General features: G+C 64.8%; 51 protein-coding genes, 3 tRNA genes, 1 other RNA gene and 1 pseudogene (1 of these 56 cut by a window edge). 15 read left to right on the top strand and 41 right to left on the bottom strand.

Annotation, left to right across the window (positions count from 1 at the left end; genetic code table 11):
* Both K6301_RS01390 and K6301_RS01385 read right to left on the bottom strand, forming a co-directional pair.
* Positions 1 to 163: the start of a DUF6665 family protein gene (locus tag K6301_RS01390; RefSeq protein ID WP_160870072.1), read on the bottom strand. Its footprint begins 173 nt before the window's first position; 163 of the gene's 336 nt are visible here — the first part of the coding sequence; the start codon lies at positions 161 to 163; its stop codon lies off the left edge, out of view.
* A 56-nt stretch (positions 164 to 219) separates the two neighbouring features.
* Positions 220 to 1602 (bottom strand): nicotinate phosphoribosyltransferase, encoded by a 1383-nt coding sequence (locus K6301_RS01385; protein ID WP_247218797.1) that lies wholly within the window; start codon positions 1600 to 1602, stop codon positions 220 to 222.
* 369 nt (positions 1603 to 1971) lie between these two features.
* On the opposite strand from K6301_RS01385, the gene K6301_RS01380 reads away from it, so the two are divergent.
* Positions 1972 to 3504: a hypothetical protein gene (locus tag K6301_RS01380; RefSeq protein ID WP_247218795.1), complete on the top strand. Its 1533-nt coding sequence runs from the start codon at positions 1972 to 1974 to the stop codon at positions 3502 to 3504.
* Between the two features lie 69 nt (positions 3505 to 3573).
* Here K6301_RS01380 and rpsA read toward each other — a convergent pair whose 3' ends face one another.
* From rpsA to aroA, 3 genes are all read right to left on the bottom strand, one after another.
* Positions 3574 to 5280, bottom strand: a complete 1707-nt coding sequence (gene rpsA / locus K6301_RS01375) for a 30S ribosomal protein S1 (protein WP_134649648.1) — start codon at positions 5278 to 5280, stop codon at positions 3574 to 3576.
* Positions 5281 to 5394: 114 nt separating this feature from the next.
* On the bottom strand, positions 5395 to 6027 hold the full coding sequence (cmk, locus tag K6301_RS01370; protein WP_247218793.1) for a (d)CMP kinase: 633 nt from the start codon (positions 6025 to 6027) through the stop codon (positions 5395 to 5397).
* The gene (gene aroA / locus K6301_RS01365) at positions 6027 to 7394 is read right to left on the bottom strand and encodes a 3-phosphoshikimate 1-carboxyvinyltransferase (protein WP_247218791.1); all 1368 of its coding nucleotides are present in this window, start codon (positions 7392 to 7394) and stop codon (positions 6027 to 6029) included. Before aroA ends, cmk begins: the two co-directional genes overlap by 1 nt.
* 251 nt (positions 7395 to 7645) lie before the next feature.
* Here aroA and K6301_RS01360 point away from each other — a divergent pair, with 251 nt between their 5' ends.
* Both K6301_RS01360 and K6301_RS01355 read left to right on the top strand, forming a co-directional pair.
* Positions 7646 to 8035 carry a TIGR02300 family protein gene (locus K6301_RS01360; protein WP_134649645.1) on the top strand — a complete coding sequence of 130 codons (390 nt, stop codon included), beginning with the start codon at positions 7646 to 7648 and terminating at the stop codon, positions 8033 to 8035.
* Between the two features lie 144 nt (positions 8036 to 8179).
* Positions 8180 to 8255 (top strand) — tRNA-Ala (locus K6301_RS01355).
* A 31-nt stretch (positions 8256 to 8286) separates the two neighbouring features.
* Here K6301_RS01355 and K6301_RS01350 read toward each other — a convergent pair.
* Positions 8287 to 8547, bottom strand: a pseudogene (locus K6301_RS01350) (DUF2934 domain-containing protein); the annotation flags it as partial.
* 159 nt (positions 8548 to 8706) lie between these two features.
* Between K6301_RS01350 and K6301_RS01345 the strand changes: the two are divergent.
* Entirely contained in the window at positions 8707 to 9873 is a 1167-nt protein-coding gene (locus tag K6301_RS01345) for a TMEM43 family protein (RefSeq protein WP_247218790.1), read from the top strand.
* Positions 9874 to 9897: 24 nt separating this feature from the next.
* Entirely contained in the window at positions 9898 to 10689 is a 792-nt protein-coding gene (locus K6301_RS01340) for a YdcF family protein (RefSeq protein ID WP_247218789.1), read from the top strand.
* Position 10690: 1 nt separating this feature from the next.
* On the opposite strand, the gene K6301_RS01335 is transcribed toward K6301_RS01340, so the two are convergent.
* Entirely contained in the window at positions 10691 to 11164 is a 474-nt protein-coding gene (locus K6301_RS01335) for a hypothetical protein (RefSeq protein WP_247218788.1), read from the bottom strand.
* A 129-nt stretch (positions 11165 to 11293) separates the two neighbouring features.
* Between K6301_RS01335 and K6301_RS01330 the strand changes: the two genes are divergently transcribed.
* Positions 11294 to 11929, top strand: a complete 636-nt coding sequence (locus tag K6301_RS01330; protein ID WP_134649629.1) for a trimeric intracellular cation channel family protein — start codon at positions 11294 to 11296, stop codon at positions 11927 to 11929.
* 5 nt (positions 11930 to 11934) lie between these two features.
* Here K6301_RS01330 and irrA read toward each other — a convergent pair whose 3' ends face one another.
* Positions 11935 to 12354, bottom strand: a complete 420-nt coding sequence (gene irrA / locus K6301_RS01325; protein WP_134649628.1) for an iron response transcriptional regulator IrrA — start codon at positions 12352 to 12354, stop codon at positions 11935 to 11937.
* A gap of 314 nt (positions 12355 to 12668) precedes the next feature.
* Here irrA and fabA point away from each other — a divergent pair, with 314 nt between their 5' ends.
* From fabA to fabI, 3 genes are all read left to right on the top strand, one after another.
* Positions 12669 to 13184, top strand: a complete 516-nt coding sequence (fabA, locus tag K6301_RS01320; protein ID WP_134649627.1) for a 3-hydroxyacyl-[acyl-carrier-protein] dehydratase FabA — start codon at positions 12669 to 12671, stop codon at positions 13182 to 13184.
* 75 nt (positions 13185 to 13259) lie between these two features.
* The gene (gene fabB / locus K6301_RS01315) at positions 13260 to 14483 is read left to right on the top strand and encodes a beta-ketoacyl-ACP synthase I (protein ID WP_247218787.1); all 1224 of its coding nucleotides are present in this window, start codon (positions 13260 to 13262) and stop codon (positions 14481 to 14483) included.
* A gap of 5 nt (positions 14484 to 14488) precedes the next feature.
* A complete protein-coding gene (gene fabI / locus K6301_RS01310; protein WP_247218786.1) occupies positions 14489 to 15295 on the top strand; it encodes an enoyl-ACP reductase FabI in 807 nt (268 codons plus the stop codon).
* Between the two features lie 49 nt (positions 15296 to 15344).
* On the opposite strand, the gene K6301_RS01305 is transcribed toward fabI, so the two are convergent.
* The 12 genes from K6301_RS01305 to rimP all read right to left on the bottom strand — a co-directional run bounded on the left by K6301_RS01305 (position 15345) and on the right by rimP (position 29171).
* Positions 15345 to 15572 (bottom strand): hypothetical protein, encoded by a 228-nt coding sequence (locus tag K6301_RS01305; protein ID WP_247218785.1) that lies wholly within the window; start codon positions 15570 to 15572, stop codon positions 15345 to 15347.
* Positions 15573 to 15685: 113 nt separating this feature from the next.
* Entirely contained in the window at positions 15686 to 16702 is a 1017-nt protein-coding gene (locus K6301_RS01300; RefSeq protein WP_247218784.1) for a class I SAM-dependent methyltransferase, read from the bottom strand.
* 90 nt (positions 16703 to 16792) lie between these two features.
* Positions 16793 to 18934, bottom strand: coding sequence for a polyribonucleotide nucleotidyltransferase (gene pnp / locus K6301_RS01295; RefSeq protein WP_247218783.1), 2142 nt, complete (start codon positions 18932 to 18934; stop codon positions 16793 to 16795).
* Positions 18935 to 19272: 338 nt separating this feature from the next.
* Complete coding sequence (gene rpsO, locus K6301_RS01290; RefSeq protein ID WP_134649621.1) at positions 19273 to 19542, bottom strand: 30S ribosomal protein S15; 270 nt, start codon at positions 19540 to 19542, stop codon at positions 19273 to 19275.
* A 140-nt stretch (positions 19543 to 19682) separates the two neighbouring features.
* Positions 19683 to 20000 (bottom strand): SH3 domain-containing protein, encoded by a 318-nt coding sequence (locus tag K6301_RS01285; protein ID WP_247218782.1) that lies wholly within the window; start codon positions 19998 to 20000, stop codon positions 19683 to 19685.
* A 37-nt stretch (positions 20001 to 20037) separates the two neighbouring features.
* Positions 20038 to 21690, bottom strand: coding sequence for a sensor histidine kinase (locus tag K6301_RS01280; protein WP_247218781.1), 1653 nt, complete (start codon positions 21688 to 21690; stop codon positions 20038 to 20040).
* 217 nt (positions 21691 to 21907) lie between these two features.
* Complete coding sequence (truB, locus tag K6301_RS01275) at positions 21908 to 22840, bottom strand: tRNA pseudouridine(55) synthase TruB (protein ID WP_247218780.1); 933 nt, start codon at positions 22838 to 22840, stop codon at positions 21908 to 21910.
* Between the two features lie 12 nt (positions 22841 to 22852).
* Positions 22853 to 23263: a 30S ribosome-binding factor RbfA gene (rbfA, locus tag K6301_RS01270; protein WP_241600289.1), complete on the bottom strand. Its 411-nt coding sequence runs from the start codon at positions 23261 to 23263 to the stop codon at positions 22853 to 22855.
* A gap of 72 nt (positions 23264 to 23335) precedes the next feature.
* The gene (gene infB, locus K6301_RS01265) at positions 23336 to 26002 is read right to left on the bottom strand and encodes a translation initiation factor IF-2 (RefSeq protein ID WP_247218779.1); all 2667 of its coding nucleotides are present in this window, start codon (positions 26000 to 26002) and stop codon (positions 23336 to 23338) included.
* Between the two features lie 104 nt (positions 26003 to 26106).
* A complete protein-coding gene (locus tag K6301_RS01260) occupies positions 26107 to 26763 on the bottom strand; it encodes an RNA-binding protein (RefSeq protein WP_247218778.1) in 657 nt (218 codons plus the stop codon).
* 74 nt (positions 26764 to 26837) lie between these two features.
* The gene (nusA, locus tag K6301_RS01255) at positions 26838 to 28439 is read right to left on the bottom strand and encodes a transcription termination factor NusA (protein ID WP_247218776.1); all 1602 of its coding nucleotides are present in this window, start codon (positions 28437 to 28439) and stop codon (positions 26838 to 26840) included.
* Positions 28440 to 28553: 114 nt separating this feature from the next.
* Positions 28554 to 29171: a ribosome maturation factor RimP gene (gene rimP, locus K6301_RS01250; protein ID WP_241600280.1), complete on the bottom strand. Its 618-nt coding sequence runs from the start codon at positions 29169 to 29171 to the stop codon at positions 28554 to 28556.
* Positions 29172 to 29416: 245 nt separating this feature from the next.
* Between rimP and K6301_RS01245 the strand changes: the two genes are divergently transcribed.
* On the top strand, positions 29417 to 31045 hold the full coding sequence (locus K6301_RS01245) for an MFS transporter (protein ID WP_247218775.1): 1629 nt from the start codon (positions 29417 to 29419) through the stop codon (positions 31043 to 31045).
* Between the two features lie 60 nt (positions 31046 to 31105).
* On the opposite strand, the gene K6301_RS01240 is transcribed toward K6301_RS01245, so the two are convergent.
* Positions 31106 to 32320, bottom strand: a complete 1215-nt coding sequence (locus tag K6301_RS01240) for a lytic murein transglycosylase (protein ID WP_425475381.1) — start codon at positions 32318 to 32320, stop codon at positions 31106 to 31108.
* Between the two features lie 177 nt (positions 32321 to 32497).
* A complete protein-coding gene (recR, locus tag K6301_RS01235; protein WP_134649611.1) occupies positions 32498 to 33103 on the bottom strand; it encodes a recombination mediator RecR in 606 nt (201 codons plus the stop codon).
* A 55-nt stretch (positions 33104 to 33158) separates the two neighbouring features.
* On the opposite strand from recR, the gene K6301_RS01230 reads away from it, so the two are divergent.
* The gene (locus tag K6301_RS01230) at positions 33159 to 33770 is read left to right on the top strand and encodes an MOSC domain-containing protein (RefSeq protein WP_247220444.1); all 612 of its coding nucleotides are present in this window, start codon (positions 33159 to 33161) and stop codon (positions 33768 to 33770) included.
* 7 nt (positions 33771 to 33777) lie between these two features.
* On the opposite strand, the gene K6301_RS01225 is transcribed toward K6301_RS01230, so the two are convergent.
* The 3 genes from K6301_RS01225 to ffs all read right to left on the bottom strand — a co-directional run bounded on the left by K6301_RS01225 (position 33778) and on the right by ffs (position 36148).
* Positions 33778 to 34101, bottom strand: a complete 324-nt coding sequence (locus tag K6301_RS01225) for a YbaB/EbfC family nucleoid-associated protein (RefSeq protein WP_134649610.1) — start codon at positions 34099 to 34101, stop codon at positions 33778 to 33780.
* 24 nt (positions 34102 to 34125) lie between these two features.
* Positions 34126 to 36006 (bottom strand): DNA polymerase III subunit gamma/tau, encoded by a 1881-nt coding sequence (locus tag K6301_RS01220; protein ID WP_247218772.1) that lies wholly within the window; start codon positions 36004 to 36006, stop codon positions 34126 to 34128.
* 44 nt (positions 36007 to 36050) lie between these two features.
* Positions 36051 to 36148: signal recognition particle sRNA small type (gene ffs / locus K6301_RS01215), an RNA gene on the bottom strand.
* A gap of 117 nt (positions 36149 to 36265) precedes the next feature.
* Here ffs and K6301_RS01210 point away from each other — a divergent pair.
* Positions 36266 to 36676 (top strand): HIT domain-containing protein, encoded by a 411-nt coding sequence (locus K6301_RS01210; protein WP_247218770.1) that lies wholly within the window; start codon positions 36266 to 36268, stop codon positions 36674 to 36676.
* Positions 36673 to 37650 carry an NAD(+) diphosphatase gene (gene nudC / locus K6301_RS01205; RefSeq protein WP_134649607.1) on the top strand — a complete coding sequence of 326 codons (978 nt, stop codon included), beginning with the start codon at positions 36673 to 36675 and terminating at the stop codon, positions 37648 to 37650. The genes K6301_RS01210 and nudC overlap by 4 nt, the downstream gene beginning before the upstream one ends.
* Here nudC and K6301_RS01200 read toward each other — a convergent pair.
* From K6301_RS01200 to K6301_RS01190, 3 genes are all read right to left on the bottom strand, one after another.
* A complete protein-coding gene (locus K6301_RS01200) occupies positions 37647 to 37883 on the bottom strand; it encodes a hypothetical protein (RefSeq protein ID WP_247218768.1) in 237 nt (78 codons plus the stop codon). The genes nudC and K6301_RS01200 overlap by 4 nt on opposite strands.
* A gap of 70 nt (positions 37884 to 37953) precedes the next feature.
* Complete coding sequence (locus K6301_RS01195; RefSeq protein ID WP_247218766.1) at positions 37954 to 38805, bottom strand: prephenate dehydratase; 852 nt, start codon at positions 38803 to 38805, stop codon at positions 37954 to 37956.
* A 14-nt stretch (positions 38806 to 38819) separates the two neighbouring features.
* The gene (locus K6301_RS01190; RefSeq protein WP_247218763.1) at positions 38820 to 39575 is read right to left on the bottom strand and encodes a 3-deoxy-manno-octulosonate cytidylyltransferase; all 756 of its coding nucleotides are present in this window, start codon (positions 39573 to 39575) and stop codon (positions 38820 to 38822) included.
* A 152-nt stretch (positions 39576 to 39727) separates the two neighbouring features.
* Here K6301_RS01190 and K6301_RS01185 point away from each other — a divergent pair, with 152 nt between their 5' ends.
* On the top strand, positions 39728 to 40531 hold the full coding sequence (locus K6301_RS01185) for a c-type cytochrome (RefSeq protein WP_247218761.1): 804 nt from the start codon (positions 39728 to 39730) through the stop codon (positions 40529 to 40531).
* 76 nt (positions 40532 to 40607) lie between these two features.
* Here K6301_RS01185 and K6301_RS01180 read toward each other — a convergent pair whose 3' ends face one another.
* The 11 genes from K6301_RS01180 to K6301_RS01130 form a co-directional block, all read right to left on the bottom strand.
* Complete coding sequence (locus K6301_RS01180) at positions 40608 to 41552, bottom strand: AEC family transporter (protein WP_247218759.1); 945 nt, start codon at positions 41550 to 41552, stop codon at positions 40608 to 40610.
* A 187-nt stretch (positions 41553 to 41739) separates the two neighbouring features.
* Positions 41740 to 41815, bottom strand: a tRNA-Phe gene (locus K6301_RS01175).
* Between the two features lie 172 nt (positions 41816 to 41987).
* On the bottom strand, positions 41988 to 42197 hold the full coding sequence (yacG, locus tag K6301_RS01170; RefSeq protein WP_247218757.1) for a DNA gyrase inhibitor YacG: 210 nt from the start codon (positions 42195 to 42197) through the stop codon (positions 41988 to 41990).
* A gap of 1 nt (position 42198) precedes the next feature.
* Positions 42199 to 42819, bottom strand: a complete 621-nt coding sequence (locus K6301_RS01165; protein ID WP_247218755.1) for a Maf-like protein — start codon at positions 42817 to 42819, stop codon at positions 42199 to 42201.
* Between the two features lie 90 nt (positions 42820 to 42909).
* Positions 42910 to 43128 carry a translation initiation factor IF-1 gene (gene infA, locus K6301_RS01160; RefSeq protein ID WP_004435948.1) on the bottom strand — a complete coding sequence of 73 codons (219 nt, stop codon included), beginning with the start codon at positions 43126 to 43128 and terminating at the stop codon, positions 42910 to 42912.
* Positions 43129 to 43289: 161 nt separating this feature from the next.
* A complete protein-coding gene (locus tag K6301_RS01155; protein ID WP_134650874.1) occupies positions 43290 to 43751 on the bottom strand; it encodes an arsenate-mycothiol transferase ArsC in 462 nt (153 codons plus the stop codon).
* Positions 43752 to 43755: 4 nt separating this feature from the next.
* Entirely contained in the window at positions 43756 to 44232 is a 477-nt protein-coding gene (locus K6301_RS01150; protein WP_134650873.1) for a UPF0262 family protein, read from the bottom strand.
* Positions 44233 to 44235: 3 nt separating this feature from the next.
* Complete coding sequence (hisD, locus tag K6301_RS01145; protein ID WP_247218754.1) at positions 44236 to 45534, bottom strand: histidinol dehydrogenase; 1299 nt, start codon at positions 45532 to 45534, stop codon at positions 44236 to 44238.
* A gap of 45 nt (positions 45535 to 45579) precedes the next feature.
* Entirely contained in the window at positions 45580 to 46017 is a 438-nt protein-coding gene (locus K6301_RS01140) for a DUF2948 family protein (RefSeq protein WP_247218751.1), read from the bottom strand.
* 151 nt (positions 46018 to 46168) lie between these two features.
* A complete protein-coding gene (gene murA, locus K6301_RS01135) occupies positions 46169 to 47461 on the bottom strand; it encodes a UDP-N-acetylglucosamine 1-carboxyvinyltransferase (RefSeq protein ID WP_247218749.1) in 1293 nt (430 codons plus the stop codon).
* A 168-nt stretch (positions 47462 to 47629) separates the two neighbouring features.
* Positions 47630 to 47830 (bottom strand): hypothetical protein, encoded by a 201-nt coding sequence (locus K6301_RS01130; RefSeq protein WP_343298937.1) that lies wholly within the window; start codon positions 47828 to 47830, stop codon positions 47630 to 47632.
* A gap of 148 nt (positions 47831 to 47978) precedes the next feature.
* On the opposite strand from K6301_RS01130, the gene K6301_RS01125 reads away from it, so the two are divergent.
* Positions 47979 to 48053, top strand: a tRNA-Thr gene (locus K6301_RS01125).
* A 114-nt stretch (positions 48054 to 48167) separates the two neighbouring features.
* On the opposite strand, the gene pbpC is transcribed toward K6301_RS01125, so the two are convergent.
* Positions 48168 to 50252 (bottom strand): penicillin-binding protein 1C, encoded by a 2085-nt coding sequence (gene pbpC / locus K6301_RS01120; protein WP_247218745.1) that lies wholly within the window; start codon positions 50250 to 50252, stop codon positions 48168 to 48170.
* Positions 50253 to 50266: 14 nt separating this feature from the next.
* Complete coding sequence (locus K6301_RS01115) at positions 50267 to 55723, bottom strand: alpha-2-macroglobulin family protein (RefSeq protein ID WP_425475361.1); 5457 nt, start codon at positions 55721 to 55723, stop codon at positions 50267 to 50269.
* Positions 55724 to 56066: the final 343 nt, after the last annotated feature.

The raw sequence follows: 56066 nt of genomic DNA, 5'->3' as shown, positions 1-56066 counted from the left end.
CGGCGGCAAGGCGCTCGGAAAGCAGCGCCAATGCCTTCTCGACCTTCAGCCCGTGCCGGCCGAGCGAATCCGCCCGCTCCGACATCAGTTCGTATTCAAGGATATTGAGACCCGTTTCCTTGGTGAAGGAAGGGGCAAGTGCCTGGGGCGGACGAACCGTCATCTTCGATCTCCCGTCATGGGGAAAAGATGGAGCGGCCGGCGCGCGGATGCAAGGGATCAGGCGGCGCGGGCGCGTACCGCGTCAAAGGTCCAGTCCTGTAGAAGCTCACCATCGCGCCACACCGGCTGCAGCATGTTGGCACGGCCCGCGAGTTGATCGACACGGGCGGCCTCCAGCCCGATATAGCCTTCCACCACAGCCTGCCGGCCGGCTTTCGAGGCCTTCAGGTTCATGGTTGCCGGGCGCTTGTAGACGTCATGCCAGGTGCCTGATGTATCCTGCCGGGCATTGGCCTTCATGGCGAAGGAATAGGTGTCGCGGTTGACGCGCTGGAGCAGGCCAGCGCCCATGCCGAACGCGATGTTCTCGGCGGAAAAGCCGAAGGCTTCCAGCCGGCCGAGGATCAGAGCGATATCGGACGACGAGATGCCGTCGCCCTGGATGACGCGCACGCTGTTGTCGAGGACCTTGTAGCCCTTGCCGTTCAGATGCGTGCCGAAGGCATAGGCGAGCTGGCGCACCACCTGCACCGGCGTTTCCACCGGATCCCCGCTGTCGGGACGCACGACGAGCGTGCCGCCGGCGGTCTGCACACGCTCCTTCAGCTGCTTGCCCCAGATCTCCGCGACGGCATTGTTGATGTCGTAGCTGTCGGAGACCACGGCATAAAGGCCTTTGGCGCCGAACTTGTCGATCATGTTGGCATAGGCATCCGCCTCGCGGTCCTGGCCCCACGAGGTCATGGTCGAATGTTCGGAGGCGGGAATGGAAAAGCCCGCCATCTGCGCACCATAGTAGCGGCGCGCATAGAGAACCCCGGTCACCGTATCCGTGCCCATGAAGTTGACGAGATGCGCGGCACCGCCGATGCCGGCCTGCTCCAGGCTCGTCGTGCCGCGCGCGCCGAAATCGTGCAGGCGGAAGGGCAGGACGGAATCGGGATCGTCACAGGTCTTTTCCAGGATCGGCCGGATGATCTGCTTCACCTTGCGGGAATTCGAGGCGACCGTGCTGGGATACCAGATGGCGCGCAGCAGCGCCGTCTCGATATAGGATGTCAGCCAGTAGCAGGCTGGATCGGTGTTCACCACCTGCACGACCGGCACGCCGCGGCGAACCATCGTGCCCTCCGGCAGCGCCTCGATGAGGAGCGGCAGGTAGCCACCATGGCGATTGACGATATGCGTCCATCCCTCGCGATTGAACGGCAGGCCATGGGCGAGGACGATTTCTTCCGCCTCGTTCACATCCTGCATCGTCACCGGCTTGGCGAGATACGCCTTCAGGAACATCTGCAAGCCGAAGAACACCACTTCCGCGTGATCGGAATGACCGCGGGCCTCGACATAGGAGGAGATCGCGCGCGTTTCCGGCGGATATTGCAGGTAATGGCTCAGCTTGTAGCTGTCGGTGTTGAGGATGAGGTTGGTGAGGTTCATCGAAAGGTCTCCGCCGCATCCGCAGTTCCAGCCTGCAAGTGCCGCGAAGATTTACGCGAGCCGAGCATAAGGGGCAAGAGCCGTTTCGGACGCCGCGTGAGGGCGCGTTGCCGGGTTCGTTAGTGTTTCATTAACCATGAACTGTCAAATGTAGGAATCACAGGTTGTTCGGAGTCCCGGGGTTTCCCGTCCGGCCCAGTCAGCGGTTCAGTGCATTGCCGGTCTACCCGCCGCCTCCCGCATGAATACCCGGTTCGCCGGGTCGAAGCTCATCACCAGCAGTGTCGCGCATGATGCGCCATCCGACGAACGATGGACCATTCTTGGCAAGCTCCTGCGATGCGCAGGGCATCGGCAAAGGAGGCAGGCATGCTACCGCGCGTGGCACCGACGACCGGCACGGCCCAGCCCGCCCCCGCCCTTCAGGCGGGCGTGTCGTCCGATGCCGTCGCCCGCCCGGTGCCGAGCGCCGCCACGCTTGCCAATCTGCGCGCGGACGTGCTGCTTCGCCTCATCGAGACCATGCTGAAGCACATGCCGCCCGCGGCGGAGCCGAATGCCGGCCGCGACCTGCTCGAAACGCTGCTTACCGCCTTGAAGACCGCGCCGGGGCGGGAGGGCGAAAACGGCCGCAAGCTCGCCGACCTCCTGGCCAAGCTGCCGCCGGAACTGCGGCCCGCCGTCGAAAAGCTGATCAATACCGTGCTGTCATCCATGCCGACACGCACCCTCATGGAGATCGTGCGTAATCCCAACGGGCCCGACGCGCAGAAGCTCGCCACGATCATCGCGGCGAATGTGAACACGGCAGCCCTGTCCACCCCGGCCAACGACCGGCAGGCGCGCCCGATGGGCCTGAACGCGCAGCAGCTGGCGGCCGTTGCACGGCAGGGCACGCCGCCGCTCGCCGATCCCGTGGCCGGCGATATCCGCGCCCTCCAGTCGGCGCTCAAGCGCGTGTTCGACCTCGATACCGGCCGGCCCAGCACCATCGCCGGCCGGACAGGCGATGCGGATGCGGCCCGCCAGCCGGCGACGGCGACCAACCGCCTGCCGGCCGATCCCGGCACCCTGCCGAAAGCCGAGAACCGCCCGCCCCTCACCGCCGGCCGCGCCGCCGGACAGCCTGTCGAGACCATCGAAGCGGCGCCCCGCCATATGGGCGATGCCGAGGACATCGAGACGACGCTGCCCACCGCGCGGCGAGGGGGCCAAGCCGGGCGGGCCCAGCTTGCCGTCGGTCAGGTCCTTGCCCGCAGCGTGCTGCAAGCCGTTGCGCGCGACATGCCGCCCGCCCTTCTGATGCAGGCGGTGACACAGCTGATGGAGACCCTTTCCCCGGAGGAGGCGAACTTCCTGCGCGCCCTGCTCGACCGGCCGCTCGATCCACCCGCTGAGCAGGACGTTGCGCTGGCCGCCGCGAATTTGCCCGAGGAGGCGGCCGAAAGCACGACAAAGCCCGCCAAGGCGGCGACGGAGGCGGCGCAGCAGCCGGCCTCTCTGCCGCAAGACGCCGATGACGACGGAAAGCCGCTTGCGCTGCCCCAGACGCGCGAGGCCGCGCAGGGAACAATCGCCGATGCAACACCGGAGCGGCTGCTGGCGGCATTGCCGCTGCGCGAAGGCGTGCCCCTCGCCTTCGTTCCCTATCTTCCCGCAGAAGACGAGACCGAGTGGCGAGACGACCGCGAGGCAGAGCAGGAAGAGGCGGCGGAAGACGACGGCTTGGAGGGCGATAACCAGTCCGGCGAAGAGCCCGCGGCGGACGCGGACGGCGAAAGCGGTGAGAACGAGCCGGAAAGCCCCGACATGGCGCGGCGGCGCGAAAAGACCGCGGACATGGTGGGCGTCATCGAGCCCGGCCTCGTGTTTTACCAGAAGCTGGGTGAATACTGGACCTGAACCGAATAACCACGAAAAAGCCCGCGGAGATTGCTCTCCGCGGGCTCTTCATTTCAAAGCAAGCGAGGCTTACTCGGCGTTGTTGCGGTTCTTCAGAGCCGCGCCGAGGATGTCGCCGAGCGAAGCGCCCGAGTCGGACGAACCGAACTGTGCGACGGCTTCCTTCTCTTCAGCGATTTCCAGAGCCTTGATCGAAAGCTGGATCTTGCGATCCTTCTTCGAGAAGCTCAGGACGCGGGCGTCGACGGTCTGGCCGACCGAGAAACGCTCCGGACGCTGTTCGTCACGGTCACGCGAAAGGTCAGCGCGGCGGATGAAGGACGTGAGGTCCTCATGGCCGACGAGCTTCACTTCAATGCCACCGTCGTTGATCGCGATGACTTCAGCCGAGACGACGGCATTCTTGCGCAGGTCGCCGGAAGCGGCGGCGTCGCCGACCGAGTCCTTGCCGAGCTGCTTGATGCCGAGCGAGATACGCTCCTTGTCGACGTCAACATCCAGAACGACAGCCTTGACGACGTCGCCCTTGTTGTACTCCTCGATGACCTGCTCGCCCGGACGGTTCCAGTCGAGGTCGGAGAGGTGCACCATGCCGTCCACGTCGCCTTCGAGGCCGATGAACAGACCGAATTCGGTCTTGTTCTTGACTTCGCCTTCGACTTCCGTGCCAGCCGGGTGGCTGTGCGCGAAGGCCTGCCACGGGTTCTCGAGGGTCTGCTTGAGACCGAGCGAGATGCGGCGCTTCGTCGGGTCGACTTCGAGAACGACCACGTCGACTTCCTGGCTCGTGGACAGGATCTTGCCGGGGTGAACGTTCTTCTTCGTCCAGGACATTTCGGAGATGTGGATCAGGCCTTCGATGCCCGGCTCCAGCTCGACGAACGCACCGTAGTCGGTGATGTTCGTAACCGTACCGGAAATCTTCTTGCCGGTCGGGTACTTCGTGCCGATGCCATCCCACGGATCCGACTCGAGCTGCTTCATGCCGAGCGAGATGCGGTGGGTTTCCTGGTTGATGCGGATGATCTGAACCTTGACCTGCTGGCCGATGGACAGGATTTCCGACGGATGGTTGACGCGGCGCCAGGCCATGTCGGTGACGTGCAGCAGGCCGTCGATGCCGCCGAGGTCAACGAACGCACCGTAATCGGTGATGTTCTTGACGACGCCGTCAACAACCTGGCCTTCTTCGAGGTTCTGAACGATTTCAGAACGCTGCTCGGCGCGGGACTCTTCGAGGACCGTGCGGCGCGAAACGACGATGTTGCCGCGACGCTTGTCCATCTTGAGGATTTCGAAGGGCTGCGGGTTGTGCATGAGCGGCGTGACGTCGCGGATCGGACGGATGTCGACCTGCGAACGCGGCAGGAAGGCAACGGCGCCGTCGAGATCGACGGTGAAGCCACCCTTGACCTGGTTGAAGATGACGCCTTCGACGCGCTCGCCGGCTTCGAACTTGACTTCGAGCTTGGCCCAGCTTTCTTCGCGGCGAGCCTTTTCGCGCGACAGAACGGCTTCACCAAGCGCGTTTTCGATGCGCTCGACATAAACTTCGACTTCGTCGCCGACCTTCAGCGTGCCGTCCTTGGACTTGGCACCGAATTCCTTCAGCGGAACGCGACCTTCAACCTTGAGGCCGACGTCGATGATGGCGACGTCCTTTTCGATCGCGGTAACGATACCCTTGGCAACATAGCCTTCGGCGAGATCGTTGGACGCAAAGGATTCCTGCAGAAGGGCTGCGAAATCTTCGCGCGTGGGGTTTGCTTGAGACATTGAAACTCCTGATGTGCCTGTAAGGGCACGGGCGCCGGGGGTTGGTGTTGGTGATGAACGAGGCGCTATCCGCTACCCTTCGGCAGCAAATCCGGCGCGGGGACAGGCTTCGTTCTAGTCTTTAAGGGCAGCGTCGATGATCGACTTTGCCGCAGAAAACGCCGCCTCTATACTCATTTCCGAGGTATCGAGCAAGTGCGCATCGTCAGCGGGCTTCAGCGGGCTGTCCGCGCGGCCCATGTCGCGGTCGTCGCGGCGGCGGATATCTTCAAGGATCGTCCCGTAATCGGCCGCCCCGCCGCCGGCCACGATCTCGTCGTAGCGGCGCCTGGCGCGCACCTCGGCCGATGCCGTCACATAAAGCTTCACCGGCGCATCCGGGCAGACGACCGTGCCGATGTCGCGGCCGTCGAGCACCGTGCCGGGCTCGCGCATCGCAAAGCCGCGTTGCGCCTCGACCAGCGCCCGGCGCACCGACGGCATGACCGCGATCTTCGAGGCCGCCTCGCCGATGGCGTGGGCGGACAGGACGGCGCGGTCGAGCCCCGCGAGATCGAGGCTGCGGGCGACATCGGCCGCGACCGCCTCGTCATCGAGCGGCAGGCCGCGATCGAGCAGCGCCTTCGCCGTCGCGCGATAGGTCAGGCCGGTATCGAGATGATGAAAGCCATAGACCTCCGCGATACGGCGCGAGAGCGTCCCCTTGCCGGCAGCAGCAGGACCGTCGATGGCGATGGTGAACGTCATCAGGCGGCCTTGACGTCGGAAAGCTCGATCTTCGCGCCAAGCCCGGCCATGAGGTCCATGAACTCGGGGAAGCTGGTCGCGATCATCGTCGCGTCGTCCACCGTGACGGGATGCTCGGAGACGAGGCCCATGACGAGGAAGCTCATGGCGATGCGGTGATCGAGATGCGTGGCGACGGCGGCACCCGCGGCATTGCCGAGGCCCTTGCCATCCGGCCGGCCGCGCACGACGAGCGAGGCCTCGCCTTCGTCGCAATCGACGCCGTTCAGCTTGAGGCCCTCGGCGACGGCCGAAAGGCGGTCGCTTTCCTTGACGCGCAATTCGTCGAGGCCGTTCATGACCGTCGTGCCCTCCGCGAAGGATGCAGCGACGGCGAGCACCGGGTACTCGTCGATCATCGACGGTGCGCGGTCTTCCGGCACCGTGACGCCCTTCAGCACGGAGGAGCGCACGCGCAGGTCCGCCACGTCCTCGCCGCCGGCAAGGCGCGGGTTCAGCACCTCGATATCGGCGCCCATTTCCTGCAGGGTCAGGATGAGGCCGGTGCGCGTGGGGTTCATCAGCACGTTGAGAATGGTGATGTCGGAGCCCGGAACGAGCAGCGCCGCCACCAGCGGGAAGGCCGTGGAGGACGGATCGCCGGGAACATCGATGATCTGGCCCGTGAGCTTGCCGCGGCCCTCGAGCCGGATGGTGCGCACGCCGTCGGCATCCGTCTCGACCGTCAGTTTCGCGCCGAAGCCCTGCAGCATCTTCTCGGTATGGTCGCGGGTCATGATCGGTTCGATGACCGTGGTGATGCCGGGCGTGTTGAGGCCGGCGAGCAGCACCGCCGACTTCACCTGGGCGGAGGCCATCGGCACGCGGTAGGTGATCGGCGTCGGGGTCTTGGGACCGCGCAGCGTGACCGGCAGGCGATCACCTTCTGCGGACCTCACCTGCACGCCCATTTCGCGCAGCGGGTTGAGCACGCGGCCCATCGGGCGCTTGGTGAGCGAGGCATCGCCGATGAAGGTCGAATCGAAGTCGTAGACGCCGACAAGGCCCATGGTCAGGCGGCAGCCGGTGCCGGCATTGCCGAAATCGAGCGGCGCTTCCGGCGCAAGCAATGCGCCGTTGCCGACGCCATTGATGATCCAGGTATCGCCGTCCTTGCGGATCCTGGCGCCCATGGCCTGCATGGCCTTGCCGGTGTTGATGACGTCTTCGCCCTCCAGGAGGCCGGTGATGCGCGTTTCGCCGCTCGCCAGGCCGCCGAACATGAAGGAGCGGTGGGATATCGATTTGTCGCCGGGAATGCGGACGGTGCCGGAAAGGCCGGAGGATTTGCGGGCGGTTGCGGGCCGTGCATGGGCGCCGTGCGACATGGGCGTCTTCCTTATATGGTCGGCTCTCCGCCAGGCACTCCGGGGAGATCGCGCGCTTGCTATCACAAACGATTTAAAGCGTCATCCTCCCGCCGAAAAACATTCGGCCCGAATGCGCGCTCCGTCGCACCCTCAGTTTCGCTTTGACAGGATAGCGCAAGACGATTAAGGGGACCGGCTAATCATTTTCCCTTTAACGCGCCGGTCACCCGGCCCCGCCTGAGACAATCGGCACCTGAGAGGCTTTGACAGTGGCAAAACCGGAACTCGGAACCAAACGCATCGACCCGGAAACGGGCAAGAAGTTCTACGACCTGAACCGCGATCCGATCGTGTCGCCTTATACGGGCAAGTCCTATCCGCTTTCCTTCTTCGAGGAAACCTCCGCGGCCGCCGTCATGGAGAAGGATGAGGAAGAAGACGTCAACGAAGTCGATACCGAGAACACGGAAGTCGAACTGGTTTCGCTCGAGGATGCCGATGAAGATGCATCCGGCGGCGACGATATTCCGGATCTCGGCGATGACGACGTCGAAATCGACGGCGATGACGACGACACGTTCCTGGAACAGGACGAAGACGACGACAACGACGACATGAGCGATCTCATTGGCGTCACCGGCGACGAAGACGAAGCGTAACACTCTGATTTCCGGCCGATTTTAAAAAAATCGGCCGGATTTCATTTTTCGGCTTGCCATCCTCCGGCACGGCAAGTAATAAGCCGCACACCGAACGGCAACGCCGCTTCGGTTCCCGGAAACCGGCCTCGCCGGACCCGTTATGGGGCTATAGCTCAGCTGGGAGAGCGCTTGCATGGCATGCAAGAGGTCAGCGGTTCGATCCCGCTTAGCTCCACCAAACCTTCCCTAGAACCGAACGTTTTCTGCCCCTACGGCTGCTCGCGCATGCCGGGTGTGGCTTCGCGCTGGTCGGCGTCTTCGAGGTCGGTCTTCACCAGGAACGTGTCCGAGTGCTGGCGTGCGGCTTCGCGGAGGGCGGCGAGGTTGGGCTCGTCGTCTCCTTCGATCTCACCGTTGCCCTGATCGATTTCGTGCTCGGCCTGATACCAATGATCATCCGGCGTGCCGTCCGGCGCACCGGCCTGCTGCCACAGTTCGTAGGCGCGCTTGCGGATGCGGTCTTCCCTTGTGTCGTCCATCTGTCTTCTCCCTTTGGTTCCGTAACGCGAGAACGGACCGGCCGACAGGATGTTCCTTAAAGCCGGCGCCGCTTGCGCGATACCTTTAGCGAGAATAAGCAGATTGGGATGTACGTTCCATGACGTAGATCAGTCTTGCTGGGGACCACAATGAGCTTCACCGAAACGACGACCACATCATGGTTCTCCAGACTGAAGGGGGCGTTGATCAGGATCGTGATCGGCCTGATCCTCGTTGTCGCCTGCATCTGGCTGCTTTTCTGGAACGAAGGGCGCTCGGTGAAGACCTACAGGGCGCTCGTCGAAGGCGCCGGGCTCGTCGTCTCCGTCGACAACAGCCGCGTCGATCCGGCCAATGACGGCAAGCTCGTCCATGTGTCCGGGCCGGTAAAGCCGGTCGGCGTGCCCGAGGACAATGTGCTCGGCATTTCGGCGGAAGGCGCGGCTGGCCTCGAACGCGTCGTCGAGATGTACCAGTGGGTGGAGACATCCCGGTCGGAGACCCGCAAGCAGCTCGGCGGCGGCGAGGAAACCGTGACCACCTATTCCTATAACAAGGAATGGAAGCGCGATGCCGTCAATTCCAGCAATTTCCGTCAGGCTGGACACGACAATCCGCAAATGCCGATCGATGATGCGAGCTTCTTCGTTCCATCGGCGACGATCGGGGCCTTCAGCGTCGATGGCCGGGCCGTCGCGAGACTGGGCGACGAGCGGCCGATCCCGCTGAGCGCGTCGGACGCCACCCGCCTCGGCCAGGCCGCCGCCCTCGGCAAGCCGGCCTCCGTCGTCGGCGGCCAGGCGATCTTTTCCAACAATCCGCAGAACCCTGAGATCGGCGACATCCGCATGTCCTTCACGCGCTCGGACATCGACAGCGCAAGCTTCGTCGGCGCGCAACGCGGCGCGGGCCTCGTGCCCTATACGACCTCGAACGGACGGGCGCTCTTCCTGAGCCAGGCCGGTCTCGTGGAAGCGCCCGCCATGTTCGACGCAGCACAGAGCGAAAACACCATCATCACCTGGCTGGTGCGCGCCGGCGGGCTCATCGGCCTGTTCATCGGCTTCGTCTTCATCCTGTCGATCCTCGGCGTCATCGCCGATCTCGTGCCCTTCATCGGCACGATCGTCCGCTTCGGCACGACCGCGATCGCGCTGATCTTCACCCTTCTGATCGGCCCCAGCGTGATCGCCATCGCCTGGATCACCTATCGCCCGCTCATCGCCGTGGCCGTTCTGGCCGCCGGCATTGCGCTGGCGGCGGGCATCCTTTATCTGCGACGGGGCAAGGCGGCACCCGCCGCAGCACCGGCCTGACACGAAAAGCGGGGTAAGCGACGCGTGACCTTCTACATTTCGAAGATCTTCTGGCTCGTCGCACAACCCCTCTCGCTGGCCTTCTTCCTCATCGTCGCCGGCCTGCTTGCCGGTTTCCTGAGGTGGAACCGCATCAGGACGCTTTCGAGCGTTCTGGCCGCGCTGGTCCTGTTCCTCACCCTGTTCACGACGACGGGCGCGGTGCTGCTGCAGACGCTCGAGGACCGCATCCCCCGCGCCGCGCTGCCCGAGGGCGGACCCGCCTGCATCATCACGCTCGGCGGCGGCTTCGAGGCTGACGTCACCACCGCGCGCGGCGGTTACGAGATGAACCAGGCCGGGGATCGCTTCGTGGAGACGCTGCGGCTCGCCCGGGAGTTTCCACAGGCGCGCATCCTGATTTCCGGCGGCGACGGCTCCCTGAGCGGTGATTTCGAAGGCGACGCGGTGATCGGCAGCCGCTTCCTCGCGGCCTTCGGCATTCCCGAAACGCGGCTCATCCGCGAGGGCGGATCGCGCGACACTTTCGAGAATGCGGATTACACGCAGGCGCTGCTTGCCGAGAACGGCCTGGAACGCTGCCTTCTCGTCACCTCCGCCTTTCATATGCCGCGCTCGATCGGGCTCTTCCGCAAGCGCGGTCTCGAGATGCTGCCCTGGCCGACCGATTTCCGCACGACCGGCAAGGCGAGCCTCGGCCTCGACCTGACCCAGCCGTCGGTCAACAGCCAGCTGATGACGATGGCCGTTCGCGAGTGGATCGGGCTGGCGTTCTATTCCATGGCCGGCCGCACGAGCACGTTCCTGCCGGAATAGTCTACTTCTTCGAGATCGTCTCGAAACGGGCGTTGCGCACGCGGATCGTCATCACGCAATATTCGCTGTCGTCGCGGCCGCAGCTGGCGGCATTGGCCTTCAGCTCCAGCACCATGTTTCCGAACCGCTTCTTCATGTCGTAGCCGTAGAGATCGGCGACCGCCGCGAGGAAGAACCCGCCCTCGGCGACGCGGATATAGAAGTGGTGCGGGCAGCCGACATTGCCGCAGAGACCGCCCGGCACGCCATCGCAATTGACCGCGCCGAGATTGAAGATCGCGTCCACCAGACGGTCGTTGTTGAAGTCGACATAGTCGGCGAAATCCTCGCCATAGACCGCCGTCTTGCAGCGCTTGGCGACCTCCGCCTGCACCGCAGACAGCGCATCGGGAACGATGTTGGAGGCGCGGGCCGGCATGGCCATCGCAACGATGGCGGCGGAGAGGAGCGCCAGAAAACTCATGCGGATAGCCATCTCTCAAACCTTTCCATGGCACGCGATTCGGTCATTATGGGCCGCTGACGGCGCGCGGCGTGATTCTGCCGGCGCACTCTACTGCGGCAAGGCTGTCGCGAGGCTTGGCCCGCACGAGAGGGGAACACCGTGTCGATCCTGGAACTGCTTGACTATACGGGGGTGGCCGTCTTTGCCGCGACCGGCGCGCTTTCGGCCTCGCGCAAGCAGCTCGACATCATCGGCTTCCTGTTTCTTGCGGCCGCCACGGGCATCGGCGGCGGTACGTTCCGCGATGTCATTCTCGGTGCCACGCCGGTCTTCTGGGTGGTGAACCCGACCTATCTCATCGTCTGCGTCTCGGTCGCGCTCATCGTCTTCGTGCTCGCGCACCGCATCGAATCCCGTTACCGCCTGCTTCTGTGGCTGGATGCGATGGGTGTGTCGGCCTATTGCGTGATGGGGGCAGCCAAGGGCTTCGCGGCGACCGGCTCGCCGACGGTGGCCATTACGACCGGCGTGCTGACGGCAAGCTTCGGCGGGATCATCCGCGACCTGCTGGCGGGGGAGCCTTCGGTGTTGCTGCGCCCGGAGATCTACGTCACGGCCGCCCTCATCGGTGCGGCGGGCTTCACGGCGGCGACGGTCGCGGGCGCCCCGCTCTGGCTGGCATCGGCCATCGGCATCGCCGCAGCCTTCATCGTGCGCGGCGGCGCATTGAAGTTCGGCTGGCGGTTCCCGGTCTACAAGGCCCGGCCCGGCCGCCACCCCGACGATGTGATGTAGAAATTTCAGCCCTTGCGCGGACGCAGGCGGATGATCACGTCGACATGGGCGATTTCCATGCCTTCCGGCGGCTCGGGCAGGTTGCCGATCTCGATATTGCTCACGGGAATGTCGAGGACGTGGTTTTCACCTTCAACGAAAAAGTGATGGTGATCGGAAACGTTGGTATCGAAATAGGTCTTCGAGCTTTCGACCGCGAGCACGCGGATCATGCCCGCTTCGGTGAACTGGTGCAGCGTGTTGTAGACGGTGGCCAGGGAGACCGGAACGCCGGCGGTGACGGCTTCCTCGTGCAGTTCCTCCACCGTGAGGTGGCGGTCGCCCTTGGCGAAAAGCAGGTCGGCAAGGGCCACACGCTGGCGCGTCGGGCGCAGGCCGCAATGGCGCAGGCGCTCTTCGATGGGCATCTCGTGTGCATGCGTCATGGGCGACGTATCCGCTTGTCTGGCCTTGAACTCTAATCCTTAACTTTCGATATAACTTTTGCTGGAGCGGTATTCAATAGGATTACGTCGGCTTCAACACGCGCAACATGCGGAAAAACCGGGCTCCCACCCGCCGTTCTGTACTTTGCACTGGCTGTCATGGCGAGCATCATGTATGCGGACAGCGGAAACAACGTCTCGCCCGGACAGGGCGCGGCGAGAAGACGAGGAGTTCAGGGGCGCTTCAATCCGCATCCTGCCTCCACCAATCCATGCGAACCAAGGGTCGCTCAAGACCGGGGATGAGACATTCGATGACGAGCAGGCAATCCAGCTACAACTATGAGGAAATTCTGGCCTGCGGCCGTGGCGAGCTTTTCGGCCCCGGCAACGCGCAGCTTCCTCTGCCGCCTATGCTGATGGTCCACCGCATCACCGATATTTCCGAAACCGGCGGCGCCTTCGACAAGGGCTATATCCGCGCCGAATACGATGTGAAGCCGGACGACTGGTATTTCCCCTGTCACTTCCAGGGCAATCCGATCATGCCGGGCTGCCTGGGCCTCGACGGAATGTGGCAGCTGACCGGCTTCTTCCTCGGCTGGCTCGGCGAGCCCGGCCGCGGCATGGCGCTGTCCACGGGCGAAGTGAAGTTCAAGGGCATGGTTCGTCCCGATACCAAGCTCCTCGAATACGGCATCGACTTCAAGCGCGTCATGCGCGGCCGCCTCGTGCTCGGCACGGCGGACGGCTGGCTGAAGGCCGATGGTGAAACCATCTATCAGGCGAGCGACCTGCGCGTCGGCCTGTCGAAGGACAAGGAAGCTTAAGGGCGGCGCCAGCCACCGGCAGCCTGAGGGCGGCATTCGCCCTCACCATGAGACGTTCTAGAAAAGGTCATGAATATGAGACGGGTAGTTGTCACGGGCTTGGGGATCGTATCCTCGATCGGGAACAATGCTGACGAGGTGACTGCCTCGCTGCGCGACGCGCGTTCGGGCATCAGCTTCTCGCAGGATTTCGCCGACCACGGCTTCAAGTGCCAGGTCTGGGGTTCGCCTAGTATCGACACCACGGAGCTCGTCGATCGCCGTGCGGCCCGCTTCCTCTCCCAGGGCGGCGCTTGGAACCATGTCGCCATGAAGCAGGCGATTGCCGATGCCGGCCTGGAAGAGGCCGACTATGCCGCCAATCCGCGCGCCGGTATCATCATGGGTTCGGGCGGTCCTTCCACCCGCACGCTGATCGAAGCCGCCGAAATCACGCTCAAGAACAATTCGCCCAAGCGCATCGGCCCCTTCGCCGTGCCGAAGGCGATGTCGTCGACGGCATCCGCGACGCTGGCCACCTGGTTCAAGATCCACGGCGTCAACTATTCGATCTCGTCGGCCTGCTCGACATCGGCACATTGCATCGGCAATGCCGCCGAGATGATCCAGTGGGGCAAGCAGGACCTCATGTTCGCCGGCGGCCACGAGGATCTGGACTGGACCATGTCGAACCTGTTCGACGCGATGGGCGCCATGTCCTCCAAGTACAACGACACGCCCGCCACGGCCTCGCGCGCCTATGACGCGACCCGTGACGGCTTCGTCATTGCCGGCGGTGCGGGCGTTCTGGTTCTGGAGGAACTGGAACATGCCAAGGCGCGCGGCGCGAAGATCTATGCCGAGATCACCGGCTACGGCGCGACGTCGGACGGTTACGACATGGTCGCCCCGTCGGGCGAAGGCGCGGTGCGCTGCATGCGCCAGGCGCTCGCCACCGTGAAGGGCGATGTCGACTACATCAACACGCACGGCACCTCGACGCCCGTCGGCGATTCCAAGGAGATCGGCGCGATCCGCGAAGTCTTCGGCGACAAGATCCCGCACATCCAGTCGACCAAGTCGCTGACCGGCCACTCGCTGGGTGCCGCAGGCGTGCAGGAATCGATCTACGGCCTGCTGATGATGCAGGCGGGTTTCATCGGCGAGAGCGCGCATATCACCGAGCTCGACCCGGAATTCGACGGCGTTCCGATCGTGCGCAAGCGCATCGACAATGCGAAGATCGACACGGTTCTTTCCAATTCCTTCGGTTTCGGCGGCACGAACGCCACGCTGGTCTTCCAGCGCCACAACGGATGACAGGCATGACGGGGATCATGAACGGCAAGCGCGGCCTCATCATGGGGGTCGCGAACAACCACTCCATCGCATGGGGCATCGCACAGAAGCTCGCCAGCCAAGGCGCGGAACTCGCCTTTACCTATCAGGGTGAGGCGCTCGGCAAGCGGGTGAAGCCGCTGGCCGCAGAGCTCGGCTCCGATTTCGTCATTCCCTGCGATGTCGAGGACATCGCATCGGTTGACTCGACGATCGAGGCGATCAAGGAAAAGTGGGGCAAGCTCGATTTCATCGTGCACGCCATCGGCTTTTCCGACAAGAACGAGCTGAAGGGCCTCTATGCGGACACCACGCGCGAAAACTTCTCGCGCACGATGGTGATCTCCTGCTTCTCCTTTACCGAAATCGCCAAGCGTGCAGCCGGGCTGATGACGGACGGCGGCGCGATGCTGACGCTGACCTATGGCGGCTCCACCCGCATCATGCCGAACTACAACGTGATGGGCGTGGCCAAGGCGGCCCTCGAAGCCTCCGTGCGCTACCTCGCCGGTGACTACGGCCCGCAAGGCATCCGTGTGAATGCGATCTCGGCGGGCCCGATCCGGACGCTGGCGGGTGCGGGCATCTCGGATGCGCGCGCCATGCTCTCCTGGCAGCAGAAGAACGCACCGCTGCGCCGAACCGTGACGATCGAGGATGTCGGCAATTCGGCGCTTTACCTGCTCTCCGACCTGTCGAGCGGCGTGACCGGCGAAATCCACTACGTGGATTCCGGCTACAACATCACCTCCATGCCGACGCTGGAGCGGCTGGCCAAGGCAGACAGCGAGTAACGAACAAACGGCGCGGAGTTCACACTTCGCGCCGTTTCTCCCTGATCGATCAAAGCACCAAGAGAATACCGACAAGCAGGACCATCGCGACCAGGATGCCAAGCAGCATCGTGCGCACGCGGCTGTTCATTTCGATCGGCTTGCCATCTGCCCCTCGCTTCAAGAAAGCGAGCGGCGATTCGGAAGGTGGCGTATGCCCCTCCCCCTGTTTCACGTCCTTGGCGATGACTTCCGCCACATCTTCCATGATCGGCGGTCTGGCAGGTCCAAAAGCCATTGCGGGTCTCCTGAACGGGTACGGTTCCATCATGGTGGACCTGTTTCAGGAAAATGGCAATCGACTGCGGCAATCGGCGTCAGCAGCAACTGACGCCAGTCAATCCCTGGACCTCAACGACGGCCGAAGAGGACCTTGAAGCGGGCGTTGCGGCAGACTTCGCCGCTTTCCTTGAAGGCTTCCTTCAGCACCGGCTCGTAGGGCAGGCCGCGATTGGCGACCATCAGCAGGCGGCCGCCGATTTTCAAGGACTTTGCCGCCATGCGGATCATGCCGGCGCCGAGTGAGTGATCGGCGGCATGGCCTTCGTGGAAGGGCGGGTTCATGACGATGAGGTCGTAGTGATCGCGCGGGGTTTCGGCCGTCAGGTCGAACCAGTAGAAGCGCGAGGGAACGTTCGGGCAGTTCTCCGCCATGTTCTCCTTCGCCGCTTCCAGCGCCTCGTAATGCGCCTCGAACAGGTCGACGCCCTTCGCCTGCGGCGCGCGATCGGCGAGCATGACGGAAAGGTAGCCCCAGCCCGCGCCGAAATCGGCGGCGTGGCCGTTGAAATCTTCGGGGATGCGGCTGGCAAGCAGCTCGGAGCCATCGTCGATGCGGTCGTGGGAGAACATGCCCGGTGCCGCCGTAAAGCGGCCGTCGACGCGCACCGGCTTGGCCGCCAGCTTGGCAATGGCCTCTGCCGGATCTTCCGGACGGGCAAACCAGATGGCGAGGCCATGATATTTCGGCATGGAATCGCCGGTCAGGCCGAGCTGGTCGAGGCGCTTGCGCATCGACTGCACGCCGTCTTCCTTGCTGCCCGCAACGACGATCAGGCCGCCGGTGCGAACGCGCCGCAGGGCTTCTGCAATGCGGTTCTCGTTTTCACCCTTGTGCTTGTTCATCAGGATGAGCGCGCCGTCGAAGTCCTCGCCCTCGATGAGCGGGGTCACCGACTGGCGCACGGCTTCCAGGCCACGATAGAGCGAGCGCAGCGGCTGGACGGCCTCCAGCGACGCGGCAAAACCTTCCGGCGGGCGCTGGCCGGCTTCCGCGCCGAGGAAGATATAACGTTCGCCCTCGCCGGGCATGCCGAGCGTGCCGGAGGCAAAGGGGTGGAACAGGGTCTTCAGGGCATCGCGGGTCATGGTCGGCTCACAGCGTGGGGTTTCGAACGTTCAAAAGAAAGGGCGCGGAACGTGCCGCTCCGCGCCCCTTCCAAAAGGTAGAGGGTCCGATTACTCGGCGGCTTCGCCGTCGGCCTTCTTCTCGGCAACGATTTCCTTGCCGGTTGCCTGGTCGACGACCTTCATGGAGAGGCGAACCTTGCCGCGCTCGTCGAAGCCCATCAGCTTGACCCAGACCTTGTCGCCTTCTTTGACGACGTCGGAGGTCTTGGCAACGCGCTCGGACGCGAGCTGCGAGATGTGCACGAGGCCATCGCGCGGGCCGAAGAAGTTGACGAAGGCGCCGAAGTCGGCGGTCTTGACGACCGTGCCTTCGTAGATCATGCCGACTTCCGGTTCAGCCACGATCGAGTGGATCCACTTGCGGGCCGCCTCGATTTCCTTGCCGGAGGACGATGCGATCTTGATCGTGCCGTCGTCTTCGATGTTGATCTTGGCGCCGGTCTTTTCGACGATCTCGCGGATGACCTTGCCGCCCGTGCCGATGACTTCACGGATCTTGTCGACCGGGATGTTCATCACTTCGATGCGCGGTGCGAATTCGCCGAGCTGCGAGCGGCCTTCGGAGATGGCATTGGCCATTTCGCCGAGGATGTGCTTGCGGCCACCCTGTGCCTGGCTGAGCGCGACCTTCATGATCTCTTCGGTGATACCGGCGATCTTGATGTCCATCTGCAGCGAGGTGATGCCGTCGGCGGTGCCGGCGACCTTGAAGTCCATGTCGCCGAGGTGGTCTTCGTCGCCGAGGATGTCGGAGAGAACCGCAAAGCGGTCACCTTCGAGGATCAGGCCCATGGCGATACCGGCAACGGGCTTGGCCAGCGGAACGCCGGCGTCCATCAGGGCGAGCGAGGTGCCGCAGACCGTGGCCATCGAGGACGAGCCGTTCGACTCGGTGATCTCGGAAACGACGCGCAGCGTGTAGGGGAACTGCTCCGGCGTCGGCAGCATCGGGCGGATGGCGCGCCATGCCAGCTTGCCGTGGCCGATTTCGCGGCGGCCCGGGGAGCCCATGCGGCCCGTTTCACCGACCGAGTAGGGCGGGAAGTTGTAGTGCAGCAGGAAGCGTTCCTTGTACATGCCGGTCAGGCTGTCGACATACTGCTCGTCTTCGCCGGTGCCGAGCGTGGCAACGACCACGGCCTGGGTTTCACCGCGGGTGAAGAGAGCCGAGCCGTGCGTGCGCGGCAGGATACCGACTTCAGATACGATGGCGCGAACGGTGTCGAGGTCGCGGCCGTCGATGCGGCTCTTGGTGTCGAGGATGTTCCAGCGAACGATCTTCGCCTGCAGGTGCTTGAACACGGAGCCGATGACTTCGGCGGAGTACTTCGGCTCGACGCCCTCGGGCAGGAAGTGCGCCTTCACCTTGGCCTTCACGGCGTCGACGGCGGCGTAGCGGTCAGCCTTCTGGGTGATCTTGTAGGCGGCGCGCAGTTCGGTTTCCGCGATGCCGAGCATTTCGGCTTCGAGTTCGGAATAGTCTTCCGGCTGGAAGTCGCGCGGTTCCTTGGCAGCCACTTCGGCGAGCTTGATGATCGCGTCGATGACCGGCTGGAAGCCCTTGTGGCCGAACATGACGGCGCCGAGCATGACGTCTTCGTTCAGTTCCTTGGCTTCGGATTCCACCATCAGGACGGCGTCCTGGGTGCCGGCGACGACGAGGTCGAGAACCGATTCATCCATCTCGTCGAGATGCGGGTTCAGAACGTATTCGCCGTTGATGTAGCCGACGCGCGCTGCACCGACCGGGCCCATGAAGGGAACGCCGGAGATCGTGAGCGCTGCGGAAGCGGCAACCATCGACAGAACGTCGGGATCGTTTTCGAGGTCATGCTGGACGACGGTGACGACGACCTGCGTGTCGTTCTTGTAGCCTTCCGGGAAGAGCGGGCGGATCGGACGGTCGATCAGGCGGGAAACCAGCGTTTCCTTTTCCGACGGACGGCCTTCGCGCTTGAAGTAGCCACCCGGGATCTTGCCGGCGGCGTAGGTCTTTTCCTGGTAGTTCACGGTGAGCGGGAAGAAATCCTGGCCCGGCTTCGGCGCCTTGGCCGAGACGACGGTGGCGAGAACGACGGTCTCGCCGTAGGTCGCGAGAACCGCGCCGTCAGCCTGGCGGGCGATCTTGCCGGTTTCCAGCTTGAGCGGACGGCCCGCCCATTCGATTTCAACCGTATGGGTATCGAACATGTCTTGTCCTTCGTAAGGCGGATACGCGCACCGCCGCCCGAAAAGGCGCAGGTGGTCTATCCGCTTCATGACACATCATGGGCAAGACAACGGGAGGCTTCATGTTTGCGGGCCGCAATTCCGGACGGAAACCGTTCTGGAACCGCTTCCCAGGGAAGCATCCTGCAATCCTGCCCCATGACAGGTCATCGGTTGGTTCCGCAGGTCCGGCCCATCCGGCCTGCTGGATAATGCCATCTCGCGAGGCGGCCTCAACCGGCACTGGCGAAACGGTACGGCGGAATTGTCTTCCGCAAAAGAATGCGGCGGGCGCTCGTGAGAACGCCCGCCGAAATTGCTTAGCGGCGAATGCCCAGGGCAGCAATCAGCTTGCTGTAACGGGATTCGTCCTTCTTCTTGAGGTAATCAAGAAGCGAGCGGCGGCTGGACACCATCGTCAGAAGGCCACGACGGGAGTGGTTGTCCTTCTTGTGACCCTTGAAGTGTTCCGTCAGGTTGTTGATGCGCTCGGTCAGGATCGCAACCTGGACTTCCGGCGAACCGGTGTCGCCTTCGACAGTTGCGTATTCCTTGATCAGCGCAGCCTTGCGCTCAGCAGTGATCGACATCGTATGTCCTTTCATGAATGGAGAACCAGAAGTCGCCAAAAGCCGGGATGTCGTCCAGCGATGGCCGTGAGGCAAGGGGCAAAAGCCCGCATTGCTGGCGGTGCCTATAAACCATTCGCTTGTGAAAGGGAAGGCCCGTTCTACCGCTGTGGCACCGGCAGGCTGGGCGCGGCCTTCGCCGCATCGCTCGTCGCCGGGCAAACGACATAGGCTGCGAAGATCCATCCAAGCTGCCGGCCCTGTACCGAAACCAGCAGCCAGCGTTTCGTGCCGAGCTTGCGCTGGTCGAGGATGACGACGCCGGTGCCATTCTCAAGCGTCGTGAGAACAGGACCGTTCGGCGCGGCGCGCACGTTGAGCGGCGTGCCTGTGGGATCGTCGACCAGGCACTCCCCGGCAAGCGCCGGCGAGACGACGAAGAGGCTCGCAAGAGCCGCAGCACGCAGAAGAAATCTCATGGAATAGCCCCGAGCATGAGAAGGAGCCGCCGTTCTATCATGAATTGTGGCGTGCGTGATGGGCTTCTTCATCGCGCAACCGCGCAAGCGGGATCGTAACGCGCCATTCGATGCCGTCGTCATGCACGATGAAGTCGAGCTTGGCATCGAGCGCCATGCCGAGCATGCGCTCCAGGACGACGCTGCCGAAGCCCTTGCGGCTGCCGGCGATCGCCTCCCTGTCGATCGACGCCTTGCTTTCGCGCCAGACAAGATTGAGATCCTCGCCCTTCGCCACCCAGCTCAGCGAGACGATGCCCCGTTCGTTTGCTAGTGCGCCATATTTCGTTGCGTTGGTCGAAAGCTCGTGCAGCGCCATGCCGAGCGTCTGCGAGGCCTGCGGATCGAGCAGAACGGCGGGGCCGGTAATGCGCACGCGGGCCGCATCGTCGGGCGTGAAGGGCTTCAACTGGTTCTTGGCAAGCTCCATCAGGTTGATGCCGTCGGATGCATTGGCGATCATCAGGTCGGTCGAGCGCGCCAGCCCCGCCACGCGCTTGCGGAAGGTTTCGGCGAAATCGGCGGCATTCTCGGCGCCGGCTGCCGACTGGTTCAGCATGGCCTGGATGACGGTGAGCTGGTTCTTGGAGCGGTGCGCCACCTCGCGCATGAGGAAGCGAACCTCGTTTTCGGATTTCACCCGCGCATCCGCCGCCTCTGCCAGCGCACGCGACACCGTCTCCAGTTCGGTGATGGCATAGGGTCGTGCGGCGACGCGCTCGCCATGCCCGAGCCTGCGGGCATCATGCGCAAGCAGCCGGACGTCCCGCGACAGGACACGCGCGATGCCGACCGCGCCGATGGCGGCCAGCAGAGCGAAAACCACGCCGCCGATCACCAGCCAGCGTATCGACGAGGCTGCCGGGGCCTGTACGTCGGAGGATTTTGCCCAGGCAATCATCCGCCAGCCCGCCAGCGACGAAAATTCGGTGACGACCTGATAATTGGTACCATCCTGCCGCATCGTGCTGACGCCGAGGCGCAGCGACGGCACCACGCGCAGGAAAAATTCCGTGCCTGTCTTCTGCTTACTGTCGGTCGACGCGATCACCCTGCCCGTGCTGTCAATGACCGCGGCATTCCAGCCAGGGGACAGGACATCCGGGTTGACCGCGCGCCGCAAGGCGTCGGCGTTCTTCGTCAGCGTCAGCAACACCTGCCGGCCATTCGAAAGCTGCATAGGCTGGTAGACGTTGAAAACCCATTGCTGTGCCGTCCTGCCAAAAAAGATATCCGAGACCATGCGCTCGCCGCGCGACAGCGCCAGGCCCGCAGACGTCGGATCGGATGCGGTATTGAGAGGCGTGCCATAGGGCACGCGCGTGTTGACGAGCTGGCGCATCGTCGGATCGATGACCAGAAAATGGATATCCGTGCCTTCGAGCGTCTTGCTGGCCTGCGCATGCAGCCCGGCAAAATCGCCCTGCACCAGACTTTCCGATGTGGAGAGAAAGTTCAGCGTCGAGAACATGCCGGAGATTTCACGCTCGACGGCGCGGTTCACGGCGCTCGTCGAGGTGCGCAGCAGCGATTCGAAAATCCGCTCCTGCGCCTCGTTGGTGCGCTTCAGAACCACCATGGAAAATAGGAAGGCAGGCACGATCAGGACAAGGATCATGCAGACGAGATAGAAGAGGACCGGATAGTGCATGCGCCGGCGTCCGACGCCAGGTTTTGCCTCCGCGTCTCCGGCAGAGACCGATCTGTCAGTCGGCGCAATCGTCAACGGCCAGCCCTTTTCACCCTTCCCTCAGGAGCGATCACGGCGGCGCACGCCGCCCACCCCGCCCCGGAGCGATCCTTGCAGGCCCATAAAGCCTGTTGCTTGTGGTGAAATCAAGTCGGGGGCGGTTGGTTCCGCCCCCATATCAACCTTGGAAGACCCGCTTGGGGCGGAACTCGCCGCCGCCGATTTCGCCGATCGCCACCAGCTTGCCGCGCGCCGTGGCATAGGCCTCATCCGCGGAAACCGGCGCATCGCGGCCGCGAAGGATGATGGGATTGCCCATGCGCAGCCGATGCGCCTGGTCATCGTTGATGATGATCTGCGGCAGGCTGGAGAGGGCCTCGCCCGTATCGATCAGGAAGGCATCCAGCGCCGCAAGGCGCTCGGCTTCGTCCTCGATCTTTTCCAGCGCCACCAGATCGGCGAGCGGCACCATGTCGTCCTCGCCGAAGGGCGCGACGAAGGTGCGGCGCAGCGCCGAGATATGACCGTAACAGCCGAGCTGGCGGCCGAAGTCTCGGGCGAGCGCGCGGACATAGGTCCCCTTGCCGCACTCTACTTGGAAGCGCGCGGTCTTCTCGTCCGACGCGAGCAGCGTCAGGCGGTGGATTTCCACCTCGCGGGACGGGATTTCCACCGTTTCGCCTTCGCGGGCGAGATCATAGGCACGCTCGCCATCGATCTTGATGGCCGAAAACTGCGGGGGGATCTGCTGGATGGTGCCGGTATAGCCGCCGAGGATCGCCTTGATCTCTTCGGCCGTCGGGCGCTTGTCGGAACTCTGCGTCACCTCGCCTTCCAGGTCGTCGGTCGTGCGCTCCTCGCCCCAGGTGACGGTGAACTCATAGATCTTGCGGCCGTCCATGACGTAGGGAACGGTCTTGGTCGCATCGCCCAGCGCGATCGGCAGCATCCCAGAGGCGAGCGGATCGAGCGTGCCGGCATGACCGGCCTTCTGGGCCTTGAGAAGCCACTTGACCTTGGCGACGGCTTCGGTCGAGCCGAAATCGAACGGCTTGTCGAGAATAAGCCAGCCGGAAACCGGCCGGCCCTTGGGTTTGCGGGGCTTGGACATCTTTATCCTGGGTTACTTGTCGTCGTCGCCGCTATCGGCGGAAAGGTCGCGCGCCACTTCGGGCGAGCGCAGGAGCTCATCGATCTTCTTGTAGTTGTCGAAGCTCGTATCGTCGCGGAAGCGGACGTCCGGCATGTATTTCATCTGGCGCAGTTGCGGACCGAGGCGGCCGCGGATGAACTTCGCATTGCGGTTGAGCGCCTCGATGACCGTGTCGTGATCCTTGACGCCCAGCGGCGTGACATAGGCCGTCGCATGCTTCAGGTCCGGCGACATGCGGACTTCCGAAATCGAGATCACCGTCTTTTCGAGAAGCGGATCACGCACTTCGCCGCGCTGGAGAACCTGGGTCAGGGCCGCGCGCACCTGCTCGCCGACGCGCAGCATGCGTTGCGACGGTGCGGAGGTAGTTGCTCTTGCCATGGTCGTTACCTTCAAAAAAATGCGAGCGCCGAAACGGTCCGGCGCTCGCACGATATTGGGATCGCCGGACGCTTACAGCGTGCGGGTGATGTGCTCCACGCGGAAGCACTCGATCGTGTCGCCCGCGCGGATGTCCTCGTAGTTCTCGAAGGCCATGCCGCATTCCTGGCCCATCGGCACTTCGGCGACTTCGTCCTTGAAGCGCTTGAGGGTCTTGAGCTTGCCTTCGTGGATGACGACGTTGTCGCGCACGAGGCGCACGCCAGCACCACGCTCGACCTTGCCTTCGATGACGCGGCAACCCGCGACCTTGCCGACCTTCGTGATGTTGAACACCTCGAGGATCTCGGCATTGCCGAGGAAGGTTTCGCGACGCTCCGGCGAGAGCAGGCCTGACATCGCCGCCTTCACGTCATCCACCAGATCGTAGATGATGTTGTAGTAGCGGATTTCGAGACCGGCGCGTTCGGCGGCCGTGCGTGCCTGGGCATTCGCACGGACGTTAAAGCCGATGATCGCGGCATTGGACGCTTCGGCGAGCGAAATGTCCGACTCGGTGATGGCGCCCGCACCCGAATGCACGATGCGTACGCGCACTTCGTCGGTGCCCAGCTTGTCGAGCGCGCCTGCAATGGCTTCGATCGAGCCCTGCACGTCGCCCTTGATGAGCAGCGGGAACTCCTTGAGGCCCGTGTTCTGCAACTGGCTCATCATCTGCTCGAGCGAACCGCGCGAACCGGCCTGACGTGCCACCTGCTTCTCGCGGGCGAGGCGCTGGCGGTATTCGGAGATTTCGCGGGCGCGGCTCTCATTCTCGACGACGGCGAACTTGTCACCGGCGGCCGGCGTGCCGGACAGGCCGAGGACCTCGACCGGCATGGACGGACCGGCTTCCTTGACGTGCTCGCCCTTGTCGTTGACCAGCGCACGCACGCGGCCCCACTGATCGCCTGCGACCAGGATCTGGCCGGGCTTCAGCGTACCGGTCTGAACCAGCACGGTTGCAACGGCACCGCGGCCGCGGTCCAGCTGGGCTTCGACGACGACGCCTTCTGCCGTGCGGTTTGGGTTCGCCTTGAGGTCGAGGATTTCGGCCTGCAGCAGGACGGCTTCGAGCAGCTTATCGAGGTTGAGGCGGTTCTTGGCCGACACTTCCACGTCGAGCGTTTCACCGCCCATGGATTCGACGAAGACCTCGTGCTGGAGGAGCTGGTTGCGCACCTTCTGCGGGTCGGCTTCGTGCTTGTCGATCTTGTTGATCGCCACGATGATCGGCACGCCGGCCGCCTTGGCGTGGTTGATGGACTCGATCGTCTGCGGCATCACGCTGTCGTCGGCAGCGACCACGAGGATCGCGATATCCGTCGCCTGCGCACCACGGGCACGCATGGCGGTGAACGCGGCGTGGCCGGGGGTGTCGATGAAGGTGATCTTGTGACCGTTGTGCTCGACCTGGTAGGCGCCGATATGCTGGGTGATGCCACCGGCTTCGCCGGCAACCGTATTGGCCTGGCGAATGGCATCGAGCAGCGAGGTCTTGCCGTGGTCGACGTGACCCATGATGGTCACGATCGGCGGGCGGCTTTGCAGATCGCCGGCATCGTCGGTGACGTTGAAGATGCCTTCTTCGACGTCGGATTCCGAAACGCGCTTGACGGTGTGGCCGAATTCGCCCGCGATGAGTTCAGCCAAGTCGGCGTCGATCAGATCGCCGGGCTTCATCATCTGCCCTTCCTTCATCAGGTACTTGATGACGTCGACGGCGCGTTCGGACATGCGCTGCGACAGTTCCTGAATGGTGATGGTTTCCGGCAGGATGACCTCGCGCATGACCTTCTCGCGGGTTTCCTGCATCTGGCTGCGCTTGAACTTCTCCTGGCGGCGACGCATCGCCGACAGCGAGCGGCCGCGCTGCGAGCCGTCCTCGTCCGTCGAGGCGGTGGTGAGCGTCAGCTTGCCCTGGCGGCGGCCGTCGTCGGACTTCGGACGGGCCGGTGCCTTGGCCGGCTCGGGACGCTTGATGGCGCCGCGGTTGGCGGGCACGCCGCCACGCGGACGCTTGTCGTCATCGTCGTCGGCATCGCGGCGACCACGGCCGGGAACGCCGGCCGGTGCGGCGACGGGCGTGCGGCCCGGCTGCGGACGCGTTTCGGCAGGCGCGGGCGCAGCAGCGCGTGCGACCGGCTGCGGTTCGACGGCTTCCGGTTCGGGCGCGGGTGCGGCGGCCTCGTTGGCGCGGCGCTCGGCCTCTTCCTTCTCACGCTGGATGCGGGCTTCTTCCTCAGCCTTGCGGCGGGCTTCTTCCTCGACCTTGCGGCGGGCCTCGTCCTCGGCGCGCTGGCGCGCTTCGGCGGCATCGCGGATCTGGGCTTCGGCAAGCGCGCGGCGGCGGGCCTCGACCTCATCGGGCGAAAGCTGGTTCAGCACGACGCCGACGCGCGGACGGCTCTGCTCGGCCGAACGGGAAGGCTGCTGCTGGACCGGCCGCGACTGCTGCGGCGCAGGACGCGTCTGCTGCGGTTCGGGCTGGCGCTGCACGGGCGTGACAGGCGCCGACGCCTGGCGGTCTTCGCCCGGGCGGCTGAAATGGCGCTTGGTGCGGGTCTCGACCACGACGGCCTTCGTGCGGCCACGACCCATGTCCTGGCGCACGGTTCCCTGCTGAACCCCCGAGGGCTTCAGGCTCAGGGTCTTCTTGCCAGCCACACTGATCGTCTTGTCGTCTTCGTTGTCGGTCATTCCGTTCCGTTCCTAAGATCAGGGCCGGATGCGTATCACCAGACCCCGTCGTTCAATTGTGTTCACCCAATGCGAATTCGGCCGGCCGAATGCCGGTAACCGCGTCATTGGTTCGTCTGGCCAGCGCCACCTTTTGTCATCATCAGGCTGTCGCCCCGATATTTCTCGAGCATGATTGCGCGCTTCACTACACCCTCACCCGCCTGCCCTGCAAGCGCTGCGGCATGGATAAACGCATTCTGGCCCAAAAGCCCCTCCAATTCACTCTCGGAAAAGAGCCTGAAGGAGGGAATTTCCGTTTCGTCATCGGTAAGGAAGCTTGCGGCCTTCCTCGCCTGGTCAATCTTTCGCACCCCGTCCGCCGCCGCATCCGTCGCGTGGAAGACGGCCAATGCCGCCAGAGCGCGAACCGCCTGATCGACCTTGGAGGAGCCTGTGATGAACTGGCCGGCCTTGCGCGCCATGTTCATCATGCCGCCGAGCTGGGCCGCGATCAGCCTGTCCACTTCGGCGCCGAGTTCCGGCGCGGCCTTCGCCTCCGCCTTCAACGCACGCCCGAAAAGCTTTCTGGCGACCGCCTTGTCGACGATCGCCCGTTCCGCCTTCACCCAGCATCCGCGTCCGGGAAGTTGACGCTTGAGATCCGGAACGACGCTGCCGTCCGGGCCCAGGACAAAGCGGATCAGATCATCCGTCTCGCCCTTTTCGCGCGTCACGATGCACATGCGGTCGTTCACGCCGTCCTCGTCTTTCCTGCCCATATAGGTTTCCGCTCTTGTCAACGCAAACCGCTATGCAAAATCAGCGGGCGGCATGCCAACCTGGAAGACGCCGATCAGGCGTCCTCTTCACCGCCCTCGACGACTTCCTCTTCCTCAGCGGCGAGATCCTCCTGCGTGATCCAGCCGGCCGCCAGACGGGCCTGAACGATCATCGCCTCGGCCTCGGCGCGGGAAACCTCGAACTTCGAGAACAGACCCTCGAACTTCTTCGTCTCGCCATCCTTGCGCTCGGTCCAGCCGACGAGGTCGTCTGCGGCGCAACCTGCGAAGTCTTCCATCGTCTTGATGCCGTCTTCGCCCAGCGCAACGAGCATCTGGCTCGTCATGCCGTCGATCTGGCGCAGGTCGTCGGAAACGCCGAGCTCCTTGCGCTTGGCATCCATCTCGGCCTCGAGGCGGTCGAGATGCTCGCGGGCGCGGGTCTGGAGTTCCTGGGCCGTGTCTTCGTCGAAACCGTCGATCGAGGCGATTTCGTCGAGATCGACGTAGGCGAGTTCCTCGACGGCGGCGAAGCCTTCGGAGGCCAGAACCTGACCGACCATCTCATCCACGTCGAGCGCTTCCATGAAGAGGTTGGTGCGCTCGTTGAATTCCTTTTGGCGACGCTCGGACTCTTCGGCTTCCGTCAGGATATCGATGTCCCAGCCGGTTAGCTGCGAGGCAAGGCGGACATTCTGGCCGCGGCGGCCGATGGCCAGCGACAGCTGCTCGTCGGGAACGACGACTTCGATGCGCTCGGCATCCTCGTCGAGAACGACCTTGGCGACTTCGGCCGGCTGAAGGGCGTTGACGATGAAGGAAGCCGGATCCTGGCTCCACGGGATGATGTCGATCTTCTCGCCCTGCAGCTCGCCGACGACGGCCTGGACGCGCGAACCGCGCATACCCACGCAGGCGCCGACCGGATCGATCGACGAGTCGTTCGAGATGACGGCGATCTTGGCGCGCGAACCCGGGTCGCGGGCAACCGACTTGATCTGGATGATGCCGTCGTAGATCTCGGGCACTTCCATGGTGAAGAGCTTCACCATGAACTGCGGATGGGTCCGCGACAGGAAGATCTGCGGGCCACGCTGCTCGCGGCGCACGTCGTAGACGAAAGCGCGGACGCGGTCGCCGTAGCGCATGTTCTCGCGTGGGATCATCTCGTCGCGGCGGATGATGCCTTCGCCACGGCCGAGATCGACGATGACGTTGCCGTATTCGACGCGCTTGACCGTGCCGTTGACGATCTCGCCGATGCGGTCCTTGTATTCGTCATACTGGCGGTCGCGCTCGGCTTCGCGCACCTTCTGCACGATGACCTGCTTGGCCGACTGGGCGGCGATGCGGCCGAAGTCCATCGGCGGCAGCGGGTCGGCGATGAAGTCGCCGAGCTTGGCGTCGGGGTTGCGGTCGCGTGCCAGTTCCAGCGGGATCTGGGTCGAATAGTCCTCGGCGTGCTCGACGACCTCAAGCAGACGCTGGAGGCGGATTTCGCCGGTCTTGGAATTGATGTCGGCGCGGATGTTCGATTCCGTACCGTAACGCGAGCGGGCTGCCTTCTGGATGGCGTCGGCCATCGCGGCAAGCACGATCTCGCGGTCGATGACCTTTTCACGGGCCACGGCATCCGCGATCTGCAGAAGCTCAAGCCGGTTCGCACTGACTGCCATTGTCTCAGGTCTCCATGGTCGGGCCGGGGCCTGTGCCTCCGACCTATCTGAAGCGGAACACCGCTCCGGTTGCGTCCTCTCCGCCCCGCCACTCGGCCGGAGCGCACTCACACATTATTCTTCGTCGCCGCCGTCTTCGTCGTTCTGGTTGGCGGCCTGCGCGGCCTTGGCCTTCTTGTCGGCGGCCAGCGCATCGCGGATCAGTTCGTCGGTCAGGATCAGCCGGCCTTCGGCAAGCGCCGTGAAGGGAATGACGACCGTCGGCGCATCGCCGGCGGCGGGCTGGTCCCGGTCGAGCGTGAAGCCGTCCTCGTCAGCGGCGACGATCGTGCCGCGGAAGCGCTTGCGGCCATCGACCAGGATCGACGTCTCGCATTTCAGAAGGTGCCCGGTCCAGCGCTTGAAATCCGACTTGCGGACCATCGGCCGGTCGATACCGGGAGACGACACCTCGAGATGATACGCCTTATCGATCGGGTCCTCAACATCGAGAACCGGCGAGACCGCCATCGAGACCTGCTCGCAGTCCTCGACGGTCATGGTGCCGTCCGGCCGCTCGCACATGATCTGCAAGGTGGCGCCGTTCTGCGCCGACAGGCGCACGCGCACCAGCTGGTACCCGATCTGCTCGATGGTCGGCTCGATGATCTCAGCAACGCGGCGGTCGAGGCCGGTTTCGACGATCAGCCGCGGCTCGATGGCCACATTTTCCGTCTGGGTCGTGTCGGACATGGCGTGCCCTCCCGGGATGGTCGTTATCATGCGCCTGATCGAGGCAATAAAAAAGAGCGGGTCCTCGCGGGCCCACTCTTCATCTGACGATCAAGAATTTGAGGCTGATATAGACCGGGTTCGTCACAAATGCAAGGTCGGCGACGGCGGACCCTGTGGGCGAGCTATTTCCAGCCATCGACTTGCCGCTTTCGTCGCATGGACTAGATTGCTAGCCAACGCTGCTTCGAGAATGAGTACCCATCGTGCCGGACCGGAAATCCCCCCTCGCCCCTTTCCGAAATGAGACGTTTCGCGTGATCTGGGCAGCGAGCCTGATTTCGAACTTCGGCGGGCTCATCCAGTCGGTCGGCGCGGCCTGGATGATGGCCTCGATATCCTCCTCCGCCAACATGGTCGCGCTGGTGCAGGCCTCCACCTCGCTGCCGATCATGCTGTTTTCCGTCGCCGCCGGCGCGCTTGCTGACAATTTCGACCGGCGCAAGCTGATGCTGACGGCGCAGGCATTCATGTTTGTCGTCTCCGTCCTGCTGACGGTCTTCGCCTGGCAGGGACTGATCACGCCCTGGCTGCTCTTGACCTTCACCTTCCTCATCGGCTGCGGCACGGCGCTGAACAACCCGGCCTGGCAGGCATCCGTCGGCGACATGGTGCCGCGAGAGGACCTGCCGGCCGCCGTATCGCTCAACAGCATGGGCTTCAATCTCACCCGCAGCGTCGGTCCCGCCATCGGCGGTGCCATCGTCGCCGCGGCCGGTGCGGCGGCGGCCTTTGCCGTGAATGCCTGCAGCTATTTCGCCCTTCTCTTCGCGCTGTTCCGATGGAAGCCGCCCGTCTCGCCCCGCACCCTGCCGCGCGAGGATTTCGGCCGCGCGGTGTCTGCGGGCCTGCGCTATGTCTCGATGTCGCCGAATATCGGCAAGGTGCTGCTGCGCGGCTTCGCCTTCGGTCTTTCCACCAGCTCCATCCTGTCGCTCCTGCCGCTGATCGCCCGCGACCTCGTCAAGGGCGGGCCGCTGACCTTCGGCATCCTGCTCGGCTGTTTCGGGCTTGGCGCCATCGCGGGTGCTCTCATGAACGCGCGGCTGCGCGAACGCTTTGCCAGCGAAACCATCGCCCGCATGGCCTTTGCGGGCTTTGCGATCAGCGCATCCGTCTGTGCCGTCAGCGGCTCCGCACTGCTCACCGGCGCCGTCCTCTTGCTGTCAGGCGCGTCCTGGGTCATGGCGCTTTCGCTCTTCAACACCACGGTCCAGCTTTCGACGCCGCGCTGGGTGGTTGCCCGCGCACTTTCGCTCTACCAGACCATGACCTTTGGCGGCATCGCGGCCGGCAGCTGGATCTGGGGCACGACCGCCGACACCCATGGCGCGGAAGCGGCCCTGCTCGCCTCGGCCGTGGCGATGATTGCCGGCGCGGCGATCGGCCTGCGCTTCACGCTGCCCGAACTGCAAAGCCTCAATGTCGATCCGCTCAACCGCTTCAGCGAGCCGGACCTGCCGCTCGACCTGAAACCCCGCAGCGGCCCCATCGTCATCCTGATCGACTACGAGATCGCCGAGGAAGACATTCCGCAGTTCCTGGAAACGATGACCGAGCGGCGGCGCATCCGCATCCGCGACGGCGCGGGGCAATGGGCGCTGATGCGCGACCTCGAGAACCCGACGATCTGGACGGAGACCTACCACGTTCCGACCTGGGTGGAATATGTGCGCCACAACCAGCGCCGCACCCATGCCGATGCCGCCAATGGCGAGCGGTTACGCCAGCTGCATCGCGGCGCGGAAGACCCGCGCGTCCACCGCATGATCGAGCGCCAGACGATCATTCCGCACGAATACGAGCGCTTCAAGCAGAATGTCGAGATGCATTGAGGCTGGAGGGTCTTGTCGCATATCCGCCGCCGAAGCGATTTCGCTTCGGCTGGAAAGGCTCTAGCGCAGCTTCGTCTTCAGCGAGGCGTCGGGATAGCAGGTCGGCTTGAGGCCGTTTTTCGCCTGCCAGTCGCCCAGCGAGCGGCGCGTCTTGTAGCCGGGAAGGCCATCCACCTTGCCGACGTCGTAGCCCTTGGCGACCAGCGCCTTCTGCATGGCCAGCACATCCGAGCGCAGCATCTTGCCGACATCGCCCCATTGGCCCTGGAACGAACCGCTGCCATAGGCGATGCGGTCGGCAAGGTTGCCGATGAAGAGCGCGTAGAGGTCGGAGTTGTTGTATTCCTTGAGCACGTAGAAATTCGGCGTGACGATGAATTCCGGGCCATGCGTGCCGGCCGGCACGAGCATCATGCCCGATGCCTTGCTTTCGCCGGAGGGAAAGCCCTTGCCGGAAATGCGCGTGATGCCGGTCGCCGCCCATGCCGAGATCGGCTTGGCAAGATCGGGGCCCTCCTGCGCGCAGCTCGCGCCCGCCGGGATCGAGACCTCGTAGCCCCAGCCGCGTCCCGCCTGCCAGCCCTTCTTCGCCAGATAGTTGGCGATGGAGGCGAGGCTGTCCGGCACCGAGCCCCAGATGTCGCGCACGCCGTCGCCATCGAAATCGACGGCATATTGCAGGTAGCTGGTGGGCATGAACTGCGGCTGGCCGAGCGCGCCCGCCCAGGAGCCCTTCAGTTGCGCGACCGTGCGGTCCCCGCCGTCGACGATGTGAAGTGCTGCGATCAGCTCCTTGCGGAACATGTCCTTGCGCGTCGACATGAAGGCCTTGGTGGCGAGGACATCGACAGCCGAATAGGGGATCTTGGCGCTGCCGAAGCCGGATTCGCGGCCCCAAACCGCAACGACGATCTCGCCCGGCACGCCGAAACGCTGCTCGATCCTGCGCAATGTCGCCGCATGGGTCTTCGCCAGCCCGCGCCCCGTCGCCGCAAGCCCTTGCAGCCGCTTTTCGGAAAAATAGGCGCCGGGCGAGGAGAACTCCGCCTGACTCTGCGCCTGATCCTTGGTGGGTTTCGAGCCCGGCGGCACGAGATCGGGCAGGTCCCAGTTGAGGGTCACGCCCTCCATGGCTGCACGGAAGGTCTTTTCGCTGACGCCGGTTTTCTGCGCGGCCGGCCACAGGTCCTTGTCGACCCAGGCGCGGAACATCCGCTCGACCTCCGCCTTGGAGGCGGCATGGGCGGGGAAGGCGATGAGGGCCATGGCCATCATCAGCGCAAGGCGAGCAACAATACCCCCCTCTGGCCTGCCGGCCATCTCCCCCACAAGGGGGGAGATCGACTTGGAGCGAGGCCGTGCCACAATGCAATCTCCCCCCTTGTGGGGGAGATGCCCGGCAGGGCAGAGGGGGGTGAGCCGCGATAGCCAACGAAGCATCATTAATTCCCTTCAGATCGCCGTGCGGGCGCGAAGCGCCGCCGTCAATGTGCCTTCGTCGAGATAGTCGAGCTCGCCGCCAACGGGCACGCCATGGGCAAGCCGCGTGATCTTGACCTCCAGGCCGGCGAGCTGGTCGGTGATGTAGTGGGCTGTGGTCTGCCCCTCGACCGTGGCGTTGACGGCGATGATCAGTTCGCGCACGCCGCCCTTCGCCACCCGGTCGACAAGGCCGCGGATGTTGAGGTCGTCCGGGCCGACGCCGTCGAGCGGCGACAGCGTGCCGCCGAGCACATGATAGGCCGCGTTCATCGCGCCGGCGCGCTCCAGCGCCCAGAGGTCGGAAACGTCCTCGACCACGATGATCATGCCATGATCCCGGCGCACATCCGTGCAGACGGTGCAGGGATCGCTGGTATCGACATTGCCGCAGCACGAGCAGATGCGCACCTTGCGATGCGCCTCGCCCATCGCCTCGGCGAGCGGCCCGAGAAGCTGGTCCTTCTTCTTGACGAGATGCAACGCCGCCCGGCGCGCCGAGCGCGGCCCGAGGCCCGGCACCTTCGCCAGAAGCTGGATGAGTTTTTCGATTTCGGGACCGGTGACTCGTTTTGCCATTGGCGCTATCTAGCCCATATCACGGGGAAACGGAATCTTTGGAGATCGACGCTTGATCAAAATCCTCGCGGTATGCACGGGCGTCGCCCGTCCTGTTCCCGGCAAAAGCTACAAGACCGGCATTTTCAAGACGCCGACCGACGCGGCCATCGTCGTCGACCGCGAAGGCCTGCTCGGCGATGCGATCTGCAACCGCAAGCATCACGGCGGCCCGGAACAGGCGGTCTACGGCCTGGGTTCGGTCGACCTCGACTGGTGGTCGAAGGAACTTGGCCGCTCAATCGAGCCCGGCACCTTCGGCGAAAACATCGTGATCGAAGGCATCGACAGCCGCAGCATCAGCGTCGGCGATCGCTTCGAGACGGAAAGCATGCTGCTGGAAGTGACCTCGACGCGCACGCCCTGCGCGACATTCAATGCCCGCATGGGCGATCCCGGCTTTGCACGGCGCTTCATGAGCGCGGGACGCCCCGGCTTCTATTGCCGGGTGCTGCGGGACGGCGTGCTGCAGGCCGGAGACCCGGTGACCTACACACCCTTCGACGGCGAGCCCGTCACCATGCCGGAATTGCTGCGCACCTATGGGCGCAACCTCTCCGAGGAAGACCGGCTGCGCTATCTGGCGGCGCCGATCAGCGACAAGCTTCGCGCCGCGTTGACCGGCTGAGGCGTGATCAGAACGGCAGCTTGAAGCCGGGCGGGATCGGCAGGCCTGCGGTCAGCGCCTTGGTGCGCTCGGCAGTTTCGGCCTCGGCCTTGTCCTTGGCATCCTTGTGGGCGGCCACGATCAGGTCTTCCAGGATTTCGACGTCGTCTTCCTTGAATAGGGAAGGGTCGATCTTCAGCGCCTTGAGGTTGCCCTTGCCGTCGAGCGTGACCGAGACGAGGCCGCCGCCGGAGGTGCCGTTCACCTCGAGGGCGGCGATCTCCTCCTGCATCTTCTCCATCTTGGCCTGCATTTCCTTGACCTTGCCCATCATGCCCATGATGTCGCGCATCGGCCTCTCCTCTTCGTCTCTATTTTAATGTTCGATATCGTCGCCGGGCAGGATATCGCCCTCGGCGGATTCCGCGATGGCGGCGGCCTCGATGGTCTCCGGCTCGTCTTCCGTCTCCGGCACCTTGATGCGCACGTCGGTGATCTTCGCGCCGGGGAAACGCTGGAGAATGGCGGCGACGTCAGGGTCCTGCCGGGCATCGGCCACGCGCGCTTCCTGCGCCATCGTCTCGGCCTCGGCCAGCGTGGGGCCGCCGGCCTCCCGCGACAGGATGACGAGCCAGCGCGTGCCTGTCCATTCCAGGAGACGGTTCGACAGTTCGGAGACCAGCGACTTCGGCGCATCGTCGGTCAGGCTGATTTCGAGCTTGCCCGCTTCCACGCTCACGGGCCGTATGAAGGCGCGCACCAGCGCGCGCAGCCTGATGTCCCGGTTCTTGGTGCAGAGGTCGGCAATATCGGAGATCGACTTGACCGGCACCTTCGGCGCCGCTGCCGGCTGCTCGGCGGGTGCGGTCTCGATGCGGCCGACCGGCTGCGGTGCGGATTCGGCCTGCGGCACCGGGCGCAGCATCGTGACGGTTCCGCCGCCCGCCTGGGCGCGCATCGGCGCATCCGGCTGGCGCGCGACCGCGGACACCGAACCCTGCGCCGACGGTTGCCCGCCATAGCCGCCGGATTGCGGCGCACGCGCGCCGTTGCCACCGCCGTCACCGCTCGAAAGCTCGGCAAGCCGGCGTGCGGCATCTTCCGGCGAGGGAAGGTTTGCCGCATGGGCAAGACGGATGATGACCATCTCGGCGGCACCCGCCGGACGGCTGGAGGCTTCTGTTTCGGGAATGCCCTTCAGCAGCATCTGCCATATGCGCGACAGCGCCGTGACCGCTATGGAATTGGCGAATTCCACGCCGCGCACGCGCTCGATCTCGCTCAGCGACTGGTCACCGGTGGCATCGGGCACATATTTCATGCGCGTGACGAGATGGGTGAAATCGGCAAGGTCGGTCAGCACCACGGACGGGCTGGCGCCGGCCTCGTATTGCGCGGCGAACTCGGCCAAAGCCGCTGCCGCATCACCCTTCACGATGTGCTCGAAGAGATCGACGATGCGCGCGCGGTCGGCAAGGCCGAGCATGGAGCGCACGGCATCGACCTCGACGCGGCCCGCCCCATGGGCGATCGCCTGGTCGAGCAGCGACAGGCCGTCACGCGCGGAGCCTTCGGCCGCACGGGCGACCATGGCCAGTGCATCCGGCTCGAACGCCACGCCTTCCTTGCCGAGAATGGTGGTGAACAGGCCGACGAGATCGGACGCGCCGATGCGCCGCAGGTCGAAGCGCTGGCAGCGCGACAGGACGGTGATCGGCACCTTACGGATTTCCGTCGTCGCGAAAATGAACTTCACATGCTCCGGCGGCTCTTCGAGCGTCTTCAAGAGGCCGTTGAAAGCCTGCGTCGAGAGCATGTGCACTTCGTCGATGATATAGACCTTGTAGCGCGCCGAAACCGGGCGGTAGCGCACCTGCTCGATGATTTCCCTGATATCGTCGATGCCGGTATGGGAGGCGGCGTCCATCTCGATGACGTCGACATGCCGGCCTTCCATGATCGCCTGGCAATGTTCGCCGGGAACGCGCAGGTCGATCGTCGGTTTGTCGATGTCTGATGTCTTGTAGTTCAGCGCGCGGGCAAGGATACGGGCGGTCGTCGTCTTGCCGACACCGCGAACGCCGGTCAGCATGTAGGCCTGGGCGATGCGGCCCGTCTCGAAGGCGTTGGTCAGCGTGCGGACCATCGGCTCCTGGCCGACCATGAGGTCGGAGAAATCCTTCGGCCGGTACTTTCGCGCAAGCACGCGATAGGCGGCGGGCTTTTCAGTGGACGGATTTTGCGTTTCGTCGCTCATCGACCCTGCCGTTAATCGAACGTCTGTCCCGACAGGACGGAAAGGTGGGAGGCTGGCACGATGACCCGTGCCGGGGCTCGTTAGGGCTGCTTCCTTCCGGACCTGACCCGGTTGGCGAGTGGCTCGTCCACCACCAACCTCCCGGCCTCCATATCGGCAATATTCCAGCCGAATGCAAGCGGAGCCGATAAAAAACTGTTGGACGGAAATCCGCTGCGTGTCATGAATCACCAAACAAGAAGCATGCGTGAGAACTCCGATGAGCGATTTTCGAACCGACGAACGGCTGGAGCGCGACAGCGACCTTCTGACGAAGATCGGCCTGTGCGAACTGCGCCTCATGAAAGACAGCCGCTGGCCCTGGCTGGTGCTGGTGCCGCAACGCCCCGATGTCAGCGAGATTTTCGATCTCACGCCGCTCGACCAGACCATGCTGACCTTCGAGACGACGCTCGTTGCCGAGGCGCTGAAACAGGTCACCGGCGCAACGAAGATCAACACCGGCGCGCTGGGCAACATCGTGCGCCAGCTTCATGTGCATGTCATCGCCCGCAGCGAAGGTGATCCGAACTGGCCCGGTCCCGTCTGGGGCCACGGCACGGCCGTGCCGCGCGCGGAGGCGGACGCCAAGGCCCTTTCCGCCAAGCTCCTGGATGCGCTGAACCCATGAAGCCTTCGCTATTCGATCTCTATCGCCCGCACGCCGAACCCAGCACCATGGTGGCCTTTGCGGAAAACACGCTCGACCGCCGCTCGGAATACCGCGCGCCGGATTGCCTGGAGCAGGCCTTCAAGGCGGAAAACGTCCATGCCTTCGCGCTGGCCAGCGGAAAGCTCGTCGTCAAGCACGACGAGAAGATCATCGATCCGCTGTTTGCGCCCTATGAGCTGGCCGAACTCGACCCCGTGCCGGAAGACGCCATCCTGCTGGGTTACCTCAAGAACGGCGAACCGCGTCTGGCCATTCCCGTCCGCGCCGACCCCGATACCCTGCAGGAACCGCTGAAGGCGACGGACAGCCGGACGCTCTATCGCCAGCAGATGCTGGACGACGACCTGCTCGGCCAGTTCGCCCAGGCTTCCAGCCTGATGACGTGGAATGCGAACAATCGCTTCTGCGGCAAGTGCGGTTCGCCGACGCGCTCGGAACTCGGCGGCTACCGCCGGATCTGCGAGGCCTGCGGCCACATCATCTTTCCGCGCACCGACCCCGTCGCGATCATGCTGGTCATCGACGTGGAGCGGGATCTGTGCCTGCTCGGCCGCTCGCCGCATTTCCCGGAAGGCATGTATTCCTGCCTTGCCGGCTTCCTGGAGCCAGGCGAGACGGTCGAGCATACGGTGCGCCGCGAGACCTTCGAGGAAGCGGGCATCAGGGTGGGACGCGTGCGCTACCATGCCTCGCAGCCCTGGCCGATGCCGCATTCCCTGATGATCGGCTGTTACGGCGAGGCGATCTCCTTCGATATCCGCCGCGACGAGCAAGAGCTCGAGGACTGCCGCTGGTTCACCCGCGAGGAGACGGCGGCGATGATCGAGCGCAGCGCGATGTCCGGCGTGGCGCCGGGCACCACGACACCCCCGCCGAAGGGCGCCATCGCGCATCGCTTGATGCGCGACTGGCTGGACTGGAAGCTGGATTAGCGCCAGCCGAAGGTCGGCCGGTCGCCCGGATGCTCGCGCAGCCTCAGTCTCGGCGCCATCAGGCGGGCGATGACGGGGCTGACGAGGCACGTGACGGCGATCCAGGCCGGCAGAAGGTATTTGGCATGATCGGCAAGGGCCGGCACCGCCAGGATGGCGATGGCGCCCGCACCGAAGACGACGGCATTCACCATCATCGAAACCATGATCGTGATATAGGTAATCGTGCGCATGGACATCTCCTTTCATGATGGAAATGCCGTTTCGGAAGCCCGGTTCCGGGCTCCCTGACGATCGTCAATTCTAGAAGGCGCTCCGCATCGGATGGGCGCGATAGGTGCCGAGAATGCGCACTTTTTCAGAGAAGTAGCGCAGTTCGTCGAGCGCCTGGCGCACATGCGCCTCGTCCGGATGCCCTTCGATATCGGCATAGAACTGCGTGGCAATGAACTTGCCGCCGATCTGGTAGCTTTCGAGCTTCGTCATGTTGATGCCGTTCGTCGCAAAGCCGCCCAGCGCCTTGTAGAGCGCGGCCGGGATGTTGCGCACGTTGAAGACGAAGGTCGTCACGATGATGCCCTCGCCCGTCTGCTCCGCCGGCTTTTCCTCGCGTGAAAGCACCACGAAGCGCGTGACGTTGGTTTCCGTGTCCTCGACATTCTCGGCAATGATCGACAGGCCGTAGAGATCGGCCGCCAGGCGCGGCGCCAGCGCTGCCATGGACCGGTCGCCGGTTTCCGAAACCAGCTTCGCCGCACCCGCCGTATCGCCGGCGATCACCGGCTTCCAGCCGTTGAGGCGCACGATCTTGCGGCACTGGCCCAGCGCATGGATATGGCTGTGGACTGTGCGCACCTCCTCCTTCGTCACGCCCGGCAGCACCATGAGCTGGAAACGGATCGGCATGAAATACTCGCCGACGATATGCAGGCGCGATTCCGGCAGGAGATGGTGGATGTCGGCAACGCGGCCGGCGATCGTGTTTTCGATCGGGATCATCGCGAGATCGGCGTCACCGTTCTCCACGGCCAGGAACGCATCCTCGAACGTCTGGCACGGCAGCGGATCCATGTCGGGAAACATGTCCCGGCTGGCCATGTCGGAATTGGCGCCGTACTCGCCCTGGAAGGCGATCCTGTTGGTTTTCATTGTCATGGCTGGGATCCGTATCAGATGGGGTGGGCCGCGAGCATGGCACGGGCCTTTTCGAGGTCGGCGGGAGTATCGACACCGAGCGGAACGGTGTCAACGATCTCCACATCGATGCGCATGCCGGCTTCCAGCGCCCGCAGCTGCTCCAGCGATTCCCGCTTTTCCAGCGTCGAGGGCTTGAGCGCCACGAAGGTTTCGAGCGCCTTGCGGCGGTAGGCATAGAGGCCGATATGGTGGAAGAGCGGGCCCGCCCCGTGCGGCGCCGTCGCCCTGGTGAAGTAGAGCGCGCGCAGGCGGCTCTCGCCGATCGGCGAACCCACGACCTTCACGACATTCGGATTGGTCTTCTCATGCTCGTCACGGATTTCCGTCGTCAGCGTCGCGATATCGGTGGCAGCGTTTTCGAGCGGGCGCAACGCGGCGCGGATCGTATCCGGGTCGATGGTCGGCAGGTCGCCCTGCACATTGATGACGATCTCGGCGTGGCGCTGCGGATCGCACACCGTCAGCGCCTCGTATATACGGTCGGAGCCGGACTGGTGATCGCCGCGCGTCATGACGGCCTCGAAACCCGCCGCGACGACCGCGTCGAAAACGTCCTGATGATCCACCGCGACCACCACACGCCCGACATCGGCCGCGGCCGCGCGCCGCGCCACCTGGACGATCATCGGCAGGCCCGCGATATCGGCCAACGGCTTGCCCGGAAGCCGCGTGGAGGCCATGCGCGCCGGAATGAGCACGAGGCTCTTGTCAAAATTGGCGGGATTCATCTCAGGCCCTTCAAAACCCCCGGGAAAAGTGTCAAAAAGTCTCAGTGCGGGGGCTACAATCACTGTTGCAACGAAGCAGCAAAAGACATAGGTTCCGCGCGATTTCAAGACTGGCCGGTGTCACGTCCGCCGGTTGCTAGGGGAGCGTTTGGATGAACTCTTATGTGAACATGGGCGTGGGTGCCCTGCTCGGCACCGTATTCGTACTGATGTCCGTGTCGATCGCTTCTGAAGGCATCTTCCATTCGGGCGCGCCCGAGAAGGAAGGTTTCACGATAGTCGCCGAGGAAACCGGCGGTGCGGAAGCCGGTGGCGGCGAAGCCGCTGCGGCCGTTCCGATCGCAACCCTGCTGGCCAGCGCCGATGCCACTGCCGGCGAAACCGTTTTCAAGAAGTGTGCGAGCTGTCACACCTCCGAGAAGGGCGGCCCGAACAAGGTCGGACCCGGTCTCTGGGATGTCGTCAACCGCCCGATCGCTTCGCATGAAGGCTTCAGCTATTCCGCAGGCATGACCACCTTCTCCGAAGGCCACAAGGTCGTCTGGGACTATGATCACCTGAACTACTTCCTCGAAGCGCCGAAGAAGCATGTCCCGGGCACCGCCATGGGCTTCGCCGGCCTGAAGAAGGACGACGAGCGCGCCAACCTCATCGCCTATCTGCGCACGCTCTCCGACAACCCGGTTCCGCTGCCCACGCCGTCCGCCGAGGGTGCGGATGCCGGCGCCGCCGCAACGGATGGCGCAGCGACGACCGAAGGTGCTGCTCCGGCCGATGGCGCAGCCGCCACGACCCAGGGCGGCGCTGCCGCAACGCAGGACGGTGCGGCCACGACCACCGAAGGCGCCACCACGACGCCGGCCGAAGGCAACAACGGTACGGCGACCGAGGGTGCGGCACCCGCCGAAGGCGGCACGACCGAGGGCACGACCACCGAACAGCCGGCCGCCCAGTAACGGCAGCCGCGGGCAGAGACTTCGAAAACCCGGCCTTCGCGCCGGGTTTTTCATTTCCGGCGACAGCCGTTGATCCTCAGGCCAGGAGCCACGCCCAGAACGACACGGTGAAGACGCCGAGCGCCGTCGTCATCGTTATGGTCGAGGAGGCGAGCGCATGGCCGACGCCGAAATGATTGGCGAGCAGCCAGGCATTGACGCCGGTCGGCACGGACGCGGTCAGCACCATGGCCGCCGTCCATTCCGGCGTGAGGCCGAGCAGCCGGCAGGCGACGTAGACGCAGCCAGGCAGCAGAAGGAGCTTCAAGGCGGTCATGGCGAGCGCGATGCGCGCATTGCCGGCGACCTTGTACCGGACGAGCGCCATGCCGATCGACATGAGCGCGGCAGGCGCCGCCATGCCGGCGACCTGGTCCACCATCACCTTCACCGGCCCCACGAGCGGCACGCCGCCCGTGTGGAACAGCGCGCCGGCGAAAAGGCCGATCACCAGCGGATTGCGCACGAGGTTCCTGACGATGCCGAGCAACAGCTCGGAGAGGCTTTGCGGCTCCCGCACCCCTTCCTTGCGCTCCGCCCGCTCCATCAGGACAGTGCCGGCGATCATCATGGTCGGCAGATGCACGGACAACAGCACGGAGATCGCCACCAGCCCGTCTTCCCCCACCACCCGCGAGACCAGCGGCAGCCCGATGAACACGGTGTTGGCGAAGGCCGCCGAAACGCCCGCGAGAACGCCGATCCGCCGGTCCCGCCTGAAGCCGAGCGTCGCGACGAGATGCGCGATCGCCCATGTAACCGCCACGCCAGCAAAATAGGCCACCCAGATCCGCCACGGCGCCCCGCCCGCAAAATCCGCTTCCGCAATGGTGCGAAACAACAGGACCGGCACCGTGACGCGAAAGACAAACTCCCCCAGCCCCTCGCCCAACTCCTCCCGCAGATACCCCGCCCGCACCAGAACCCACCCCAGCAGGATCAGCGCAAAAACCGGCAACACATTCAGGGCAACATCGGACATCAGATGATCTCGAAAGGAAAAGAAGCAGTATGGCGGTTGGGTGGGCGCGCTCTTTCACTGCCAAAACAAAGGCATCGTCTCAAATACGTTACAGCCGCAGCCAATCGCTTTCACGGCCGAAACACACGGCGAGTGTATTTCAATCAGACTCAAGACGCTTTTTGAAGACTATGAAGAGGGATAGAAGTGGTGCCCGGAGGCGGATTTGAACCACCGACACGCGGATTTTCAATCCGCTGCTCTACCAACTGAGCTATCCGGGCATCCGGGTGGATTTCCGTTGGAAATCCTTGGGGCGCTTGGTTTCGCCCCGGGAGCGAGCGGGGTTATAGCATCTTGCAAAAATGTGTCCAGCCCCAAGGCCGGTTTTTTGCGGGAAATTTGAGACGCATTTCAAGCTGTGGAAAAGATTGCGCTTTTCGCTCGCGACGGCCGTCACATATCCTCGTCGTCGGCCTTGGCTTCGTCATCCGCGACGGGGATGGCATAGGAGCCGGAGAGCCAGCGGTTGAGATCCACATCGCGGCAACGGTCGGAACAGAACGGGTAGTGCTCGCGGGCGGAGGGACGGCGGCAGATCGGACAGGGCACGGCCTTGCGCAGCGGCGCGACATTGGACGCGGCTTTCTCGTTCTCGCCCGCCATGTCAGGCATCCGCCCAGCCGGCATGCACGTCGAAGCCTTCGCCCGACAGCAGCGTCAGCGTCTCATAGAGCGGCAGGCCGACGACATTCGTGTAGGAGCCGACCAGCTTGACGACGAAGCTGCCGGCAATGCCCTGGATGGCATAGCCGCCCGCCTTGCCGCGCCACTGGCCCGAGGCGAGATAGTTCTCGATATCGGTGGTCGACAGGCGCTTGAAGCGCACCTTCGTGTCGATGACCTTCTGGCGCACGGTGCGATCGGGCGTGATGAGGCACACGCCGGTGAAGACGCGGTGGCTGCGGCCGGAGAGCAGGTGCAGCGCGCTCGACGCCTCGTCGACCATCTCCGTCTTCGGCAGGATGCGCCGGCCGACAGAAACGACCGTATCGGCCGCCAGGATGTAGCTGCCCGCATAGGCGGGATCGCCCTTGATGGCGGCAAGGGCTGCCTGCGCCTTGCCGGTCGACAGCCGGCGGGCGAGCGAACGCGGATGCTCGGAGCGCTTCGGCGTCTCGTCGATATCCATCGGCATCAGGCGCGCGGCCTCGATGCCCGCCTGCGCGAGAAGTTCGACGCGGCGCGGCGAGCCGGAGGCGAGGATGAGCTTTTCGGTCTGCGCCATGAGGGCTCCGGGAGGCTCCGGGGTGCGCCGCTATTCGCGCGTCGGCCATCGGCCGGGCGGGGGCGCGGCCCCCTCGGCTTGCAAGAGGACTTACTTGAAACGGTAGGTGATGCGACCCTTGGTGAGGTCGTAGGGCGTCATCTCGACCAGCACCTTGTCGCCGGCCAGAACGCGGATGCGGTTCTTGCGCATGCGGCCCGCGGTGTGCGCGATGATCTCGTGCTCGTTTTCGAGCTTGACGCGGAAGGTCGCGTTCGGAAGCAGTTCCGTCACGACGCCGGGGAATTCGAGGACTTCTTCTTTTGCCATGTTTGAGCGATATTCCTTGAAGATAGATTCGGGAAGGTAGATTCGGGGCAGGCTTTATGGTCCGCCTCGGAAAAGTTGCCGGAAACTACACAATCCCCGATGCTTTGTGAACACCGAAGCAGCGGCTTTCTGCATTTGGTCTTATCCATGCCCCCGGCCGCTCAGCCGGGCCCCTTCAACCGCTTCGCAATCAGCGCCTTCAGGAACTCCCGAACCTCGCGATAGGCGGCGAGAATCTGGTCGCGCGTGCCGGTTGCGACCGTCGGATCGGGCGTCGGCCAGTACATGACGTCGACGGCCATGGAGCGGGTGAGCTCGAGCGCGGCGTGGTGGGCTTCCGGCGCGAGCGTGACGATGAGGTCGAAATAGTCGTCCTCCAGGTCTTCCAGCGACCGCGGCGCATGGCGGCCGAGCGACAGGTCGACCTCGCCCAGCACCGCATCGACGAAGGGATCGCGCTCGCCGGGGCGCACGCCGGCCGAGGCGACGTAGATACCGGGCAGCATGTCGCGCGCCAGCACCTCGGCCATCGGGGAGCGCACGGCGTTCATGCGGCACATGAAGAGGATCGAACGGGGCGTTCGCGGCGCATCGATATCGGGTGCCGGGGAAACGCCCTCCATCCGCTCACCCGCGCCAGTAGAGAACGCAGACGAGCGTGAACAGGCGGCGGGCGGTATCGAAGTCGAATTTGATCTTGCCCGAGAGACGGTCCATCAACGTCTGGGAACCCTCGTTGTGGATGCCGCGCCGGCCCATGTCGATCGCCTCGATCTGGCTCGGCGTGGCGGAGCGGATCGCCTGGTAGTAGCTCTCGCAGATCATGAAATAGTCCTTCACGATGCGGCGGAAGGGCGTGAGCGAGAGGATATGCGTTGCGACCGGTTCGCCGCCTTCCGTGCGGATGGCGAAGACGAGCTTGGAATCGACCAGCGACAGATGGAGGCGATAGGGCCCGCCGGCATGGCCGACGGGTTCGAAGGAATTTTCCTCGATGAGATCGAAGATGGCAACGGCGCGTTCGTGCTCCACATCAGGCGTGGCGCGGCCGATCGTCTCGTCCAGAACCACATCGCAGAGGCGGAAGTTGCCCGTCGCGGCCATGGCCTAGCCTTCCAGGTTGAGCCGGATGGCGACGGAGCGGGCATGGGCGCCGAGCCCTTCGGCTTCGGCAAGCGTGATGGCGGCAGGGCCGAGCGCGCGCAGCTGCTCAGCGCCGAGCCGCAGGATCGAGGTGCGCTTCATGTAATCGAGCACCGAGAGGCCCGAAGAGAAGCGGGCGGAGCGGGCCGTCGGCAGGACGTGGTTGGAGCCGCCGACATAATCGCCGATGACTTCCGGCGTGTGGCGGCCGACGAAGATGGCGCCGGCATTGCGGATTTCCGCCATCAGCGCGTCCGGATCGGCCGTCGCGATCTCCAGATGCTCGGCGGCGATGCGGTTGGCGAGCGGAATGCTCTTCTTCAGGTCCGGAACGAGAATGACCGCGCCGAAATCACGCCAGCTCGCGGCAGCGGTCTCGGCGCGCTCCAGCGTCTTCAGCTGCCGCTCGACAGCCGCCTCGACGGCATCCGCCAGGGCGGCGCTGTCGGTAACGAGGATGGACTGGGCGCCGGCATCGTGCTCCGCCTGGGCGAGCAGGTCGGCGGCCAGCCAATCCGGGTCATTGTTGCCGTCGGCGATCACGAGCACCTCCGAGGGGCCCGCGATCATGTCGATGCCGACGGTGCCGAAGACCTGGCGCTTGGCGGCGGCGACGAAGGCATTGCCGGGACCGGTGATCTTGGCGACGGGCGCGATGGTCTCGGTGCCATAGGCAAGCGCCGCCACGGCCTGCGCGCCGCCGATGCGGTAGATCTCGTCGACGCCCGCAATGCGCGCGGCGGCGAGAACGGCCGGGTTGATCGCGCCTTCCTTGGCCGGGACGACCATGACGACGCGCGGCACGCCGGCCACCTTGGCCGGCACCGCATTCATCAGCACGGAGCTCGGATAGCTCGCCGTGCCGCCGGGAACGTAGAGGCCGACGGCGTCGATCGCCGTCCAGCGCGAGCCGAGACCCACGCCGATATCGTCCTCGTAGAGGTCGTCCTTCGGCTTCTGGCGGGCATGGTGCTTTTCGATGCGCTGCGCGGCAAGCTCCAGCGCGGCGATGATCTTCGGATCGACCGCGTCGAAGGCCGCGTCGATTTCCTCGAGCGAGACGCGCATGGAGGTCGTCGCGAAATCGAGGCCGTCGAATTTCCGGGAATAGTCGGCGAGCGCCTTGTCGCCGCGCGCGCGCACGTCATCGATGATCGCGCGCACGGTGGCGTTGACGTCCTCGGAGACCTCGCGCTTGGTGGTCAGGAAGGCAGCGAACCGGCTTTCGAAATCACTGCTCTGGTAGTCAAGTCTGATCGCCAAGTCGTCCGTCCCTGTCGTCTCCGGCTGAAAGGCCGGCTCATGCTCTCAAACCGCTGGATGGCGGGGTTTCAAGCTGGTTTCCCATGCTCCGCCCGTATCTGCAAGCTGAACTTCGACGCATTCCACATCGAGCGCGATGGAGGCGCTGCCGGAAAGCACGAGTTCGAGCGTTCCATCCGGCCCTTCGCCGTTCGGCGTGAAGTTGACGGCAAGCAGCGAAAGAACCGCGTCCTTGTCCTTCCGGTCGATGCCGATCGAACGCACGGCATTGACGCGCTTGAAGGCGATGGCCGCCCGGCGGCGCTCGAAACTCTTCCCGCGCCCGCCCGCCTTTTCCCACACGAAACGGTTGACGACGACGGAAAAGACGTGACGGCGGGCGTCATAGGCGAGGCCGTCGGTCTTGAAGACCGCGTCCTGCAGGTGGGCAGACACGACGGCGAGATCTTCCGTGTCGAGGGCAAGCAGTTTCAGGCTGTCCATGGTCGGGTCCTTTGCGCCGGGCTGTGCGGCATCTCGAATAGTCGATCACGAAATAGGACGGCGCGCGGCCGACTGCAACGGCAAGGGGCGGAGCGTTCACAAAAACGCCCCGCCCCTCGTCTGCATGTTCAATCCTGTCGCTGCCGCTCCGTCAGTCGCTGACGCGTTCGACGATGGCGCCGCACCGGGTGAGCTTCTCTTCCAGGCGTTCGAAACCGCGATCGAGATGGTAGACGCGCGAGACCATGGTCTCGCCTTCGGCGGCGAGCCCCGCGATGACCAGCGACACGGAGGCACGCAGGTCTGTCGCCATGACCGGCGCACCGCGCAGGCGCTCGACGCCTTCGATCTTGGCGGTCTGGCCGGAAAGCGAGATCTTCGCGCCCAGGCGGGCCAGTTCCTGCACATGCATGAAGCGGTTTTCGAAGATCGTCTCGGTGATGTGCGAAATGCCGTTCGACTTGGTCATCAGGCCCATGAACTGCGCCTGCAGGTCGGTGGGGAAGCCCGGGAAAGGATCGGTCACGACATCGACCGGCTTGATGCCGCCGCCGATGCGCACCACGCGGATGCCGCTTTCCGTGGCGGTGATCTCCGCGCCGGAGCGTCGGATTGCCTCAAGGGCCGTTTCGAGCAGGGACGCATCCGTGCCTTCCAGCACAACGTCGCCGCCCGTCATGGCGACAGCCATGGCGTAGGTGCCGGTCTCGATGCGGTCGGGCAGGACACGGTGGCGCGCGCCGGAGAGCTGGTTGACGCCTTCGATGGTGATGGTCGAGGTGCCCGCGCCCGTGATCTTCGCGCCCATGGCGTTGAGGCACTTGGCGAGGTCCTGCACTTCCGGTTCGCGCGCGGCGTTGCCGATGACCGTGGTGCCGCGGGCAAGCGTCGCCGCCATCATGAGGACATGCGTCGCGCCGACGGAAACCTTCGGGAAGGTGTAGCGCGCGCCGATGAGCCCGCCAGCCGGGGCGGTTGCTTCGATATAACCGCCATCGATCTCCAGCTTGGCGCCGAGCGCCGCAAGGGCCTCGATGAAGAGGTCAACCGGACGCGTACCGATGGCGCAGCCGCCGGGCAGCGAGACGCGGGCCTTGCCTTCACGCGCCAGGAGCGGGCCGATGACCCAGAAGGAGGCGCGCATCTTCGAGACCAGCTCATAGGGCGCCGTCGTGTCGACGATGTTGCGCGAGGTGAAGGTGACGGTGCGGGAGTAGCCCTCGCCCTGGCGCTCGCGGCGGCCGTTGACGGTTATGTCGGCGCCGTGGTTGCCGAGAATGCGGATGAGCTGTTCGACATCGGCCAGATGCGGCACGTTTTCCAGGGTCAGCGTGTCGTCGGTGAGGAGCGACGCGATCATCAGCGGCAGTGCTGCGTTCTTGGCACCCGAAATCGGGATGATACCCTTGAGTTCGTTGCCGCCTACAATCCTGATACGATCCATGTGCGATTACGGGCCGGGCCCGCCTTTCTCGAAGAATATCGGCGTTCGGAGATGGCGGCCTCTTTAGAGCATCGCAAAAGAAAAATGAAGCCCGTCCCGGTCGCCCGCCTCAGGCGTGCCCCGGTTTGAAAAATCACCCCCGTCGCCTTCTGCTGAAGACAGGCTCGACTAACCGTCCGATTCGTCTTTTTTTGCGGCAGAGGGCGCAGCCGGAAGCCCCATCGTCTCGTCGGCCGCCCCCGCGCGCCGGGCGCGCGCCTGCTGCTTGCGGCGCTGGAGGTTGTCGCGCAGCGTCCTTGCCAGCCGCTCGGCGCGAATCTCCGCTTCCGTCCTGGTCTTCCTGTCTTTCGTCTCGTCGGTACCGCTCATGGCGTCTCTCATAACGAATTCCGGCAGACGAAAAAAGCGTGGCCGCCAACAGTTTTGTTGCGACAATCGCCATTTCGCCGCTTGCACTGCCGAACCACCTATGGCAATAGGCCCTCGCTCACGCGAAACAGATCTCGTTTCGCCGGATGCTGCTATAGCTCAGGGGTAGAGCACTCCCTTGGTAAGGGAGAGGCCGAGAGTTCAAATCTCTCTAGCAGCACCATTTTTCTTCCAAAAATGCTGGTTGCTCGAACGTTGCCGACAGTGCCGTTCACGACGGCATTCGACCGTGGGCGATATCTGAACGCACGCCGGCGAGATTAGGCGATCCACATCATCACTCGATGAACACCCGCACGCTCGCCGCGCGGCCGGCGGCGTCTATGACTGTCAGGGTCGAGAAGCCGGCGCCTTCGGGCATCCATTGCGTCGTGCGGCGGCGGGCGGCATCTGGGAGGACCTTGCCGTTGGCGAGCCAGCGGAAGGGCGCACGGCCGCCTTGGAGCTTCAGCACGAGCGGGGCGATGTCGGCACCCGTCGTGGCGCCGAGCTCGACATGCGCGCCTTCCGGCGGATAGACGATTTGCGGGGCCGGCTCGCGCGCCACGGTCGCGACGAGGCCGTTTGCCGTGGTCGAGAAACGGCGCAGGCTTGCGGGAAGCTCGGACTGCGCGATGCGCACCGCGCCGGAGGGCGCGCGCGGCAGGGGCGTGATGGCAAGGCCCGAGCGGGAAAAGGCCTCGAAGAGGATGGGCGCCGCAGCGCCATAGCCGGTCAGGCCGGGCACCGCGCCGTTGTCGGCCCGGCCGACCCAGACACCGAGCACATGGCGGCCATCATAGCCGACGGACCAGGCGTCGCGGTAGCCATAGCTCGTGCCGGTCTTGTAGGCGATGCCGAGACGGCGGCTGCCGGCGGGCGGCGTGACGGCCGAAAGCACATCCGAGACCTGCCAGACGGCCACGGGATCGAGCAGCGGATCGCCGTTGATCACCGCGGCCTCGCCGGTAATGCCGTCGCCGAGCTGCACGGGCATGCCGCGGTTGGCGAGCGCCGCGTAGAGCTGCGTGAGATCACGCAGCGTGATGCCGAGGCCGCCCAGGCCGATGGCAAGGCCCGGCGTCTCGCCCGGCGGCAGGACCGGCCGCACCTCGGCGCGCCGGAAACGCACCATCATGCGCGTCGGACCGACGGCCTCGAGCAGGCGGACGGCCGGCACATTGAGCGACATCTGCAGCGCCTTGCGCACGCTGACGTCGCCCTGGTAGGTCATGTCGAAATTGCGCGGGCGATAGCCGGAAAAATCGGAGGGGCGGTCCTCCACGATGGTTTCCTGCGCGACGAGCCCCTCTTCGAAGGCAAGGCCGTAGATGAAGGGCTTGAGTGCGGAGCCCGGCGAGCGGCGGATGCGCGTCATGTCGATCCAGCCGGCGCGGCTGCCGTCGAAGTAATCCGCCGAGCCCACCTCGCCGAGGATTTCTCCGGTGCGGGCATCGGCCATGACCATGGCGATGGAGACTTTCGGCCCGAGGCGTTCGGCCGCCTCGCGCGCGACGGTCTCCAGGCCGTCCTGCACGGTGCGATCGAGCGTCGTGCGGTGCTCGGTCGCCTTCGGCTCCTTGCGCAAGGCAAGCTCCGACAGGTGCGCGGCGAAGGCGGGAAGCTGGCGTCGGCGATCCGGCACGGCCTCGCCGCCTGCGCGCTCCGCCTCGCCCTCGCCGATCACCTCGGACACCGCCATGCGATCCAGCACGCGGGCGCGTGCCGCTTCGGCCGCGGCGCGATGCCGGTCGGGGCGGCGCTTCTCCGGTAATTGCGGCAGGGCGACGAGCAGCGCGGCTTCGGCGACGGACAGGCGCTTCGGCTCCTTACCGAACCAGGCGAGGCTTGCCGCGCGCACGCCCTCCAGATTGCCGCCATAGGGTGCGAGCGTCAGGTAGAGATCGAGGATCTCGGCCTTGGACAGCCGCCGCTCGATCTGGATGGCGCGCGCCATCTGGCGCAGCTTGGCGAGCAGCGAGCGGTTCTCGCGCGGCTCGATCAGGCGCGCGACCTGCATGGAAAGCGTGGAGGCGCCCGAGACGATGCGGCCATTGGTGAGGAACTGCCCGGCCGCGCGCAGCAGGGCCAGCGGATCGACGCCGGAATGCGCGGCGAACCGCCGGTCCTCATAGGCGACGAGCATGCGCAGGAACTGCGGATCGACATCGGCGGCCGTGGTCTTCAGCCGCCAATGCCCCTCGGGCGTGGCGAAGGCGCGCAGCAGGCGGCCGTCCCGGTCGAGCACCTCCTTCGACACGATGCCGGCGACATCGACCGGTGGCGGATAGGCACGGTCCGCATAATCCAGCCCCGCGGCGAGGGCGGCGATTGCCGCCGCCCCGCCGAGGGAGCCGATCAGGAGCTTGCGCCAGAGCGCCATCGGCCCGCCCTCTCCTACTCGGCCTTGACGACCTGCATGCGGCCGGTCGCGGTGCGGGCAGAGTATTGCGGACGATACATGTCCTCCACCTGTGCGGCCGGCAGGTCATAGGTGCCGGGTGTCACGGCGCGCACGACATAGGCGACCGTCACGTCGCGGTTGTTGCCCTCGCTGCGGTTGAAGGCCGCGACGAAGCGGTCGTAGCGGAACTCCGTATGCGCCGTCTCGGTCTCGCCGAGCCAGTCGAAATTGGCGAGCTTCGCACTGTCGACCAGGCTCGGATTGTCGATCTCGAAACCGGCCGGCAGCAGGTCCGTGACGATGATGCGCGAGGCCCAGTCGTTGTGCTCCGTCACCTTCAGCACGACGACGTAGCGTTCGTTCTGCCGGGCCTCCGTGATGTTGGCCTCCTCGCCGTCGAGCGTGTAGTAGGTGCGCTCGATGGCGAAGCCGTCGCCGCCTGCCGGCAGCGGATCGGCCGGGGCCGCCACCGTCGTCAGCATGGCCGAGACCGGCTCGCCGGTGCGGTTGGCGATGGTCAGCGGATTTTCCAGCAGGGACTTGCCCGTCATCTGCGCGGCATAGCCGCCGGCGTGTTCGGCGCCGTTGATTTCGAGCTTCAGGTTCTTGTCGGCGTCCTTCACGGAGCGCGCGGCAAGCAGCATCCAGGTCTGCTCCTGCGTGCTGGTCCAGCGCTTGTTTTCCCACTGCGTGCCGACCTGCTTGACCAGTTCGGGAATGATCGTCGGCACCGGCCGGGCTTCGGCGGCCAGCGCCAGGATTGCCGCGCCGTCACGCAGCGACGAACCGTAGTCGCTGCGTGAGAGGCTGGCATTCATGATGCTGTCGCGGGACAGGCCGAGCGCATTGGAAAAGAGCGCCATGGACCGCTGCGCATCGCCGTAGAGGCCGAGCGCGCCGGCAAGCTGCGCACGGGCGAGCGGCGAGGTGAACTCGGACAGCTTCGTATCGGCGTAGTAGCGCAGGTCGCTGATCGCGGCCTTGCGGTTGCGGGCGAGCACATAGAGCGCATAGGCGATCTCGCTGCCCTGGTTGGACACGTTGACGTCATAGGACAGCGCGTTCTGCAGGTTGGAAAGCGCCTGCAGCATGGCCTGTTCCGGCACGTCGAACTTCTGTTCGCGGGCCCGCGTCAGGAAGTCGGTGACGAAGGCATCGAGCCACAGGTCGCCATAGCCCGGCGACCACAGGCCGAAGCTGCCCGAGGAGGACTGGTTGGCGAGCACGCGGTAGATCGCTTCCTGCACGCGCTTCTGCGTTTCGGTATCCTCCGGCAGGCCGGACTGCTTGGACAGTTCGCTCAGATAGAGCAGCGGCAGCGCGCGGCTCGTCGTCTGCTCCGTGCAACCATAGGGGTAGCGATCGAGCGACATCAGCAGGGCAGGAATGTCGAAGGCGGCGGCCCGCGACACGCTGAGGCTGACCGAGGCGCCGCCGAGCTGGCTGTCGGCCAGCAACTGGTCGTCGATGGTCAGGCTGCCATTGGCGGCGATCTCGATCGGCCGGCGCGTGGTAATCGGCATGGCCGCCGGGCGCACGGGCACGTTCAGCGCCTGCTCGAGCGACAGGCCGTTGCCGTCGGTGAGCGTCACGGTGACGAGGCCATCACCGATCTCGCCGCCAATGAGCGGCAGGGTGAGCGCGGACTTGGCGCCGGGTTCCAGCGTCAACGTCTGGCCCGCACCGGTCTGCTCGACCATGACGGAGGCGTTGTGCGTGATCGCGACCTTGTAGTCGCCGGCCGGCGCATCGGTGTTGACGATATCGAGCCTCAGGTCGGAACGGTCTCCGGGTGCGAGGAACTTCGGCAGACTCGCCGTCACCACGATCGGATCGCGGATGACGACGTCCTTGGACGCGCTGCCGACACCGGTCTTCGTCCAGGCGACGGCCATGATGCGGGCCGTGCCGTTGAACTGCGGAATGTCGAAGCTGACCTTGACGTTACCGTCGGCAGCGAGCTTTACGGGGCCTGCGAAGAAGGCCACGAGCTTTTCCGTCGGCGGGTTGCCCTGAAGGGCGCCCTCGCCGCCGTCGCCGCCGGTGCGCAGGCGGCCGGTGGCGCCGAGCGAACCGTCGATCAGGCGGCCATAGAGGTCGCGGATTTCCATGCCAAGGCGGCGCTGGCCGAAATACCAGCCGGCCGGATCGGGCGCTTCGTAGCGCGTAAGGTTGAGGATTCCGACATCGACGGCTGCGACCGTGACATAGGCCTCTTCATCCGCACCGGCACCGGCGACCTTCAGCGAAATGTCGAGCGGCTGGCGCGGCAGCGTCTTTTCCGGCACGTCGAGCGAGACGTCGAGCTTGCGATCCGCCGGATCGACCTTCAGCCAGGTGACGCCGATGGCGCGCATCGGCATGCGGCTTTCCTGGTCGGAGCCCGGACGGAAGAGCGTTGCGGTGATGTAGGAGCCGGCCCCCCACGCCTCGGTGACGGGGATGTCCACCTCGCCGCCCTCGGCGCCGATTTCCGCGGTCTGGGTGGAAATCAGGCTTTCGGCCCCCACGGTGATGAGAAGCTGGCCGGCATGGCGCGGCGAGACTTTCAGCTTGGCCGTGTCGCCGACCGCATAATTTTCCTTGTCGAGCGAGATTTCCAGCGCATCGGGCGTTTCCGTCGACGTGGCGGCGACATACCAGCCGGCATCGAATTCCACGCTCGTTGCCGGGCCATCCGGCTCGGGGCTTTCGACTTCCAGGCGATAGCGGCCCCAGGTGACCGGCACGGAAATCTTGCCGCCGTCGGCAGCGACATCGAGCGTGCCGTTGGCGATCTGCTTCGTCGACAGAACGGGCTCGTAGCGCCACGAGCTGCCATCGCGGTACCACTGGTAATCCCGTTCGACGGACAGCAGCTTCCAGGGCAGGCCCTGCATCGCTTCGCGGGCGCCATCCGGCGTCACCGCCACGACGGTGAAGTTCGCGACGCTGTTTTCCGAAAGCTCGCCCTGGAATTCCGGCTTCACGCCGATCATCGGGCCGGACGCCTTGACCGGCAGGCTGAGGCTGCGCTCGACGGCGCGGCCGCCGGCTTCGTTCATGCGCAGCGTCACGAGGGCTTCAAGGCGCTGGGTGGTCGAGGGCAGGTCGTTGACGAGCACGTCGAACGTCGTCTTGCCCGCCTCGTCGAGCACGCCGAGCCCTTCGAGCGGAATGCGGCTTTCCTCGATCGCCTCTTCATCCGCAAGGCCGAAGACATAGCCGGGATAGGCCGGGTCCTCGCGGGTCGGCTTCAGCGCGACATCGCCCTCGATTTCCAGGCCCGCGCCGGGCGCGCCATAGAGGTAACGGCCTTCGACGGAGACGGGCGCGGCGACGCCGGCCTCGATTTCCTTGGCCTCGCTCGTCATGTCGAACTCGATACGGTCGGGCACGAAGTCGTCGACGAGGAACTGCTTTTCGGCAATGGCCGTGCCCTTGGGGTCGGTGAAGACCTGCATGGTCCAGGTGCCGCGCATGCTGTTGGCCTGGAGCGCCAGATCGATGGCATGGCCACCGAGAGCCGCGCCGTCGGAGACCATGCGGCGGTCTTCCACCCCGTCCGGACGGCTGAAGACGAAGGTCAGCGGCAGTTTCTCGACGGCATTCGCCTCGATATCGCGGGCAAGCGCGGAGGCGTGCACCGTCTCGCCGGCACGATAGATGCCGCGCTCTGTCCAGGCCAGCACGTCGATGGCGCCCGGAGCGGGGCGGCCGGTCACACCACGGTCCGACAGGTCGAAGCCGGCGCGCGTCATGTCGAGGAACACGAAGTCGTCCTCACCCTTCCTGGCGAAGATGACGGCCGGCGTGTTGGCCGCCGTGCCGCGCATCAGGCCGGCGGTGAAGGTGGCGCGACCGTTACTGTCCGTGGTTGCGGTGCCGAGGATCTCGTTGTTCTTGGCGATCAGTTGCAGTTCGACGCCTTCCAGCGGGCCTGCACTGTCGAGCGAGCGGGCGAAGACGTTGAGGCCGTCGGTGCCGGCATAGGTCGTCAGGCCGACATCGGAAATGACGAACCACTGGGTGGCCTTCGCATCCCATTCGTTGCTGCGGCCGTTGGAGGCCGCGGCGGTCAGCACGTAGACGCCCGGCTTGCGCTTTGGCAGCGCCTCGTCGACCGGGAAGCTGGTGACGACGTCCTTGTTGAGCTCCGGCGAGATATCGATCTTGCCCTGCCAGACGAGTTCGCCGCTCTGGCTCTCGATATTGCTGGCGGAATAGCCGTCGAGCTGGGTCAGGAAGCGGCTTTCGGCGAGCAGGCCGGCAATGGCGCGGTCACCGACGCGGTAGAGCTTCAGGTCGGCGCTGTCGGTGTTGACCGAAACGATCGGAATGCCGCGGCGCACGCTGCCCGGCAGCACGAAGCCGTCGCCGGTGAAGCGCACCATGGCGGCGCGGTCCTGCACGTAGATGTCGAGATCGACGGCCGCGGCCAGCGGCTCGTCCACGGCGGACGGCAGGCCCGGGCGGAACGCGATCTTGTAGCGCTGGCCGTGCGTGAGGCCCTCGATGCAGATCTGCCGGTCCTTGGCTTCGACGGCCTTGGGTGCCGCGCCGTCGAGCGTGACGAAGGAGGCATAGTCCGCGCCGGACTTGACCAGCGGTTCGGAGAACTCGACGCAGGCGCGCGGTGTCGCGCTGTCGGAATCGATCGTGTGGTTGACCACGCGGAAGCCCTGGCGCGCGCGCAGGCCGAGATAGGCCGAGCGGATCGCCACGTCGTCCTTCAGGTCGAGGCTCGCCTTGTAGGCGTTGATGCCGGCGCGGTAGCTGCCGGACTTGTCGAGCGTATCGGCGAGCACGGCGAGCGCCCGGGCGCGCGTCTCCGTCGTGCGCGAGAGCTGGTAGGCGTTGATCGCCGCAAGTGCGCCCTGCCCCGCGAGGTAGCTGTTGTTGTTGGCGCGGCCCATGGATTCGGCGGTTTCGATCCACAGGAAGAAATCATCGGGGGCAAGCGACAGCGCGCCCTTATAGGCGGCCAGCGCCTCGTCGAAACGGCTCGACGCGGTCTCGATGCGGCCGAGCGAGGCCAGGCTTTCGGCACCCTGCCCTTCCTGCCCGCTTGCGAGCGCGAGATTGTCGCGGAACGCGCGGGCATCGGCCGCCATATATTCGCTGATGAAGGCAAGGGCCGGCGGCGCGCCGATATCGGCGGCATCGTCGGCCTTGACGATCTTGCCGGCAATGGCGCCCTGGAAGTGGTTGAGCTGATTGAAATCGCTCTTCATGAAGCACCACTTCACCTTGGGATTGTAGGTGAAGGCGCGGCAGGACAGGTCGTCGACGCAAGCCGTCTTGCACTGGTCCAGCGTCACATCCTGCACGGTGCGCAGGTCGAAGCCGAAGTAATCGCTGTTTTCCGTCGTCACGACGGTGCGTGTTTCCGCGGCATGGGCCGGGATGAGTGGTGACGCTACGGCGGAGAAAAGAAGTGCCGAGAAACCGAAGATTGCGCGCATAGACATCAAGTCCTCCTACCGCTGCCCGTCTCGCTGCCGCCACTGTCGTGGAGCGTGCCCCGGCTTGTCAATCGAAAGACGACGACATCGGGGGTAATCACCCACAGCTCGCACTGAGACCACGAGGAAGACGTTTGGCGTGTCCACTTCCATCGCCCCGAAAGACGAATTTTTTCACGGCCTGGAATTTTAACCTTTTGTTAACCATATAGGCACAGACTTCATATCACCGACGGACCGGACCCTGTCATACCGCTGTTACAGCGAGCCGATAGACCTGCCGTCAGACACGAAAGTCGTGTTTCGCAACGCCGTGACCACGGATGTACTGGCACTGCGCGAAGCACTT

Origin of the sequence: Shinella oryzae (assembly GCF_023038235.1) — a bacterium.
Classification (GTDB): domain Bacteria; phylum Pseudomonadota; class Alphaproteobacteria; order Rhizobiales; family Rhizobiaceae; genus Shinella; species Shinella sumterensis.
Note: the sequence above shows the minus strand (reverse complement) of the source record. Positions and strands in the feature narration are given on the sequence as shown.

Excerpts from the sequence above, each read along its gene's own strand:
- K6301_RS01150 (WP_134650873.1), bottom strand. The coding sequence starts at position 44,232 with ATGGCCGCGACGGGCAACTTCCGCCTCTGCGATGTGGTTCTGGACGAG.
- K6301_RS01345 (WP_247218790.1), top strand. The coding sequence starts at position 8,707 with ATGAGCTTCACCGAAACGACGACCACATCATGGTTCTCCAGACTGAAG.
- fabI (WP_247218786.1), top strand. The coding sequence starts at position 14,489 with ATGACGGGGATCATGAACGGCAAGCGCGGCCTCATCATGGGGGTCGCG.
- fabA (WP_134649627.1), top strand. The coding sequence starts at position 12,669 with ATGACGAGCAGGCAATCCAGCTACAACTATGAGGAAATTCTGGCCTGC.
- yacG (WP_247218757.1), bottom strand. The coding sequence starts at position 42,197 with ATGGCGGGCGAGAACGAGAAAGCCGCGTCCAATGTCGCGCCGCTGCGC.
- K6301_RS01220 (WP_247218772.1), bottom strand. The coding sequence starts at position 36,006 with ATGAGCGACGAAACGCAAAATCCGTCCACTGAAAAGCCCGCCGCCTAT.
- K6301_RS01380 (WP_247218795.1), top strand. The coding sequence starts at position 1,972 with ATGCTACCGCGCGTGGCACCGACGACCGGCACGGCCCAGCCCGCCCCC.
- aroA (WP_247218791.1), bottom strand. The coding sequence starts at position 7,394 with ATGTCGCACGGCGCCCATGCACGGCCCGCAACCGCCCGCAAATCCTCC.
- K6301_RS01115 (WP_425475361.1), bottom strand. The coding sequence starts at position 55,723 with ATGTCTATGCGCGCAATCTTCGGTTTCTCGGCACTTCTTTTCTCCGCC.
- fabB (WP_247218787.1), top strand. The coding sequence starts at position 13,260 with ATGAGACGGGTAGTTGTCACGGGCTTGGGGATCGTATCCTCGATCGGG.
- rbfA (WP_241600289.1), bottom strand. The coding sequence starts at position 23,263 with ATGGCAAGAGCAACTACCTCCGCACCGTCGCAACGCATGCTGCGCGTC.
- K6301_RS01385 (WP_247218797.1), bottom strand. The coding sequence starts at position 1,602 with ATGAACCTCACCAACCTCATCCTCAACACCGACAGCTACAAGCTGAGC.
- truB (WP_247218780.1), bottom strand. The coding sequence starts at position 22,840 with ATGTCCAAGCCCCGCAAACCCAAGGGCCGGCCGGTTTCCGGCTGGCTT.
- K6301_RS01130 (WP_343298937.1), bottom strand. The coding sequence starts at position 47,830 with ATGAGCGGTACCGACGAGACGAAAGACAGGAAGACCAGGACGGAAGCG.
- K6301_RS01165 (WP_247218755.1), bottom strand. The coding sequence starts at position 42,819 with ATGGCGCAGACCGAAAAGCTCATCCTCGCCTCCGGCTCGCCGCGCCGC.
- K6301_RS01140 (WP_247218751.1), bottom strand. The coding sequence starts at position 46,017 with ATGGACAGCCTGAAACTGCTTGCCCTCGACACGGAAGATCTCGCCGTC.
- K6301_RS01335 (WP_247218788.1), bottom strand. The coding sequence starts at position 11,164 with ATGGCTATCCGCATGAGTTTTCTGGCGCTCCTCTCCGCCGCCATCGTT.
- infA (WP_004435948.1), bottom strand. The coding sequence starts at position 43,128 with ATGGCAAAAGAAGAAGTCCTCGAATTCCCCGGCGTCGTGACGGAACTG.
- nudC (WP_134649607.1), top strand. The coding sequence starts at position 36,673 with ATGAAGCCTTCGCTATTCGATCTCTATCGCCCGCACGCCGAACCCAGC.
- rpsO (WP_134649621.1), bottom strand. The coding sequence starts at position 19,542 with ATGTCGATCACTGCTGAGCGCAAGGCTGCGCTGATCAAGGAATACGCA.
- K6301_RS01185 (WP_247218761.1), top strand. The coding sequence starts at position 39,728 with ATGAACTCTTATGTGAACATGGGCGTGGGTGCCCTGCTCGGCACCGTA.
- rimP (WP_241600280.1), bottom strand. The coding sequence starts at position 29,171 with ATGTCCGACACGACCCAGACGGAAAATGTGGCCATCGAGCCGCGGCTG.
- irrA (WP_134649628.1), bottom strand. The coding sequence starts at position 12,354 with ATGACGCATGCACACGAGATGCCCATCGAAGAGCGCCTGCGCCATTGC.
- cmk (WP_247218793.1), bottom strand. The coding sequence starts at position 6,027 with ATGACGTTCACCATCGCCATCGACGGTCCTGCTGCTGCCGGCAAGGGG.
- infB (WP_247218779.1), bottom strand. The coding sequence starts at position 26,002 with ATGACCGACAACGAAGACGACAAGACGATCAGTGTGGCTGGCAAGAAG.
- pbpC (WP_247218745.1), bottom strand. The coding sequence starts at position 50,252 with ATGGCGCTCTGGCGCAAGCTCCTGATCGGCTCCCTCGGCGGGGCGGCG.
- K6301_RS01305 (WP_247218785.1), bottom strand. The coding sequence starts at position 15,572 with ATGGCTTTTGGACCTGCCAGACCGCCGATCATGGAAGATGTGGCGGAA.
- nusA (WP_247218776.1), bottom strand. The coding sequence starts at position 28,439 with ATGGCAGTCAGTGCGAACCGGCTTGAGCTTCTGCAGATCGCGGATGCC.
- recR (WP_134649611.1), bottom strand. The coding sequence starts at position 33,103 with ATGGCAAAACGAGTCACCGGTCCCGAAATCGAAAAACTCATCCAGCTT.
- K6301_RS01240 (WP_425475381.1), bottom strand. The coding sequence starts at position 32,320 with ATGATGGCCATGGCCCTCATCGCCTTCCCCGCCCATGCCGCCTCCAAG.
- K6301_RS01260 (WP_247218778.1), bottom strand. The coding sequence starts at position 26,763 with ATGGGCAGGAAAGACGAGGACGGCGTGAACGACCGCATGTGCATCGTG.
- K6301_RS01200 (WP_247218768.1), bottom strand. The coding sequence starts at position 37,883 with ATGCGCACGATTACCTATATCACGATCATGGTTTCGATGATGGTGAAT.
- murA (WP_247218749.1), bottom strand. The coding sequence starts at position 47,461 with ATGGATCGTATCAGGATTGTAGGCGGCAACGAACTCAAGGGTATCATC.
- K6301_RS01195 (WP_247218766.1), bottom strand. The coding sequence starts at position 38,805 with ATGACAATGAAAACCAACAGGATCGCCTTCCAGGGCGAGTACGGCGCC.
- K6301_RS01155 (WP_134650874.1), bottom strand. The coding sequence starts at position 43,751 with ATGGAGGGCGTTTCCCCGGCACCCGATATCGATGCGCCGCGAACGCCC.
- pnp (WP_247218783.1), bottom strand. The coding sequence starts at position 18,934 with ATGTTCGATACCCATACGGTTGAAATCGAATGGGCGGGCCGTCCGCTC.
- K6301_RS01210 (WP_247218770.1), top strand. The coding sequence starts at position 36,266 with ATGAGCGATTTTCGAACCGACGAACGGCTGGAGCGCGACAGCGACCTT.
- K6301_RS01280 (WP_247218781.1), bottom strand. The coding sequence starts at position 21,690 with ATGCACTATCCGGTCCTCTTCTATCTCGTCTGCATGATCCTTGTCCTG.
- K6301_RS01225 (WP_134649610.1), bottom strand. The coding sequence starts at position 34,101 with ATGCGCGACATCATGGGCATGATGGGCAAGGTCAAGGAAATGCAGGCC.
- K6301_RS01285 (WP_247218782.1), bottom strand. The coding sequence starts at position 20,000 with ATGAGATTTCTTCTGCGTGCTGCGGCTCTTGCGAGCCTCTTCGTCGTC.
- K6301_RS01300 (WP_247218784.1), bottom strand. The coding sequence starts at position 16,702 with ATGACCCGCGATGCCCTGAAGACCCTGTTCCACCCCTTTGCCTCCGGC.
- K6301_RS01180 (WP_247218759.1), bottom strand. The coding sequence starts at position 41,552 with ATGTCCGATGTTGCCCTGAATGTGTTGCCGGTTTTTGCGCTGATCCTG.
- K6301_RS01190 (WP_247218763.1), bottom strand. The coding sequence starts at position 39,575 with ATGAATCCCGCCAATTTTGACAAGAGCCTCGTGCTCATTCCGGCGCGC.
- rpsA (WP_134649648.1), bottom strand. The coding sequence starts at position 5,280 with ATGTCTCAAGCAAACCCCACGCGCGAAGATTTCGCAGCCCTTCTGCAG.